The organism is Micromonospora lutea (assembly GCF_016863535.1).
GTDB lineage: Bacteria > Actinomycetota > Actinomycetes > Mycobacteriales > Micromonosporaceae > Micromonospora > Micromonospora lutea.
In genome coordinates, this window is the sequence record NZ_BOPB01000009.1 from 1 (window position 1) to 56,698 (window position 56,698).

General features: G+C 70.9%; 52 protein-coding genes and 3 pseudogenes (1 of these 55 cut by a window edge). 44 read left to right on the plus strand and 11 right to left on the minus strand.

All coding sequences use genetic code 11. The annotated features are described in order from the left end of the window. The first annotated feature begins 372 nt into the window (after positions 1-372). Positions 373-3,561: an isoleucine--tRNA ligase gene (ileS, locus tag Vlu01_RS07905; protein WP_203996058.1), complete on the plus strand. Its 3,189-nt coding sequence runs from the start codon at positions 373-375 to the stop codon at positions 3,559-3,561. 144 nt (positions 3,562-3,705) lie between these two features. Continuing rightward, entirely contained in the window at positions 3,706-4,404 is a 699-nt protein-coding gene (locus Vlu01_RS07910; protein WP_203996060.1) for a lysophospholipid acyltransferase family protein, read from the plus strand. A gap of 33 nt (positions 4,405-4,437) precedes the next feature. Here Vlu01_RS07910 and Vlu01_RS27485 read toward each other — a convergent pair whose 3' ends face one another. Beyond that, positions 4,438-5,487, minus strand: coding sequence for a hypothetical protein (locus tag Vlu01_RS27485; protein ID WP_444543439.1), 1,050 nt, complete (start codon positions 5,485-5,487; stop codon positions 4,438-4,440). Positions 5,488-6,123: 636 nt separating this feature from the next. On the opposite strand from Vlu01_RS27485, the gene Vlu01_RS07920 reads away from it, so the two are divergent. The 7 genes from Vlu01_RS07920 to obgE all read left to right on the plus strand — a co-directional run bounded on the left by Vlu01_RS07920 (position 6,124) and on the right by obgE (position 15,157). Further along, positions 6,124-8,109: a TIGR03960 family B12-binding radical SAM protein gene (locus Vlu01_RS07920; protein ID WP_203996063.1), complete on the plus strand. Its 1,986-nt coding sequence runs from the start codon at positions 6,124-6,126 to the stop codon at positions 8,107-8,109. 99 nt (positions 8,110-8,208) lie between these two features. Then, a complete protein-coding gene (locus Vlu01_RS07925) occupies positions 8,209-8,928 on the plus strand; it encodes a TIGR03936 family radical SAM-associated protein (RefSeq protein ID WP_203997023.1) in 720 nt (239 codons plus the stop codon). A gap of 129 nt (positions 8,929-9,057) precedes the next feature. Further along, positions 9,058-12,168, plus strand: a complete 3,111-nt coding sequence (locus tag Vlu01_RS07930) for an Rne/Rng family ribonuclease (protein WP_203996065.1) — start codon at positions 9,058-9,060, stop codon at positions 12,166-12,168. 187 nt (positions 12,169-12,355) lie between these two features. Beyond that, the gene (locus Vlu01_RS07935; RefSeq protein WP_203996066.1) at positions 12,356-12,868 is read left to right on the plus strand and encodes a hypothetical protein; all 513 of its coding nucleotides are present in this window, start codon (positions 12,356-12,358) and stop codon (positions 12,866-12,868) included. A 165-nt stretch (positions 12,869-13,033) separates the two neighbouring features. Continuing rightward, entirely contained in the window at positions 13,034-13,348 is a 315-nt protein-coding gene (gene rplU, locus Vlu01_RS07940) for a 50S ribosomal protein L21 (RefSeq protein ID WP_093407572.1), read from the plus strand. Between the two features lie 11 nt (positions 13,349-13,359). Continuing rightward, complete coding sequence (gene rpmA, locus Vlu01_RS07945; protein ID WP_091197044.1) at positions 13,360-13,614, plus strand: 50S ribosomal protein L27; 255 nt, start codon at positions 13,360-13,362, stop codon at positions 13,612-13,614. A 91-nt stretch (positions 13,615-13,705) separates the two neighbouring features. Continuing rightward, entirely contained in the window at positions 13,706-15,157 is a 1,452-nt protein-coding gene (gene obgE / locus Vlu01_RS07950; protein ID WP_203996069.1) for a GTPase ObgE, read from the plus strand. Positions 15,158-15,191: 34 nt separating this feature from the next. Here obgE and Vlu01_RS07955 read toward each other — a convergent pair whose 3' ends face one another. Then, complete coding sequence (locus tag Vlu01_RS07955) at positions 15,192-15,671, minus strand: DUF4383 domain-containing protein (protein WP_203996071.1); 480 nt, start codon at positions 15,669-15,671, stop codon at positions 15,192-15,194. Positions 15,672-15,908: 237 nt separating this feature from the next. Between Vlu01_RS07955 and Vlu01_RS07960 the strand changes: the two genes are divergently transcribed. From Vlu01_RS07960 to Vlu01_RS07980, 5 genes are all read left to right on the plus strand, one after another. Beyond that, positions 15,909-16,676: a hypothetical protein gene (locus Vlu01_RS07960; RefSeq protein WP_203996073.1), complete on the plus strand. Its 768-nt coding sequence runs from the start codon at positions 15,909-15,911 to the stop codon at positions 16,674-16,676. A 32-nt stretch (positions 16,677-16,708) separates the two neighbouring features. After that, positions 16,709-17,164 carry a phage holin family protein gene (locus Vlu01_RS07965; RefSeq protein ID WP_203996083.1) on the plus strand — a complete coding sequence of 152 codons (456 nt, stop codon included), beginning with the start codon at positions 16,709-16,711 and terminating at the stop codon, positions 17,162-17,164. Beyond that, positions 17,161-17,808, plus strand: coding sequence for a DUF3618 domain-containing protein (locus Vlu01_RS07970; RefSeq protein WP_203996085.1), 648 nt, complete (start codon positions 17,161-17,163; stop codon positions 17,806-17,808). Before Vlu01_RS07965 ends, Vlu01_RS07970 begins: the two co-directional genes overlap by 4 nt. 197 nt (positions 17,809-18,005) lie before the next feature. Beyond that, a complete protein-coding gene (locus Vlu01_RS07975) occupies positions 18,006-18,641 on the plus strand; it encodes an SRPBCC family protein (RefSeq protein ID WP_203996087.1) in 636 nt (211 codons plus the stop codon). Beyond that, positions 18,638-19,810 carry a zinc-dependent alcohol dehydrogenase gene (locus Vlu01_RS07980; RefSeq protein WP_203996092.1) on the plus strand — a complete coding sequence of 391 codons (1,173 nt, stop codon included), beginning with the start codon at positions 18,638-18,640 and terminating at the stop codon, positions 19,808-19,810. Before Vlu01_RS07975 ends, Vlu01_RS07980 begins: the two co-directional genes overlap by 4 nt. A 69-nt stretch (positions 19,811-19,879) precedes the next feature. Here Vlu01_RS07980 and Vlu01_RS07985 read toward each other — a convergent pair whose 3' ends face one another. Continuing rightward, positions 19,880-21,124 (minus strand): cytochrome P450, encoded by a 1,245-nt coding sequence (locus tag Vlu01_RS07985; RefSeq protein WP_203996093.1) that lies wholly within the window; start codon positions 21,122-21,124, stop codon positions 19,880-19,882. 277 nt (positions 21,125-21,401) lie between these two features. Here Vlu01_RS07985 and Vlu01_RS07990 point away from each other — a divergent pair, with 277 nt between their 5' ends. Beyond that, positions 21,402-21,785 carry a hypothetical protein gene (locus Vlu01_RS07990; protein WP_203996094.1) on the plus strand — a complete coding sequence of 128 codons (384 nt, stop codon included), beginning with the start codon at positions 21,402-21,404 and terminating at the stop codon, positions 21,783-21,785. 56 nt (positions 21,786-21,841) lie between these two features. Here the strand turns inward: Vlu01_RS07990 and Vlu01_RS07995 are convergent, their stop codons facing one another. Beyond that, positions 21,842-22,060, minus strand: a complete 219-nt coding sequence (locus Vlu01_RS07995; RefSeq protein ID WP_093407559.1) for a DUF397 domain-containing protein — start codon at positions 22,058-22,060, stop codon at positions 21,842-21,844. A 68-nt stretch (positions 22,061-22,128) separates the two neighbouring features. Here Vlu01_RS07995 and pepN point away from each other — a divergent pair, with 68 nt between their 5' ends. From pepN to Vlu01_RS08045, 10 genes are all read left to right on the plus strand, one after another. After that, positions 22,129-24,642, plus strand: coding sequence for an aminopeptidase N (gene pepN, locus Vlu01_RS08000; protein ID WP_203996099.1), 2,514 nt, complete (start codon positions 22,129-22,131; stop codon positions 24,640-24,642). 120 nt (positions 24,643-24,762) lie between these two features. Beyond that, positions 24,763-25,359 (plus strand): nicotinate-nucleotide adenylyltransferase, encoded by a 597-nt coding sequence (nadD, locus tag Vlu01_RS08005; RefSeq protein WP_203996100.1) that lies wholly within the window; start codon positions 24,763-24,765, stop codon positions 25,357-25,359. Between the two features lie 99 nt (positions 25,360-25,458). Further along, positions 25,459-25,863: a ribosome silencing factor gene (gene rsfS, locus Vlu01_RS08010; protein ID WP_203996102.1), complete on the plus strand. Its 405-nt coding sequence runs from the start codon at positions 25,459-25,461 to the stop codon at positions 25,861-25,863. Then, complete coding sequence (locus Vlu01_RS08015) at positions 25,860-26,525, plus strand: histidine phosphatase family protein (protein ID WP_203996103.1); 666 nt, start codon at positions 25,860-25,862, stop codon at positions 26,523-26,525. The genes rsfS and Vlu01_RS08015 overlap by 4 nt, the downstream gene beginning before the upstream one ends. Before the next feature lie 46 nt (positions 26,526-26,571). Further along, the gene (locus Vlu01_RS08020; protein WP_203996104.1) at positions 26,572-27,432 is read left to right on the plus strand and encodes a DegV family protein; all 861 of its coding nucleotides are present in this window, start codon (positions 26,572-26,574) and stop codon (positions 27,430-27,432) included. 83 nt (positions 27,433-27,515) lie between these two features. Next, positions 27,516-28,289, plus strand: coding sequence for an SDR family NAD(P)-dependent oxidoreductase (locus tag Vlu01_RS08025; protein ID WP_308440932.1), 774 nt, complete (start codon positions 27,516-27,518; stop codon positions 28,287-28,289). 274 nt (positions 28,290-28,563) lie between these two features. Next, positions 28,564-29,496, plus strand: coding sequence for a ComEA family DNA-binding protein (locus Vlu01_RS08030; protein WP_203997030.1), 933 nt, complete (start codon positions 28,564-28,566; stop codon positions 29,494-29,496). Positions 29,497-29,525: 29 nt separating this feature from the next. Beyond that, a complete protein-coding gene (locus Vlu01_RS08035) occupies positions 29,526-31,922 on the plus strand; it encodes a ComEC/Rec2 family competence protein (protein WP_239095811.1) in 2,397 nt (798 codons plus the stop codon). A gap of 121 nt (positions 31,923-32,043) precedes the next feature. After that, on the plus strand, positions 32,044-33,024 hold the full coding sequence (holA, locus tag Vlu01_RS08040; protein ID WP_203996109.1) for a DNA polymerase III subunit delta: 981 nt from the start codon (positions 32,044-32,046) through the stop codon (positions 33,022-33,024). A 26-nt stretch (positions 33,025-33,050) separates the two neighbouring features. Next, entirely contained in the window at positions 33,051-33,506 is a 456-nt protein-coding gene (locus Vlu01_RS08045; RefSeq protein ID WP_239095812.1) for a hypothetical protein, read from the plus strand. A 102-nt stretch (positions 33,507-33,608) separates the two neighbouring features. On the opposite strand, the gene rpsT is transcribed toward Vlu01_RS08045, so the two are convergent. Together rpsT and Vlu01_RS08055 are read right to left on the minus strand one after the other, a co-directional pair. Then, positions 33,609-33,875, minus strand: a complete 267-nt coding sequence (gene rpsT, locus Vlu01_RS08050) for a 30S ribosomal protein S20 (protein WP_203996111.1) — start codon at positions 33,873-33,875, stop codon at positions 33,609-33,611. A gap of 129 nt (positions 33,876-34,004) precedes the next feature. Next, positions 34,005-35,027: a phosphotransferase gene (locus Vlu01_RS08055; protein ID WP_203996113.1), complete on the minus strand. Its 1,023-nt coding sequence runs from the start codon at positions 35,025-35,027 to the stop codon at positions 34,005-34,007. Between the two features lie 49 nt (positions 35,028-35,076). Between Vlu01_RS08055 and Vlu01_RS08060 the strand changes: the two genes are divergently transcribed. From Vlu01_RS08060 to Vlu01_RS08080, 5 genes are all read left to right on the plus strand, one after another. Beyond that, the gene (locus Vlu01_RS08060) at positions 35,077-35,610 is read left to right on the plus strand and encodes a DUF4240 domain-containing protein (protein ID WP_203996115.1); all 534 of its coding nucleotides are present in this window, start codon (positions 35,077-35,079) and stop codon (positions 35,608-35,610) included. 93 nt (positions 35,611-35,703) lie between these two features. Further along, positions 35,704-37,578: a translation elongation factor 4 gene (gene lepA / locus Vlu01_RS08065; protein ID WP_203996117.1), complete on the plus strand. Its 1,875-nt coding sequence runs from the start codon at positions 35,704-35,706 to the stop codon at positions 37,576-37,578. Positions 37,579-37,723: 145 nt separating this feature from the next. Continuing rightward, complete coding sequence (locus tag Vlu01_RS08070) at positions 37,724-38,014, plus strand: GlsB/YeaQ/YmgE family stress response membrane protein (RefSeq protein WP_203996119.1); 291 nt, start codon at positions 37,724-37,726, stop codon at positions 38,012-38,014. A 194-nt stretch (positions 38,015-38,208) separates the two neighbouring features. Further along, positions 38,209-38,496: a GlsB/YeaQ/YmgE family stress response membrane protein gene (locus tag Vlu01_RS08075; RefSeq protein ID WP_093407532.1), complete on the plus strand. Its 288-nt coding sequence runs from the start codon at positions 38,209-38,211 to the stop codon at positions 38,494-38,496. A 177-nt stretch (positions 38,497-38,673) separates the two neighbouring features. Then, positions 38,674-39,315, plus strand: a complete 642-nt coding sequence (locus tag Vlu01_RS08080) for an MOSC domain-containing protein (protein ID WP_203997042.1) — start codon at positions 38,674-38,676, stop codon at positions 39,313-39,315. 104 nt (positions 39,316-39,419) lie between these two features. Here the strand turns inward: Vlu01_RS08080 and Vlu01_RS08085 are convergent, their stop codons facing one another. From Vlu01_RS08085 to Vlu01_RS08095, 3 genes are all read right to left on the minus strand, one after another. Then, positions 39,420-40,325, minus strand: coding sequence for a phytanoyl-CoA dioxygenase family protein (locus Vlu01_RS08085; protein ID WP_239095779.1), 906 nt, complete (start codon positions 40,323-40,325; stop codon positions 39,420-39,422). A gap of 218 nt (positions 40,326-40,543) precedes the next feature. Further along, positions 40,544-41,479: a hypothetical protein gene (locus Vlu01_RS08090; protein WP_203997044.1), complete on the minus strand. Its 936-nt coding sequence runs from the start codon at positions 41,477-41,479 to the stop codon at positions 40,544-40,546. Between the two features lie 118 nt (positions 41,480-41,597). Beyond that, entirely contained in the window at positions 41,598-42,386 is a 789-nt protein-coding gene (locus Vlu01_RS08095; protein WP_203996131.1) for an enoyl-CoA hydratase-related protein, read from the minus strand. A gap of 20 nt (positions 42,387-42,406) precedes the next feature. On the opposite strand from Vlu01_RS08095, the gene hemW reads away from it, so the two are divergent. Further along, positions 42,407-43,630, plus strand: a complete 1,224-nt coding sequence (gene hemW / locus Vlu01_RS08100; protein WP_203996133.1) for a radical SAM family heme chaperone HemW — start codon at positions 42,407-42,409, stop codon at positions 43,628-43,630. 26 nt (positions 43,631-43,656) lie between these two features. Here the strand turns inward: hemW and Vlu01_RS08105 are convergent, their stop codons facing one another. Next, positions 43,657-44,250, minus strand: a complete 594-nt coding sequence (locus Vlu01_RS08105; protein WP_203996135.1) for a DUF4870 domain-containing protein — start codon at positions 44,248-44,250, stop codon at positions 43,657-43,659. A gap of 211 nt (positions 44,251-44,461) precedes the next feature. Here Vlu01_RS08105 and hrcA point away from each other — a divergent pair, with 211 nt between their 5' ends. The 13 genes and pseudogenes from hrcA (at position 44,462) to Vlu01_RS08160 (ending at position 56,059) form a co-directional block, all read left to right on the plus strand. Next, positions 44,462-45,484 carry a heat-inducible transcriptional repressor HrcA gene (hrcA, locus tag Vlu01_RS08110; protein WP_203996137.1) on the plus strand — a complete coding sequence of 341 codons (1,023 nt, stop codon included), beginning with the start codon at positions 44,462-44,464 and terminating at the stop codon, positions 45,482-45,484. Positions 45,485-45,553: 69 nt separating this feature from the next. Further along, positions 45,554-46,699, plus strand: a complete 1,146-nt coding sequence (gene dnaJ / locus Vlu01_RS08115) for a molecular chaperone DnaJ (RefSeq protein WP_203996138.1) — start codon at positions 45,554-45,556, stop codon at positions 46,697-46,699. Between the two features lies 1 nt (position 46,700). Beyond that, complete coding sequence (locus Vlu01_RS08120; RefSeq protein WP_203996139.1) at positions 46,701-47,435, plus strand: 16S rRNA (uracil(1498)-N(3))-methyltransferase; 735 nt, start codon at positions 46,701-46,703, stop codon at positions 47,433-47,435. Positions 47,436-47,517: 82 nt separating this feature from the next. Beyond that, the gene (locus Vlu01_RS08125) at positions 47,518-47,877 is read left to right on the plus strand and encodes a histidine triad nucleotide-binding protein (protein ID WP_203996140.1); all 360 of its coding nucleotides are present in this window, start codon (positions 47,518-47,520) and stop codon (positions 47,875-47,877) included. Continuing rightward, positions 47,874-49,262 carry a serine hydrolase domain-containing protein gene (locus tag Vlu01_RS08130; RefSeq protein ID WP_203996142.1) on the plus strand — a complete coding sequence of 463 codons (1,389 nt, stop codon included), beginning with the start codon at positions 47,874-47,876 and terminating at the stop codon, positions 49,260-49,262. Before Vlu01_RS08125 ends, Vlu01_RS08130 begins: the two co-directional genes overlap by 4 nt. 179 nt (positions 49,263-49,441) lie before the next feature. After that, positions 49,442-50,188, plus strand: a pseudogene (locus tag Vlu01_RS27490) (PhoH family protein); the annotation flags it as partial. Positions 50,189-50,395: 207 nt separating this feature from the next. After that, positions 50,396-50,944 (plus strand): annotated as a pseudogene (locus Vlu01_RS27495) (LAGLIDADG family homing endonuclease); the annotation flags it as partial. 264 nt (positions 50,945-51,208) lie between these two features. After that, a pseudogene (locus Vlu01_RS27500) lies at positions 51,209-51,565 on the plus strand (PhoH family protein); the annotation flags it as partial. 13 nt (positions 51,566-51,578) lie between these two features. Then, on the plus strand, positions 51,579-52,052 hold the full coding sequence (ybeY, locus tag Vlu01_RS08140; protein WP_203996152.1) for an rRNA maturation RNase YbeY: 474 nt from the start codon (positions 51,579-51,581) through the stop codon (positions 52,050-52,052). Further along, complete coding sequence (locus Vlu01_RS08145; protein ID WP_373307312.1) at positions 52,052-53,434, plus strand: hemolysin family protein; 1,383 nt, start codon at positions 52,052-52,054, stop codon at positions 53,432-53,434. The genes ybeY and Vlu01_RS08145 overlap by 1 nt, the downstream gene beginning before the upstream one ends. Beyond that, entirely contained in the window at positions 53,427-53,804 is a 378-nt protein-coding gene (locus tag Vlu01_RS08150) for a cytidine deaminase-like protein (protein WP_203996154.1), read from the plus strand. The genes Vlu01_RS08145 and Vlu01_RS08150 overlap by 8 nt, the downstream gene beginning before the upstream one ends. 64 nt (positions 53,805-53,868) lie before the next feature. Continuing rightward, positions 53,869-54,756, plus strand: a complete 888-nt coding sequence (era, locus tag Vlu01_RS08155) for a GTPase Era (protein WP_203996159.1) — start codon at positions 53,869-53,871, stop codon at positions 54,754-54,756. Positions 54,757-54,928: 172 nt separating this feature from the next. Continuing rightward, on the plus strand, positions 54,929-56,059 hold the full coding sequence (locus tag Vlu01_RS08160) for an acyltransferase family protein (protein ID WP_203996166.1): 1,131 nt from the start codon (positions 54,929-54,931) through the stop codon (positions 56,057-56,059). On the opposite strand, the gene Vlu01_RS08165 is transcribed toward Vlu01_RS08160, so the two are convergent. Further along, positions 56,046-56,698: the 3' portion of a DUF4097 family beta strand repeat-containing protein gene (locus tag Vlu01_RS08165; RefSeq protein ID WP_239095780.1), read on the minus strand. 211 nt of this gene lie beyond the right edge of the window; the window shows 653 of its 864 coding nt (coding positions 212-864); its start codon lies beyond the right edge, outside the window; it ends in the stop codon at positions 56,046-56,048. The genes Vlu01_RS08160 and Vlu01_RS08165 overlap by 14 nt on opposite strands.

Consider the following 56,698-nt stretch of genomic DNA (forward strand, 5'->3'; position numbering starts at 1 on the left):
GCGTCGCCGATCATGCAGTTGTGGTTGTCGAATCGTGCCGGTATGCCCCTTTTGGTAGGTGCCACAACTGCATGATCGCGGGGGGAGGGGGTGGGGGGTTATTGGGGGGAGGGTGGGGGGAGGGGGTGGGTATCATGGGTGGGCGGCGATGATCCGGCTATCACCGGGGAGCTTCCGGAAGAACGGCCGGGGGACCGGCTCAGTAGAACCGGACGGGTCCGGCCCGTCACAGCCGGCCTAACGAGCGGGCGGTTGTTTCTCGACCGTCAAGCGGGGTGGTACCGCGGGCCGTGGGACGTCGGTGACGGCGTACCGGAAGGCTCGTCCTCGCAGACCCACAGACAGTGAGCGTCAGCGAGGAGAGCGACCCCGATGGCCTATCCGTTGCACGACCCGACCGCCGGCGGCGTCCCGGCGAGCCCGGACCTGCCCGCGGTCGAGCGCCGGGTCCTGGAGCACTGGACGGCCGACAAGACCTTCGAGGCGTCGGTCGAGGCCAGGCCGGCCTCCAGCCGGCAGTCGGAAGCAGCACCGGGCGCCGCTGCCAGCGGCGGAGCCGCCGACAACGAGTACGTCTTCTACGACGGACCGCCGTTCGCCAACGGTCTGCCACACTACGGCCACCTGCTCACCGGGTACGTCAAGGACGTGGTGCCGCGTTACCAGACCATGCGTGGGCGGCGGGTGGAGCGACGCTTCGGGTGGGACTGCCACGGCCTGCCCGCCGAGGTGGTCGCCGAGAAGCAGCTCGGCATCACCAGCAAGGCGGAGATCCTCGACCTCGGCGTGGCCCGGTTCAACGAGGCGTGCCGCGCCTCGGTGCTGGAGTTCACCCAGGACTGGGAGCGTTACGTCACCCGGCAGGCGCGCTGGGTGGACTTCGCCAACGACTACAAGACCCTCGACCTGGACTACATGGAAAGCGTCATGTGGGCCTTCAAGACCCTGCACGACAAGGGTCTGGTCTACGAGGGCTTCCGGGTGCTGGCGTACTGCTGGCGGTGCGAGACGCCGCTGTCGAACACCGAGACCCGGATGGACGACGTCTACCGGGACCGGCACGACCCGACGCTGACGGTGTGGTTCGAGTTGACCGGCGACGAGTCCGCGCCGGAACTGGTCCGTGGGCCGGTGCGGCTGGGGGTGTGGACCACCACGCCGTGGACCCTGCCGTCGAACCTGGCGCTCGCCGTCGGTCCGGACATCGAGTACGCGGTGCTGGAACGCGACGGCGAGCGCTACGTCGTCGGCGCCGGGCGGGTGGCCGCGTACGCCAAGGAACTGGAGGGGTACGAGCAGCTCGGCACGGTTCGCGGCGCGGACCTGGTGGGGCGGCGGTACACGCCGCTCTTCGACTTCCTGGTGGAGCAGGCCGGGCCGAACGCGTACCAGGTGCTCGGGGCGGAGTTCGTGACCACCGAGGACGGCACCGGGATCGTGCACCTGGCTCCCGCCTTCGGTGAGGACGACCAGAACGTCTGCAACGCGGCCGGCATCCCGACCATCGTCACCGTCGACGACCACACCCGGTTCACCGCGCTGGTGCCGCCCTTCGAGGGCGAGCAGGTCTTCGACGTCAACAAGCCGGTGATCCGTCAGCTCAAGGAGCGGGGGGCGGTGCTCAAGCAGGACACCTACACCCACGCGTACCCGCACTGCTGGCGCTGCGACACCCCGCTGGTCTACAAGGCGGTGTCCTCGTGGTTCGTCGCGGTGACCAAGTTCAAGGACCGGATGGTCGAGCTGAACCAGGAGATCAACTGGACGCCCGGGCACATCAAGGACGGTTCGTTCGGCAAGTGGCTGGCCAACGCCCGGGACTGGTCGATCAGTCGGAACCGGTTCTGGGGTTCGCCGATCCCGGTGTGGAAATCGGACGACCCGAACTATCCGCGTCTCGACGTGTACGGCTCGCTGGCCGATATCGAGCGGGACTTCGGCGTACGCCTGACCGACCTGCACCGGCCGGCGGTGGACGAGCTGGTCCGCCCCAACCCGGACGACCCGACCGGCCGGTCCATGATGCGTCGGGTGCCGGAGGTGCTGGACTGCTGGTTCGAGTCCGGCTCGATGCCCTTCGCCCAGGTGCACTACCCGTTCGAGAACCGCGACTGGTTCGAGAGCCACTACCCGGGTGACTTCATCGTCGAGTACATCGGGCAGACCCGGGGCTGGTTCTACACCATGCACGTGCTGGCCACCGCGCTGTTCGACCGGCCGGCGTTCCGCAACTGCCTCAGCCACGGCATCCTGCTCGGCTCCGACGGGCGCAAGATGTCCAAGAGCCTGAGCAACTATCCGGACGTCTACCACGTCTTCGACTCCTACGGCTCGGACGCCATGCGCTGGATGCTGATGTCCTCGCCGGTGCTGCGGGGCGGGGACATGCCGGTCACCGAGGCGAGTGTGCGCGACGCCGTCCGGCAGGTGCTGCTGCCGTTGTGGAACGTCTGGTACTTCTTCTCGCTCTACGCCAACGCGGACTCCTACACCGCGCGGCGCCGGGTGGACAGCACGCACCTGCTCGACCGGTACGTGCTGGCGAAGACGAACGAGCTGGTGTCGACGGTCGGCGCGCAGATGGACGCGTACGACATCTCGGGCGCCTGCGCCACCGTGCGGTCCTACCTGGACGCGTTGACCAACTGGTACGTGCGGCGTTCCCGGGATCGCTTCTGGGCGGGCGACGCGGACGCGTTCGACACGCTGTGGACCGTGCTGGAGACGCTCTGCCGGGTGGTGGCGCCGCTGGCGCCGCTCACCGCGGAGGAGATCTGGCGTGGACTCACCGGCGAGCGGTCGGTGCACCTGACCGACTGGCCGGTGGCCGAGGAGTTCCCGGTCGACCATGAGCTGGTCGCCGCGATGGACGCGGTGCGTGCGGTGGCCTCCGCGACGCTGTCGCTGCGTAAGGCCAAGGGGCTGCGGGTGCGGCTACCGCTGCCGAAGCTGACCGTGGCCAGCCCGGCGGCCGGGCAGCTGCGGCCCTTCGCCGACCTGGTCGCCGACGAGGTCAACGTCAAGGAGGTCGTCTTCACCGACGACGTGTCGGCGTACTGCCAGCAGGTGTTGACGGTGGTGCCGCGAGCACTCGGACCCCGGGTCGGCAAGCAGGTGCAGCAGGTGATCAAGGCGGTCAAGGCGGGGGAGTGGGAGCTCCACGACGGTGCCCCGGTGGCTGCCGGGGTCACCCTCGCCGACGGCGAGTACGAGTTGCGACTGGTCGCCGCCGACGCCGAGCACTCGGCGCCGCTGCCCGGCGGGGAGGGGGTGGTGGTGCTGGACACCCTGGTCACCCCTGAACTCACCGCGGAAGGGGTGGCCCGGGACTTCGTCCGGGTGGTGCAGCAGGCGCGTCGGGACGCCGACTTCGGCGTTTCCGACCGGATCGTGGTGACCGCGTCGGCCTCCGACGAGGTTCGGGCGGCGGTGGCCGGGTACCGCGACTTCGTGGCTCGGGAGGTGCTGGCCGACAGCGTCGACTTCGCCGAGGGGATCGACGGTTTCGCCGGTGAGGTCGGCGAGGGTGTGCCCGTGACGGTCGTCGTTCGTCGCGTCTGAGTTGTCCGGAGGGGCCCCTTCCGCCCGGGGCCCCTCCCGGCCCGGCACTCAGCCAGCGGACCAGCCCGACCTCACGCACGCTGCCGTGGAGCGGTCCGCTACGGTGACACCGCCTCGTACCTCATTCGATCCGCCGGAGGACCAGTGCCGCTGCTCTACACCATCGGCAAGCTCACCGTGGGGCCCGCGATGCGGCTGGCGTTCCGTCCCACGGTGGAGGGGCTGGAGCACATCCCGGACAAGGGCGGCGCGATCTTCGCTGGCAACCACCTGTCGGTGGCCGACGAACTGTTCCTCGGCACGGTCGTGCCCCGGCACCTGGCGTTCTGGGCCAAGTCCGAGTACTTCACGGGTACCAGCATCAAGGGCCGCTTCTCCAAGTTCGTCCTCACCGGTCTCGGCGCGATCCCGGTGGAGCGGGCCGGCGGTCGCGCGGCGCTGGCCGCATTCGACGCGGCCATCCCGGCGCTCAAGGGCGGTGATCTGGTGGTCGTCTACCCGGAGGGCACCCGCTCGCCGGACGGGCGGCTGTACCGGGGGCGGACGGGGGCGGTCCGGCTCGCCATCGCCGCCGGCGTACCGATCATTCCGGTGGGCATGATCGGTACCGAGAAGGTGCAGCCGATCGGTGCCCGGGTGCCGCGTCCCTTCACCGGAAAGATCACCATCAGGTTCGGCAAGCCGCTCGATTTCACCGGTCGTCCGGACGACCGGCTGTCGCTGCGGCAGATGACCGACGAGATGATGGGCGAGATCCAGAAGCTCACCGGCCAGGAGTACGTCTCCCGCTACGCGCCGCCGCGAGCCCACCCGCCGGTCGCCGGGGAAGCCGACGCCGGCTGAGCCGTCACGCCGGGTGGAGCAGCCCTACGGAGATCAACCGTCCGTGGTGACGATCTGATTCCGCAGGGTGCCCAGTAGCCGCGAGCTGTCGTCCACCGAGAGCCCGGTGAAGACGCCGGTGGTGATGCTGCCGTGGTCCACCGAGGTGCACACCACTGCGCCGACACCGTCGGTGCGGCCCACGGCACAGCGCTCGTGACGACCCCGGACGCCGCTCTCCATCACCTGCGTCTCGCCGAGTCCGTACTGGTCGGTGAGGCGCTTCATCTCCGCGTCGGCGTCCGCCGACGGGGTGAGCCGGAAGCCGGTGCCGCCGAAGACGGTCACCCGCTTGCCGTTGCTCGTGTGGTAGATCCCGGCGAAGGTGTTCTCGGCCAGCAGGTGCGCCTCGCGCATCTGGGTCTCCAGTTGGCGCGCGTCGCGGGTGCTCCGGGGGTCCTCGCGCAGCCTCAGATCGGCCACCTGTTGCGGCAACGAGGCGCTCGCCGGGTACTGGCTGGTCATCGGCAGGCCGTAGTAGGCGGGGCAGCCGCAGCAGCAGGCCAAGGTCAGCAGCAGCAGCCACGGCCAGCGGCGGCGTTTGCGGACCGGTACCGGGACGTACCCCTGGGGCGGCTGCCAGCCGGGTGGGGGTGCGACGGGTCTGGCCTTCCGACCCCGCCGACCGCTCGTCGGCGGCGGTGCCGGGGGACCGATCGGAGCTGGCGGGTAGGGCCCGGGTGGCTGCGGCTGCCGCTGCGGCGCGACCGGGGGTGACGGAACCGGTGAGACCGGCGCCGGTGACACCGGGGGCGCCGGGGAGACCGGGGGTCCGGAGTACGGCCGGGTCGGCGGCGGGCTCGGGTAGGACAACGTCGGCGGCAGGGCGGGAAAATCGGTCGAGGGAAGTTCCCAACCGCTGGTGTCGACGCCGGCCCACGGATCGACCGGCGTCTGGTGCTCTGGCTGCGGCACCGGTGGAGCCGGCGGCGGCGTGGGTTCGGCCGACTCGCCCCAGCCGCGACGGCGTGGTGCTGCCGGCGGTACCGGTGCCGAGCCGCTCCACCGCGGCGTGGTCGTCTCGGGCGCGGACTCGGGCAGCATCCGGGTGCCCTGCGGACCAAGCTGCGGTTCCGCCGGGGCGGAGGGCTGCCCGTCGTCGGAGCCGGCTTCGCGAAGTGCCGCATCGGCGAGCGGGTCGACCCTGGAGGACGCCGCGTCGGCGAGCGGGTCAACTCTGGTGGGCGTCGCGTCGGCGAGGGGGTCGGCCCTGGTGGGCGTCGCGTCGGCGAGCGGGCCAACCGTGGTGGGTGGCATCTCGGCCGGCCCGCCGGTTTCGACGGGTGCGGTGTCGGCGTGCCCGGCGTCGGCTTGCTCGCTCCCGTCCGGGCTGGCCGACCGGTCGTCGGCCGGTGGTGGGTCGGTGGGCAGTTCGTGGGTGACCGCCGGCTCCCCGTCCCGGTGGTGATCCGGACGGCTCCCGTCGACCGGCCGGTCGGCTTCCGGCTGCGGCTCCGGCATCGCGGCAATCTCCTCTCACGCCGGTCCGAGGTTAGTACCGGTGTGCCACCGGCATCGAATCGGCCGTCCGCGCGGTGGACCAGGGGGGCCCGCCCCGAGGTCGCCGCGGGCTCGGCGTTCACCGAACGAGATCGCTCACTCACCGACCCGTCACGGCGACAGGTATGAGCGGGCGGGTATGAGCGGTCGGTGGTGGACGGGCGCGTACCCTTGGGCATCATGAGCGTCCCGTCCACCACTTCGCGTCCCGTCGCGGCAAACTCCGTGTGGCCCCAACTGGAGCCGCTGCTGCCCCAGGTGACAAAGCCCATCCAGTACGTCGGTGGTGAGCTGGGCGCGGTGGTCAAGGATTGGGACGCGGCGACCGTACGGTGGGCACTGATGTACCCCGACGCGTACGAGGTCGGCCTGCCCAACCAGGGCGTGCAGATCCTCTACGAGGTGCTCAACGAGCTGCCGGACACCCTCGCCGAGCGGACGTACGCGGTCTGGCCGGACCTGGAGAAGCTGATGCGCGCCCACGGGGTGCCGCAGTTCACCGTCGACGCCCACCGCGCGGTGCGCGACTTCGACCTGTTCGGTGTGTCGTTCTCCACCGAGCTGGGCTACACCAACCTGCTCACCGCGATCGACCTGGCCGGGATCCCGCTGCTCGCGGCCGACCGGACCGACGACGACCCGGTGATCGTGGCGGGTGGGCATGCCGCGTTCAACCCCGAGCCCATCGCCGACTTCGTCGACGCCGCCGTGCTCGGCGACGGCGAGGAGGCGGTCCTGGAGATCACCGGGATCGTCCGGGAGTGGAAGGCGGAGGGACGCCCCGGCGGGCGGGACGAACTGCTGCTGCGGTTGGCGCGTACCGAGAGCGTCTACGTGCCGCGCTTCTACGACGTGGACTACCTGCCGGACGGCCGGATCCAGCGGGTCGTGCCGAACCGGGCGGACGTGCCGTTCCGGGTGCACAAGCGCACGACGATGGACCTGGACGCCTGGCCGTACCCGAAGAAGCCGCTCGTTCCGCTGGCCGAGACGGTCCACGAGCGGTACGCGGTGGAGATCTTCCGAGGCTGTACGCGGGGTTGCCGGTTCTGTCAGGCTGGCATGATCACCCGGCCGGTCCGGGAACGCTCCATCACCACCGTGGGGCAGATGGTCCAGCAGGGGCTGGAGTTCTCCGGCTTCCACGAGGTGGGCCTGCTCTCGCTGTCGTCGGCCGACCACTCCGAGATCGGTGACATGTGCTCCGGCCTGGCCGAGCAGTACCAGGGCACCAACGTCTCGCTGTCGTTGCCGTCCACCCGGGTCGACGCGTTCAACATCGACCTGGCGCAGGAGCTGTCCCGCAACGGCCGCCGGACCGGTCTGACCTTCGCCCCGGAGGGCGGGTCGGAGCGGATCCGCAAGGTGATCAACAAGATGGTGTCCAAGGACGACCTCATCCGCACCGTGGTCACCGCGTACACCAACGGTTGGCGGCAGGTGAAGCTCTACTTCATGTGCGGGCTGCCGACCGAGACGGACGCCGACGTCCTGGAGATCGCCGACATGGCGCACGAGGTCATCCGGGCTGGGCGGGCCGCCACCGGCTCCAAGGACATCCGGTGCACCGTCTCGATCGGCGGGTTCGTGCCGAAGCCGCACACCCCGTTCCAGTGGGCCGCCATGGAACGGCCGGAGGTCATCGACCACCGGCTCAGGCTGCTCAAGCAGGCGATCAACGCGGACCGTTCGCTGGGCCGGGCGATCGGCTACCGCTACCACGACGGCGAGCCGTCGCTGATCGAGGGTCTGCTGTCCCGTGGTGACCGTCGGGTCGGCGCGGTGATCCGCCGGGTCTGGGAGAACGGCGGGCGGTTCGACGGCTGGAGCGAACACTTCTCGTACCAGCGTTGGGTGGACGCCGCAGCCGAGGTGCTGCCCGGCTTCGGGGTCGACCTCGACTGGTACACCACCCGCGAGCGCGACGAGCTGGAGGTCCTGCCCTGGGACCACCTGGACTCGGGCCTGGACAAGGACTGGCTCTGGCAGGACTGGCAGGACGCGCTCAGCGAGTACGAGCAGGACGACTGCCGGTGGACGCCCTGCTTCGACTGCGGCGTCTGCCCGGCGATGGACACCGAGATCCAGATCGGCCCGACCGGCCGGAAGCTGCTCCCGTTGACTCCGGTCAACGGTCTGAAGCTGCCCACCGGCGCGCAACAGTGACCCCGGCGGCCCAGGTGGGGTCCGACACCGAGGAGCAGGACGATCAGTAGGAAACCACAGCCCGAGGGCGGCCAGGCACCGGTCGTCCAACGCGTCCGGATCCGGTACGCCAAGCGTGGCCCGCTGCGGTTCACCTCGCACCGGGACTTCGCCCGGGCCTTCGAACGGGCGCTGCGCCGGGCCGGCGTACCGGTGGCCTTCTCGCAGGGTTTCACCCCGCACCCGAAGATCTCGTACGCCAGCGCGGCGCCGACCGGGGTCGCGAGCGAGGCGGAGTATCTGGAGATCGGCCTGCGTGAAGTGGTCGATCCGGAGCAGCTGCGGTCGGCCCTGGACGCGGCGCTCTCGCCCGGTCTCGACGTGCTCGACGCCGTGGTGGCCAGCGGGTCGAGCCTGCCCGACCGGATCGAGGCGTCGCACTGGCGGATCGAGCTGCCGCAGGTGCATCCGGATGTGCTGGCCAAGGCCGTGGCCCTCTTCACCGCTGCCGAAGAGGTACTGGTCGAACGAATGACCAAGCAGGGCCGGCGCACCTTCGACGCGCGTGCCGCAGTTGTCAAAATCGATGTGATCGCGGCACCGGCGACGCCTTCCGGGGAGCCGGCCGTACCGTGTGCGATACTCGAACTGGTCGTGCGGCAGGTCACCCCGTCCGTACGGCCCGATGACGTCCTTTCCGGCTTCCGCGTGGTGGCCGGCCTGGAGCCGCCGGTGGCCCCGAAGGTGATCCGGCTGGCTCAGGGCACGCTGACCGCGCAGGGTGCGATCGTGGATCCGCTGGACGCGGAACGCGACGGGGCAACCATCGGCGGGCGCTGACCGACGGTCGGCGTCCAGGCAGGCAGACTTCGCCGGCGTGCACCTCGTGCGCCCGGGGAAACACCTTTGCGGCAACCCTGCGTGGCAGCGCTCACCCGCGCCCGGGGAAGCCAGAACTGGAGAACGTCCATGCTCGAGAACGAGCCCGAGGGCAGCGAACGAACCGGCGCCAACCCGGCCGACGAGACCGCCGGGAACAGTACCGCCGAGACGGCCGGTGAGGTGACCAGCGCGCGCCAGTCACCGGACGCGGTCGAACCGGGCCCGGTCGCTGACCCGCCGCAGGAGATCGCCGGTGCCGCGAGTGGCACCGCTGACCTGGGTGGCGTCGCCGATCTGAGTGATGTGCCGCCCGTCGAGCCGGCGCCGCGCCGTCGGACCACCCGCCGCCGGGCCACCTCGGTCAGTCGGCCGGAGCAGACCGACGCGCCGGTGGAGGCGTCCGGCGCCGCGACGGTGGGTGTCGGGGAATCGCCCCAGGCCGAGGTCTTCGCCCCGGTCTCCGGTGACCTCGACACCGCGGCGAAGACGCCACGACGTCGTCGTAAGGCCACCGGGCAGAAGGCCGTCGAGGAGCCCGTGGCCGAGGCAGAGGTCGCCGAGAGCGACGTGGCGCCGCCGGCCAAGGTGACCCGCACCCGTCGCCGGAAGTCGACGGCCCCGGCCGTCGAACCGTCCGCCGACGTCACGACCGATCCTTCTGCCCAGGCCGAGCCGCCGCAGTCGCCCGCCGTCGAGGCGGATGCTGGTGTCGCGCCGGCAGCGGGGACCGACTTCGGCTCCGCAGCGCTGCCCGCCGAGGGCGTCGCCGACCTGGAACAGGCGGTCGAACCAGCCGAGGACGCCGAGCCGGTGGGATCCGTGGAGCCTGGGAGTTCGGTCGAGCCGACGGGTGCGGAGGTGACGCCGGCCGAGCCTGAAAGCCGGTCCCGCCGTCGGAAGGCCGCGCTCACCGCGCCCACGGTGTTGTTCATGGCCCCGGAAGAGGTGATCGCGGCCCGCGCCGCTGCCGCCCTGGCCGCCGAGGAGGAGCCTGCCGAGGAACCGGCCGAGCCGTCCCGGCGGCGCCGCCGGAGCCGGCGGGAGACCGAGCCGGCGGTGGCGACCGAGCCCGAGGAGGAACCCATCGCGGAGGCCGAGGAGGCCACCGAGGATGAGGAGGACGACGAGGAGACCGCAGGCGGTCGGCGTCGCCGTCGCCGGGGTCGTCGGGGCCGAGGTCGGGGCAAGGGCGGCGCCGATGACGGCGATGAGGTCGACGAGAGCGAGGCCGAGCGGATCGTTCAGGCCGAGACGGACGAGGCCGAGGCCGAATCCGAGTCCGACTCCGAGGAGGGGGACGAGGCCGAGGGCGACGGTATGACCCGTCGACGTCGTCGGCGGCGTCGCCGGGGCGCCGGTGACACCGACGGTGCCGCCGACGACGGCGTGCCCACCGTGGTGAAGATCAGGGAGCCGCGCCGGACGGTCGACGAGGTGCAGGGAGTCTCCGGCTCGACCCGGCTGGAGGCCAAGCGGCAGCGCCGTCGGGACGGTCGCGAGCAGCGTCGGACCCGACCGCCGATCCTCAGCGAGTCGGAGTTCCTGGCCCGCCGGGAGGCGGTCGACCGGGTGATGGCGGTGCGCCAACGCGGTGACCGGACCCAGATCGCCGTCCTGGAGGATGGCGTCCTGGTCGAGCACTACGTCACCCGCAGTTCCTCCGGCACCATGGCCGGCAACGTCTACCTCGGCAAGGTGCAGAACGTGCTGCCGAGCATGGAGGCGGCGTTCGTCGACATCGGCCGGGGTCGCAACGCGGTCCTGTACGCCGGCGAGGTCAACTGGGACACCACCGGTCTGGAGGGGAGAGCCCGCTCGATCGAGCAGGCACTCAAGTCCGGTGACTCGGTGCTGGTGCAGGTCACCAAGGATCCGATCGGGCACAAGGGAGCCCGGTTGACCAGTCACATCGCGCTCTCCGGCCGGCACCTGGTCTACGTACCCGGTGGCAACGCCTCCGGGATCAGCCGCAAGCTGCCGGACACGGAGCGGAAGCGGCTGCGTGACGCGCTGAAGAAGCTCGTGCCCGACGGTGCCGGAGTGATCGTCCGGACCGCGGCCGAGGGCGCCAGTGAGGACGAACTGGCCCGGGACGTCAAGCGGCTCCAGGCGCAGTGGGAGGACATTCAGGCCAAGGCCGCCGAGGGCGGTGCACCGGTGCTCCTCTACCAGGAGCCGGACCTGGTGATCCGGGTGGTCCGCGACCTGTTCAACGAGGACTTCCGCGAACTGGTCATGGAGGGCGACGAGGCGTACGACATGGTCGAGTCGTACCTGACGCACGTGTCGCCGGACCTGGTTGCGCGGCTGCGCCGGCACGTGGGCACCAAGGACGTCTTCGCCGAGTACCGCATCGACGAGCAGATCCTCAAGGGTCTCGACCGCAAGGTCTTCCTGCCCTCCGGCGGACACCTGGTGATCGACCGGACCGAGGCGATGACGGTGGTCGACGTGAACACCGGCAAGTACACCGGTGCCGGCGGCAACCTGGAGGAGACGGTCACCCGTAACAACCTGGAGGCGGCTGAGGAGATCGTCCGGCAGCTGCGGCTGCGGGACATCGGCGGGATTGTCGTGATCGACTTCATCGACATGGTGCTGGAGTCGAACCGGGAACTGGTGCTGCGCCGGCTGACCGAGTGCCTTGGCCGGGACCGTACCAAGCACCAGGTCACCGAGATCACCTCGCTGGGTCTGGTGCAGATGACCCGGAAGCGGATCGGTGCCGGGCTGCTGGAGGCGTTCAGCGAGACCTGCGAGTGCTGCAAGGGTCGGGGCCTGGTCATCCACACCGAGCCGGTGCCGGAGAAGCCGCGCTCCGGTGGCCCGGAGAAGGTCAAGGCGGTCGCCTCGGCCGGTGCTCCGGCGGCCGAGCAGACGAACGGATCCTCCCGGCGCCGCGCGCGCAAGAGTGCCGCCTCGGCGGAGCGGACCGTGGTGGAGGTCACCGAGAGCGACACCACGAGCAGCACCGACGCCGACCTTCACGACACCATGGGCTACGACCTGTCGCGTTACGAGACAGACACCCCGGCGGGGCCGGACATCGTCGACAGCCAGCAGGGCGAGTCGGCACGGCTCGCCGCTCCGGACGACCCGGACGCGCTCGGCGAGGCCGACGAGGAGGAGGGCGGCGAGAACGGCACCGGTCGGCGTCGTTCCCGTCGCGGAGGCGCACGTCGGCGTACCCGGCCCTGACGGCGGTAGAAGCCAGCGCCCGGTGACGGGCAGATGACGAGCGGCAGGCCCGTCCGGTGGTGATGTCCGCCGGGCGGGCCGTCCCGTATCGTCGATGAGCGGTCGCCGCGGCCCGGCCCGGGCACGCTGGCCTGTCTTCGTGCGTCCGGCACGCGGCGGGTGGACGCGGCCGCCGGAGGAGGAGACGATGCGCCGACCGCTCGCCGTCACCGTGGTCATCGCCGCGCTGTTCGCCGGCACCGCCTGCTCGGCCGAGCGCCGCGTTGCGGACGAGCCGGCCGCCCCGGTCTCGACGGGCGTGGACGTCACCACCGGCCCGGCGACGCCCAGCCCCGAACCGGTGGCGACCCCCGCTTCCGGAGCGGCGGGTGGAAACGCCCCACAGGTCTGTGCCGCCGCGCAACAGGCCAGCGGTGACGCGGGCAAGAAGTACGTCGAGCAGTTGGCCGCGATGGTCACCGCGACCGGCGCGGGTGACACCGCCGGCGCGGCGGCGGCCGGCAGGCGGGCCGAGGCGGCGCTGTCCGACTGGGCGAAGGCGCTCGCAGCGCAGGCGACACGCGCCGACGACCAGCAGCTCAAGAAGCTGCTGAGGGAGTTGTCGACCGAGGTCGACCGGCTCGGCACCGACGTCGAGGCGCTTGAGAGAGCCTCGCTCGACAGGTTGCAGCAGCGCCTCGACCAACTCTGCGCCCGCTGACCGTCCGGCCCGGTTTGGGTCCCGGCCCGACCATGGCGTACGCTAACCTGCGGCGCACTTTGGTGTGCCGAGTTCCCGCGTGCCCGCGCCGCCGTGCTTCTGCTGCCCGGCGAGCCGCCGTGGGGACGACCGCCAGCAGCCTCAACGACAGGGAGTCCGCCTCCGATGTACGCGATCGTCAAGACCGGCGGCAAGCAGTACAAGGTCGCCGAGGGCGACGTGATCGAGGTCGAGAAGCTCACCGGTGCCCCCGGTGACGCGGTGAAGCTCGCCGCGGTGCTCCTCGTCGACGGTGACGACCTGGTGACCGACGCGGCGAAGCTCGCTCAGGTCGAGGTGTCCGGCGAGATCGCCGCGCACACCAAGGGCCCGAAGATCCGGATCCACAAGTTCAAGAACAAGACCGGCTACCACAAGCGCCAGGGTCACCGCCAGCCGTTGACCCAGGTCAAGGTGACCGGCATCTCCAGCGGGAAGTAGGTCGTCCTCCAATGGCTCACAAAAAGGGTGCGTCCAGCTCGCGTAACGGTCGTGACTCCGCGGCCCAGCGACTCGGCGTGAAGCGCTTCGGTGGTCAGGTCGTCAGCGCGGGTGAGATCCTCATCCGTCAGCGTGGCACCAAGTTCCACCCCGGTGACCTGGTTGGCCGCGGCGGAGACGACACGCTCTTCGCGCTGGCCGCCGGTGCGGTCCAGTTCGGCACCAGGCGCGGTCGCAAGACCGTCAGCATCGTGCCGCAGCAGTAGCTCTCCGGCGTAAGCGGGCCGTGGACCTGATGTCCCCGGCCCGCTTCGTCTTTTCTCGTGCGGGGCGGGACCCTGCTGGAAGGATTACGGCGTGACAACGTTCGTTGACCGGGTCGTCCTGCACCTGCAGGCCGGCGACGGCGGGCACGGCTGTGTCTCGATCCACCGGGAGAAGTTCAAGCCGTTCGGTGGCCCGGACGGCGGCAACGGCGGGCACGGCGGCAGCGTCTCCCTGGTGGTGGACCCGCAGGTGCACACACTGCTCGACTTCCACTTCCGTCCGCACGTCAAGGCGGAGAACGGGCGGGGCGGCGCGGGATCGAACCGGGACGGCGGAAACGGCGCCGACCTGGTGCTCAAGGTGCCGGACGGGACGGTCGTGCAGACCACCGATGGCACCGTGCTGGCCGACATGGTCGGTGCCGGCACCACCTTCGAGGTGGCCCGGGGTGGCCGGGGTGGCCGGGGCAACGCCTCACTGGCCAACGCGCGCCGCAAGGCGCCCGGCTTCGCCGAGCTGGGTGAGCCGGGCGAGCAACTGGACGTGGTGCTGGAGCTGAAGAGCGTCGCCGACGTCGGTCTGGTGGGCTTCCCGTCGGCCGGGAAGTCGTCGCTCATCTCGGTGATCTCCGCTGCCAAGCCGAAGATCGCCGACTACCCGTTCACCACGTTGGTGCCGAACCTCGGCGTCGTCCGGCTCGACAACCACACCTTCACCGTCGCCGACGTGCCCGGGCTGATCCCGGGCGCTGCCACCGGCAAAGGGCTGGGGTTGGAGTTCCTCCGGCACGTCGAGCGCTGTGCCGTGCTGGTGCACGTCGTCGACACCGCCACGCTGGAGCCGGGGCGGGACCCGTTGGCCGACATCGACACCATCGAGGCGGAGCTGGCCGAGTACGGCGGGTTGGCCGACCGGCCTCGGCTGGTCGCGCTGAACAAGGTCGACGTGCCGGACGGTCGCGACCTCGCCGAGATCGTCCGACCCGACCTGGAAGCGCGTGACCTGCGGGTCTTCGAGGTCTCCGCAGCTACCCGGGAAGGGCTCAAGGAACTCACGTACGCGATGGCGGAGCTGGTGGAACAGTCGCGTGCCGCGACGCCGTCGGCCGAACCGACCCGGGTCGTGATCCGACCGAAGGCGGTCGACGACGCCGGCTTCACCATCGAGGCCGAGGCTGACGGCTCCTACACCGTGCGCGGTACCCGACCTCAGCGCTGGGTGCGTCAGACGAACTTCGACAATGACGAGGCGGTCGGCTACCTCGCCGACCGGCTGGCCCGTCTCGGCGTCGAGGAGCAGTTGGTCAAGGCGGGTGCCCAGCCCGGCGACCTGGTTCGCATCGCCGAGCGGGAGTTCGACTGGCAGCCGACCCTCTACGCCGGTGCCGAGTTCGTCCCGGGTGCCCGGGGTCGTGACGTCCGCTTGGAGGAGAAGCCGACCCGGGCCAGTGCGGCCGAGCGTCTCGCGGCCCGCAAGGCACGGCGGCAGCGACCGGCCGACGAGATCGCGCCGACGTCCGACGACGGCAACGACGCCGAGTAGCTCGATGGGCCGCTGGGTGAAGCGGTCGGAATGATCACGGTCGGTCGAACGGCCGGTCGAGGCGACCGTCGCTGCCACCGGCCCGCGCCGACAGTAGCAGCCCGAGCAGAATCATCCCGAGGCCCAGTCCCAGGTGCAGCCAGTTGTCCGCGTCGTTGAGCGGGACGAAGTTCGCGGTGCTCTCCTCGCCGACGGCCAGACCGTAGATCCACAACCCGAGATAGAGCACACCACCTCCCACGAGGTAGACGCGGGCACCGGCCACGGTGCGGGCCAGCAGCAGCCCGGCCACACCGAAGCCGAGATGCAGCAGGTTGTGCAGGACCGAGACCTGGAACACACCGAGGAGCCGGGCCTCGGAGTGGTGACCGGCGAAGGTCATGCCGCCGTAGCCGGTGGTGATGCCGGGCACGAACCCGAGGACCCCGATCAGCAGGAACACTCCCGCCACGACCAGGGCGGCGAGCTGGACCCGGGTTCGTGTGGCCCGGCCGCCGACTGACCGACGCGCCATCGATGTCACCTCCGTGGATCGCGGGACCGACCTCGCGACGGTCTGACAGGTAGACGGCCACGCTTCGTGACGTGAGTCGTCCCGCCGATCCTTCATCTTGTCGTCCGGTCCGGTAGTCCCGCAGAGAAATCCAGGATCGAGCATGGGAGGCCGATCGCAGGGTAGGTCAATCAGCGGCGGCGACATCGTCGGCCGCACCCCCAACACCCGCGACGATCCCGCAGCGGAAGGGACATCATGACCTACGATCTGTCATCCACCCCCAGGACTCACGAGCCCGATTCGACGAACGGCAGCGGCGTCCGCGAACAGGCCCGCCAGGTCGGCTCGGAGGCCGTGCACGCCGGTGGAGCGGTGGCCGAGACTGCCCGTGAGCAGGGTCGGGAGGTTGGCCGGGAGACCGCCCGCCAGGCCCGCGACCTGTACGGCGAGGCTCGTACGCAACTCGCCGGTCAAGCCGGGGAGCAGCAGCGACGTGCCGCCGGTGGCCTGCGCTCGCTGGCCGACGAGATGCGTTCGATGGCCGACAACGGAGGCCAGGCCGGCCCGGTGAGCGAACTCGCCCGTCAGGCGTCCGACCGGGTACACGGTGTGGCTGGCTGGCTGGAGCAGCGCGAACCCGGCGACCTGCTCACCGAGGTACGCGACTACGCACGCCGCAACCCTGGCACCTTCCTGGTCGGCGCGGCCCTGCTCGGTGTGGTCGCCGGCCGGCTCACCCGCAACCTCTCCGGGAGTGGCGACGACCGTCCCGGCCATGCCTCCACCGATGACCCGTACGGCGACCCCGACCGGACCATGGCCCTGCCGACGCAGGCTCCGCCGCCCGCGTCGCCCGTCGGGTCGGCGGGTCTGTCCGCTGCGGGCAACCCCGACCCGCGTGCCGAACCTACCGGCTTCCAGCCGATCGACGAGAACCCCTCTGGCACCGGCACGCCGCTGCCTCCGGTGGACCGGACCGACCCGCTGCCGGGTATGCCGTCGAGCGGAGCCACGCGCCCATGAGAACCCCTGATCATCCGAAGGGAGGCGACGGCATGACCGTGCCGACGCACGGTTCCGGAGCGGACGCTCGGAACCATCACCCGCCCTCCGCAGAGGAGGTTCGGGGCAGCTCCATCGGTGAGCTGATGCGCCAGGTCACCAGCGATCTGTCGACGCTGATGCGGCAGGAGGTGGAGCTGGCGAAGGCCGAGATCCGCCAGGAGGGGAAGAAGGCGGGCAAGGCCGCCGGCCTGTTCGGCGGTGCCGGCTTCGGTGCGTACATGGTCGCCCTGTTTCTCTCCCTGGCGCTCTGGGCCGGCCTGTCCAACGTGATGGACGCCGGTTGGGCGGCGCTGATCGTGGCCATCATCTGGGCGACGATCGCGGCGCTGCTCTACACGATGGGCCGCCGGAATGCGGAGCGCATCCGCGGGCTCAAGCAGACCAACGAAACCGTGCAGCGCATCCCCGACGCGCTCAAGCCACATCCGGAGGGAGTGACCCGATGAGCACTGACCCCGCCCAGATCCGTCGGGAGATCGAAGTCACCCGCGACAACCTGAGTTCTGATGTGGACGCCCTGGCGTACAAGGTCAGCCCGGGCCGCATCGTCGATGATCGAAAGCAGCGGGTGCGTACCGCGTTGCAGAATGTGAGGGACACGGTAATGGGAACCGCATCCGATCTCGGCCAGCAGACCAGCCGGAGTGCCCATTCGGCCGGCGATCGTGCCGCCGCGACCGCGTCCGCGGTCGGCGACGCCGCGCACTCGGCCGCCTCGGCCGTCGGTGACGCGGCACATCGCGCCCCGCAGCTCATCCGGCGCAAGTCCGAGGGAAACCCACTGGCTGCCGGCCTCATCGCCTTCGGCGTCGGCATGCTCGTCTCCTCGCTCATCCCGCCCACCCAGCGTGAGCAGCAACTGGCCACCCAGGCCCGGGAGAAGGCCGGTGAGCATGGTTCGGCGGTGACCGAGAAGCTGAGCCAGGTGGCGAGCGAGATGAAGGAGGAACTGCGCGAGCCGGCGCAACAGGCTGCTGAGTCGGTGAAGGCCACCGCGCAGGACGCCGTGCAGACCGTGACCGACGACACGCGGTCTGCGGCTCACGACGTGAAGGGCCAGGTAGAGCACTCCCGGGACCACGTGCGCTGACCGGGCAGCACCCTCAGCCGGTGGTCGCGGGTCCGTCCCGCGCACCGAAAGCGGCGTCGGTGTCAGCCAGACGAGGGCTCTTCCTCGGGCAACCCGATGGAGGAGCCCTCGCTGTCATCCCGTTTCGGGGCTGCCATGCCGGGTAGCGCCTCCAACGGCGGTCGGGCAACCGGCCGCCCAGGGCGGAGGAGGGCGCGATGAGGAGCAACGCAACGAGGCTGGCTGCGGTGGGTGCCGCGACCGTGACCGCGATCGGCGTCGGCCGTGCGGTACGTCGACGACGGCGGCGGCATCAGCCCCACCGGGAGGACGGCTGGTATGTGGTCCGGCGCGGGGTGACGGTCGACCGGCCGGTCGAAGCGGTGATCGGCTTCTGGAGGGAACGCGAGCGGCTCGACCGTGCCCTGGCCGAGCGGGCGACCCTGGAGCAGATCGACGGAAACCGGTGGCGGTGCGTGTCGCGCGATCCGGACAGCGGCGACACCGAATGGCAGGCCGAGATCACCGTGACCGGTCCGGGCCGGTTGCGTTGGCAGGTCATCGGCGGTCCGAAGCAGCAGGGCACGGTGGAACTGGCGCCCGCACCACAGGGCCGAGGTACGGAGATCCGCGCGGAGCTGAGGTACCGCTCCGGCCCGCTGCGCCGGGCTCTCGGCCTGGCCAGCGGTGACGAGCCTGACCTGCGGCTGCGGGACACGCTGCGCCGGGTCAAGTCGCTGATCGAGTGCGGTCAGGTCGTCGAGACCCGGCGGGACCCGTCCGGACGGAGTCGGGCACAGGAACGCACCACCGACGAGATCCGGGAGCGGCTGGCGATGGGAGGTCGGGCGTGAGGGCGCTGTGCTGGGAGGGTGTCGGCAAGCTGAAGGTACGCGACGTGCCGGAGCCGCGCGTACGCGCCGACGGCGACATCATCGTCCAGGTCCGGTCCAGCAGCGTCTGCGGTTCGGACCTGCATCTGATCAACGGCTTCATCCCCGCCATGCGGGAGGGAGACATCCTGGGCCACGAGTTCATGGGCGAGGTGGTCGAGGTCGGGCCCGGGGTACGGCGGTTGGCTGTCGGCGACCGCGTGGTGGTCGGCTCGGTGGTGGCCTGCGGTGGCTGCTGGTACTGCCGGACCGAGCAGTATTCGCTCTGCGACAACTCGAATCCGCAGCCGGTCTTCGCGGAGAAGCTGTGGGGGCACTCGCCGGCCGGCATTCTCGGCTACTCGCACGCGGCCGGGGGCTACTCCGGCAGCCACGCGGAGTACGTGCGGGTGCCGTTCGGCGACATCGGGGCGTTCAAGGTGCCCGACGGGGTGTCCGACGACGCGGCGGTCTTCGCCTCGGACGCCATGCCGACCGGTTGGATGGCGGCCGACTTCTGCAACCTCACCGGTGGCGAGGTGGTCGCGGTGTGGGGGGCCGGGGGAGTCGGCCAGATGGCCGCCCGAGCCGCGCAGTTGCTCGGTGCCGGCCGGGTCATCATGGTCGACCGGCTACCCGAGCGGCTGGCCACCGCAACCGACCGGCTCGGCGTGGAGACCGTCAACTACGCCGAGACCGACGTGCTGGAGGCGCTGCGCGAGATGACCTCCGGGCGCGGACCTGACGCCTGCATCGACGCGGTGGGCATGGAGTCCCACGACGTCGGCCCGGTGTACGCCTACGACAAGGCCAAGCAGAGCGCCCGCCTGCAGACCGACCGGCCGACCTCCGTTCGGCAGGCCATCATGGCGGCACGCAAGGGCGGCACGGTCAGCATCGTCGGCGTCTACGCCGGACTGGTGGACAAGTTCCCGCTGGGTGCGGCGATGAACAAGGCCCTGGTGCTGCGGATGGGGCAGATGCACGCCCAGCGGTACATTCCGATGCTGCTCGACCGGCTCGCCGCCGGGGAGATGGACCCCGGTTACCTGGCTACCCATCCCTTGCCGCTGGAGCAGGGCGCACGCGGCTACGAGATGTTCGAGAAGAAGCAGGACGGCTGCCTGCGCACGGTGCTGCACCCGGCCTGATCTCCGTCCCGCCACCGGTGACCCCGGTGGCGGGACGGCTGGCCGGTGGGCCGGCCCGAGCGCGAGGGCTCAGTCGGTGCGCCGCACGGCGGTGACCACGAAACCGCTGCCCGGCAGCGCCGGCATCCGACTCAGGTCCACCGCGAGGTCCTGCGGCGGTACGTCGTAGCGGATGACGTCGGTCAGCACGGTGACCGCCCGCTTCATGAGTTCGATGGTGATCCACTCGCCGGCACAGCGGTGCCCGGTGAGATGACCCCCGCCACCCTGTGGCACCAGCGCGAACGGGTCACCCCGCCAACCGGCGAAGCGCTCGGGCCGGAACTGTTCCGGCTCCGGCCACAGCTCCGGATGGTGATCGGTGCCGTAGAGGTCCAGCAGCACCCGCCGACCCTGCGGGAAGTGGTATCCGTGCCAGTCGAAGGCACGCCGGACCCGGGCCGCGGCCACCGGGAAGAACGGATAGTAGCGGCGCACCTCCTGCACGAACTGTTCGATGGCGTCTTCGTCGCGTACCCGCTGCCGCCAGGCGGGATGGTCGTGCAGGGCCAGCGCGGCGAAGACCACGAACCGGGCCACGGCGACGGTCGGACGGATCACGTTGAGCAGCTCCACCGCGGCGATCCGGCGAGGCAGCAGGCGTCCCTCGGTGTCGCGGTGCTCGGCGATCACACGCAGGGCGGTGTCCTCGGGCGCGGACAGCGAGCCGCCGCGTATCCCTTCGACGAGGTCACCGGCCCAGTGCTCGCTTCGCTTCCGGCCCAACCGGCCACGCCAGTGGCGGTGGCTGACCGACGCGGCGCTGTCGATCATGGCTTGTAGGTCAGTGGTACGCCGATCCAACTCGCCTTCGGCCAGCGGCACCCCCGCCCAGGCACAGACCGCCCGGGTCAGCATCGACGCGACCTCGGGGTGCAGGGTCACCGTCCCGGCCAGTTCCCAGGCGGGCAACCGGGCCCGCCACTCGTCGGTGAAGAGCTGTCCGAGCCGCTGGACCGCAGTCGGTGTCATCAGCGACAGGAACATGGCCTTGCGGTCGTGGTGGGCGTCGCCGTCGAGGCCCTGGACGCCGCCCCGACCGGTCAGTGTCCGCTGGCCGCGGGCCGGCATGGCACCCTCCCGCATGAACCGGTCGGTGTCATAGAAGAGCTCGGCGGCGGCCCGGCCCCGCATGCAGATCGTCGGTGTCAGCAGCAGACGGGTCTGGATGATGTCGGAGCCGTACCGCTCGCATCGCTGCCCGATGAACGGGTAGCCGATCCGCAGGAAGGCCAGCGTGCTGTCCGGGCTGCGGTCCGTCGGGATGGTCGCCATCAGGCCCCCTGCTGCCGGGCGCGGCCGTCGCCGGGCCGTTCGTCGGTCGCACGTTGTGTTTCTACCCAGGTCAGGGCGGCTGAACCCCGGTTGCGGGACGCGGCCGTCGCCGACCGGCCGGGCTGTCCGCTGCTGGCCCCTCCCAGGACCGGGTGAGCCTGGTTTGCTTGACAGCGGCGGCGTCGCCGGCCCGCTGTGCATGGCGGTCATCCGGCTCGGGCCCGATTTGTTGTCCGTGCGCCGCCGATCAGCGTTCGGCGTGCCACGGGGAGGACTGATGCGGGACAACCAAGCGACATACTGGCGGCGGTGGATGACCGGGGTGTCCGGTGCGGAACGGCCGCCGCTGGTGGCGCCGCCCCGCCAACCGTCCCGCGCCGACCGTCACTTCACCGTGCATCTCGGCTTCGTCGCCGTCGACCTCGTCACCGCCCGTGAGACGGCCGTCGGGTACGCCGAGGCGTTGAGTGTTCTCCGACCCGAGCTGGCGATCGGTGCCTCCGCGCTGTCACCGGCCGATGCCTGGCAGCGTGCGGAGCGGCTGTTCTGCGGGGCACTCGGGCCGGACGGCGAGCGTTGCGTCGACGTCGCCGGCCACCCAGGCTTCCATCACGCGCCCGGGCCCGGTGGCCTCGGCTGGGGTGACGGTGACCGTGGCTAGGTGCGATGTCCAGGAACGTCGGCCCGGATGAACATTCCTGGACACCGCACTCGGGCTCAGTCCAGGTCGAATTCGCCGTCCTGGGCACCGGCGACGAAGGCGTCCCATTCGGCCTGGGTGAACACCAGCACCGGGCCGTCCGGTTCGGCGGAATTGCGCATGCCGATGAGATCGTCGACGAAGGCGACCTCCACCGCGGCCTCCGAGGTGTCGCCCTCGGCCCGTTGCCAGACCGCCCGGGAGAGGTCGAAGTCACCCTTGGGGTGCGCTGTCATGGTCCCGTCCTCCAGTACCAGGGGAAATGGGGAAGCCCGTTCGTTCCCTCATCGGGCAGGATAAGCGGATGCCGAGCCTGAGCCGTGCAGAGGCGACCGCGCGTGGCGCGTCGATCACCGTCGAGTCCTACCAGGTGGACCTCGACCTGACCGGGGACGGTGAGCGGTTCCGCTCCCACGTCACGATCCGGTTCCGAGCCACCGGCACCGACAGCTTCGCCGAGGTCAAGCCGGCGAAGCTGCTCGCCGTACGCCTCAACGACACCGACCTCGATCCCGCGACGCTGGACGACAACCGGCTGCCGCTGACCGGCTTGGCGGCGCAGAACACGCTGACCGTCGACGCCGAGATGGCGTACACGAACACCGGCGAGGGGATGCACCGCTTCGTCGACCCCGCCGACGGCGAGACCTACCTCTACGTGATGTCGTTCCTGGACGACGTGCAGCGGGTCTTCGCCGCCTTCGACCAGCCGGACCTGAAGGCGCCGGTCACGTTGTCGGTGACCGCGCCGGAGCACTGGACGGTGGCGGCCAACGGGGAACTGGCCGCCAACCCGACGCCCGGCCGTTGGGAGTTCGCCCCCACCCTGCCGATCGCGACGTACTTCTTCACCCTGATCGCCGGTCCCTGGCATGTCCGCCGGGACAGCCACGACGGGATACCGCTGGGGGTGTACTGCCGGCGATCACTCGCCGCGCACCTCGACACCGACGCGGCGGAGATCTTCACCGTCACGAAGCAGTGCCTCGACCGCTTTCACCAGTTGTTCGACGAGCGCTACCCGTTCGGCAAGTACGACCAAGCGTTCGTGCCCGAGTTCAACGCCGGTGCGATGGAGAATCCGGGTCTGGTCACCTTCCGCGACGACTACGTGTTCAGCTCGGCGGTCACCGACAGCCAGCGTGAGCTGCGCGCCACCACCATCGCCCACGAGATGGCCCACATGTGGTTCGGTGACCTGGTCACCATGCGATGGTGGGACGACCTGTGGTTGAACGAGTCGTTCGCGGAGTACCTGGGCACCCGGGTCACCGCTGAGGCGACCCGGTTCGACCGGGCGTGGACGACGTTCGCGCTGCGCCGCAAGGCGTGGGGATACGCCGCCGACCAGCGCCCGTCGACCCATCCGGTGGCACCCGAGCGGGTCGCCGACGCCGCCGAGGGGTTGCTCAACTTCGACGGCATTTCGTACGCAAAAGGGGCCAGCGTGCTGCGGCAACTGGTGGCCTGGCTCGGCGACGAAGCGTTTCTGGCCGGTCTCAACGACCATTTCGCCCGGCATCGCTTCGGCAACGCCACCCTCACCGACCTGCTGGAGAGCCTGGCCGCCAGCAGCGGGCGTGACCTGACCGACTGGGCCGAGGGCTGGTTGCGGACCGCGCAGGTCAACACCCTGCGGGCCGAGGTGGCGTTGGATGCCGACGGGCGCTACCACGAGGTCGTGATCGCCCAGACCGCGCCGTCGACACACCCGGTGCTGCGTCCGCACCGCATCGGCGTGGGCCGGTACGCCGTGGACGGCACCGCCGAGCGGATCGAGGTCGACCTCGACCCGAAGACCGACGACGGTCGTACCCGGCTGGCCGGGCTCACCGGGGAGCCGGCGGCCGCGGTGCTACTACCCAACGACGGTGACCTGACCTTCGCCAAGATCCGCCTGGACGCCGCTTCGGCCGATGCGGTGCCACTGTTGCTGCCCCGCCTCGCCGACCCGCTGGCCCGCGCCCTGCTCTGGGGTGAGGCGTTGGATGCGGCGACCGACGGGGAGCGTCCGGTCACCGGTCTGGTCGACCTGATCGCCGCGGCGTTGCCGGCCGAGACGGAAGTGATCATTATTGAGGACGTACTGGCGATGAGCCGTGCGTTGATCGACCGCTACCTCGACCCGCTGGCCCGACGGTCCGCCCTGGCCCGGGTCGCCGAGTCCTGCCGGCGGTTGCTCGACGGCGCCGCGCCGGGGGAGTCGCTGCAACTGGCCGCCGCGCGAGGGCTGATCGCCGCGAGCACCGACGTCGAGTTGCTCACCGGCTGGCTCGCCGGCCGGGCCGTACCCGCCGGGTTGGCGGTGGACGCGGAACTGCGGTGGGCGCTGTTGGGCCGGCTGGTGGTACTCGGTGCCGCCGGTGCGACCGAGATCGCGGCCGAGATGACGGCTGACCCGAGCGCCACCGGTGCCGAGCGGGCCGCCCGGTGCCGGGCCGCCCTGCCCGAACCCGCTGCCAAGCAGGCCGCGTGGGAGATCATCGTGTCGAACACGGAGTTGTCGAATCGGCTGGTCGAGGCGACGGCGGAAGGCTTCTGGCAGCCCGAGCAGGCGGAACTGACCAGCGCCTATGTCGCGCGCTACTTCGCCGACATGCCGGCCGCCGCGCGGCTGCGTACGCCCTGGGTGGCCGAGGAGGTCGCCAAGCTGGCCTTTCCCCGCCACGCGGTGTCCCAGCCGACCCGGGAGGCGGCCGCGGCGCTGCTGGCCCGCGACGACCTCACGCCGGGGCTGCGTCGGGTGGTCACCGATGCCGACGACGATCTGCGCCGGGCTCTGGTGGCGCGCACGGCGGTGGCGGCCACGACCGCCTGACCTGTGCTGGCCGGCCTGCGTACGGTCGTGACGGACCGGGAACTGGTCGGCCAGCTCGGGTGAGTCGGGTGAGATCAGGTGTGCCCACCCGGTCGACAGGAGAGGCTCTACGATCATCCGGTGCAGGAAGACATCCGGCGGATCGGGATCATGGGCGGGACGTTCGATCCGATCCATCATGGGCATCTCGTGGCCGCGAGCGAGGTGGCGGACCGGTTCGGCCTTGATGAGGTGATCTTCGTGCCGACCGGGCAGCCGTGGCAGAAGGCTGATGTCCCGGTCAGCTCGGCCGAGGACCGCTACCTGATGACCGTGATCGCCACGGCCTCCAATCCGCGGTTCCAGGTGAGCCGGGTCGACATCGACCGCGGTGGGCCCACCTACACCGTCGACACCCTGCGTGACCTGCGCTCCCAGTACGGGACGAAGGCGCAACTGTTCTTCATCACCGGCGCGGACGCCCTGGAACGGATCCTGAGCTGGAAGGATCTCGACGAGATCTTCGAGTTGGCGCACTTCATCGGGGTGACCCGGCCGGGCTTCGCGCTGACCGCCGCGCACCTGCCGGAGGACGCGGTCAGCCTGGTGCAGGTGCCGGCGATGGCCATCTCGTCCACCGACTGCCGGGCGCGGGTCGCCCGGGGCGAGCCGGTCTGGTACCTGGTGCCGGACGGTGTGGTGCAGTACATCGCAAAAAGGCGTCTCTACCGGGCGTGATTCGGCCGTTCTGTCCCTCTTTCCGGGTGAAACTGACGAGTCGTGAATCCGGGCCGTGTGAGAGGCTGGAAGCATCGCACGGTTGATCGAAGGAGAACGGTGACAGTTTCCGAACGCGCTTACGAGCTGGCGATCGTCGCCGCCCAGGCCGCGGCCGACAAGAAGGCTCAGGACATCGTCATCATCGACGTGGGTGACCAGCTCGCCATCACCGACGCGTTCCTGCTCGCCGCGGCCCCGAACGAGCGCCAGGTGCTGGCCGTCGTCGACGCCATCGAGGAAGCCCTGCTCGACCTGCCGGAGAAGGCGAAGCCGGTGCGACGCGAGGGCGAGCGCGGCGGCCGGTGGGTGCTGCTCGACTACGTCGACCTCGTGGTGCATGTGCAGCACACGGAGGAACGCGAGTTCTACGCCCTCGACCGGCTCTGGAAGGACTGCCCGACCATCCCGTTCGTCGACCGGGACCTCGCCCGCGTCGAGGCCACCGCCGGACCGGGCGAGTGACCAGACTGATCATCTGGCGGCACGGCAACACCGACTGGAACGCCACCAGCAGGGTGCAGGGACAGACCGACGTACCGCTGAACGATCTCGGCCGGGAACAGGCGCGTAGCGCGGCGGCACTGCTGGCCACCCTGCGTCCGGACGCCCTGGTCGCCAGTGACCTGAGCCGCGCCGCGGAGACCGCCGCCGCGCTGTCCGCGCTGACCGGCCTGCCGGTACGTTCCGACGCCCGGCTCCGCGAACGGCACTTCGGTCAGTGGCAGGGGTTGCTGCTCACCGAGGTCGTCGAACGGTTCCCCGAGGAGTACGCCCGCTGGCGGGCCGGGGATCCCGACCCGGGAGCGGACGTCGAACCGCTGGACGACTTGGGCAAACGCATCGGCACCGCCCTGCAGGAGGTCGCTGAGGAGATGCCGGGCGGCACTGTCGTGGTGGCCACCCACGGCGGCGCGGCCCGGCAGGGCTGCGGCCACCTGCTCGGCTGGGAGCGCGAGGTGCTGCGTACCCTCGGCTCGCTGGGCAACTGTCACTGGACGGAGCTGCGCCACGACGTCGAGCGTGGCTGGCACCTGCGCGCCCACAACGTCGGCCCGATGGACGTCCCCGCCGCTGCGACCAGCACCGCCGCGAGCGTCGTACCGGTTTCCGCCGAAGCGGTCTGAGGACGCGATCAGGCGGTCGTCCAGCTTGATCGGCTACGGTGCCCGCATGCCAGTAGCGGTCGTCACCGACTCCACCGCCTACCTTCCACCCGAGCTGCGGCGAGAGCACCCGCTGACCGTGGTGCCGCTGACCGTGGTGCTGGCCGGTGTCGAAGGGCTGGAAGGCGTCGAGACCTTCCCTGCGGACGCCACCCGGGCGCTGCGCGCGCGACGCGTGTCGGTGAGCACCTCACGCCCGTCGCCGGAACAGTTCGGCCGGACGTACCGGGAACTGCTGGCGGCCGGGGCCGAAGGCGTCGTCTCGGTGCACCTGTCGGGCGGGCTCTCCGGCACGGTGGAGGCCGCTGAGCTGGCCGCTGCCGAACTGGGCGATCGGGTCAGCGTGGTCGACAGCCGCTCCTGCGGGATGGGGCTCGGTTTCCCGGCGATCGCGGCGGCCCGGGCCGCCGCGCGGGGAGCAGACCTGGCCGGGGTACGGGCTGCGGCGACAGCCGCCATCAGCCGTACCAGCATCCACTTCTACGTCGACACGCTGGAGTTCCTCCGCCGAGGCGGGCGAATCAACGCGGCCGAGGCGTTGCTCGGCACCGCCCTGTCGGTCAAGCCGATCCTGCACATGCCCGATGGGCGCATCGTGCTGCGGGACAAGGTCCGAACCGCCAGTCGGGGCATGGCGCGTCTGGTCGACCTCACCGTCGAGGCGGCCGGCGACGTCCCGGTGGACCTGGCCGTGCACCACCTCGACGCCCCGCAGCGTGCCGAGGAACTCCTCGACACGCTGACCGCTCGGCTCGGCGATCGGCTGCGCGACGTGTACGTCTCCGAGGCCGGTGCCGCCGTCGCGGTGCACGTCGGGCCCGGCCTCGCCAGCGTGGTGATTCACCGCAGGCCGGACCCTGTCGCCTGACCTGCCCCTGATCGTGAACCTGCTCCCTGTGGCGGCGGTGGGCGAGGATTGGTCGCAGGTCCCGGGTCGGGGAGGTGGGGACGGTGTCCTGTGTGGTGACCGGTGGCGGCCGGGGGGTCGGCCGAGGCATCGTGGAGAGGCTGCTCGCCGACGGCCGGCCGGTCGTGGTGATCGAACGCGATCCGGACGCCGTGTCCTGGATGAAGGGTCACCCCCGGGCTGACCAACTCGCGGCGGTGGTTGGTGACGCCGGTGACGAGCGCGTTGCCGGTCGGGCCGCTGACCTGGCCGAGCGCGCCCAGCCGCTCACCGGGTGGGTGAACAACGCCGCGGTGTTCCGCGATGCTTCGGTCCACGACGCGCCGGTCGGTGAGGTCGTCGATCTGATCACCCGCAACCTGCGTCCCACTGTGGTCGGTGCCGCCACCGCGGTACGCCGTTTCCTCGCCGCCGGCACGGCCGGCGCGGTGGTGAATGTCTCGTCCCATCAGGCGAGCCGACCGGTGCCCGGCTGCCTGCCGTACGCCACTGCCAAGGCGGCGGTGGAGGGGCTGACCCGAGCGCTGGCCGTCGAGTACGGCCGACACGACATCCGTGCCAACGCGGTGGCCCTGGGTTCGGTGACCACCGAACGACACGAGGCGCTGCTCGCCGAAGCCCCGCCCGAGCAGGCGCGCCGGATCGAGGCGGAAATGGCCCGGTTGCACCCGGTGGGCCGGATCGGGCAGCCCCAGGAGGTGGCGGAGGCGGTCGCGTACCTGCTCTCGCCGGCGGCAAGCTTCGTCAACGGGGTGACCCTGCCGGTCGACGGCGGACGCATCGTCCTTGGACTGGACCCGGAGTCACGCACGGACTGACGTGGTGACCGAGACCGCCTCCGGGGCGCTGCCTGGCACGACCGTGAAACGGCTCACCGCGACCGGCGCACGCGGCGGTGGGATCACGACGGCGGCGATCCGACAAGCCGGGTCCATACCAGATCCGATGCATGATCAGGGCGCTGTCCACAGAGTCCCGGGCTGTCCACAGCCCGGTCGGCTCGTCGCCCCGGCCGGGGGCTGACCGCCCTAGCCTCGCGCCGTGTCGAAGGACGAGGACGAACAGGTGGTCCGGCAGCGTCTGTGGCGACTGATGCCCGGTGCGTCAGACCTCCCAGCGGATGCCGCCGCACCGCCGGGCGAAGACCCGAGGGCGGCGGGATCAGCTGGGCCGCCACCGTCCGGGGTGCTGCCGCCGGTGGCCGACTGGCCGACCGTGCTGCTGCCGGTCCCGACCTTCGAGGAGGTCGGTGACACCGGGCAGGTTCGGGCCGCCCGGCCGGCCCGGGCCGGTGGTCCGGTTCGTGCCGACGACGAGGGGCCGGTCGACGTCGAGCGGAGGCGGACGGTTGACGAGGCGTCGTCGGGGCTCCCGCTGCCGGGGCCTGCTGCCTTCGATCCGGGGCGACGGGGAGTCCGGGCGCTCGCGGCCGTCGCCGTCCTGGTGGTGCTGGCCGCTGGCATCTGGGCCTGGCGGTCCCGTCCTCAGGTGGAGCCGGTCGTCGCCGAGACCGGTGTCGCCGTGACGCCGGACCCGTCCGGCGCGGCCGGTGACGAGCCGGCGGTGCCGGAGACGGAGGTGACCGGTGAGTTGGTGGTCGCTGTCGCCGGTAAGGTCCGGCGACCCGGACTGGTGCGGCTGGCGGCCGGCGCGCGGGTGTCCGACGCCCTCGACGCCGCCGGCGGTGCGTTGCCGGGGGTGGACGTGGCGATGCTGAATCCGGCCCGTCGGGTCAGCGACGGTGAGCTGATCCTGGTCGGCGTACCGGCAGCCACCGTGACCGCGGGCGCCGCACCGGGTGCCGGACCAGGCCCAGGTGGACCTGGCGCGGGCGGGCGGGTCAACCTGAACACCGCGACCCCTGCCCAGCTCGAAACGTTGCCCGGGGTGGGGCCGGTGCTCGCCCAGCGGATCATCGAGCATCGCGACCAGCACGGCGGGTTCCGATCCGTCGGTGACCTGCGTCAGGTGAACGGGATCGGGGACGCACGGTACGAGCAGCTCAAGGACCTGGTGACGGTGTGAGGGCCGAGGCGTCGCCCGCCCCGGTTGGGCTGTCGGCCGGCGGAGTCGATGGCACGGCCAGCGCGGCTGCCCCCGACCTTCGCATGGCGGGGCTGGCCGTGGCGGCCTGGCTCACCGCGTTGGCGGGACTGCACCTCGATTCCCGACGGACGCTGCTGGTGGCAGCCGCAGCGGCTGGTCTCGCCGGAATGGCGACCCTGCACCTGGTCGGACTCGTCGGCCGACCCGGCCCGGCCGTCCGCCGACACGGCTGGATCGTGGTGGCGGTACTGATCGGCGTGGTCTGCGGCGGGGCAGCCACCTCCGCACGGCTGACCGTACGGGACGCAGACCCGCTGCGCGTCCTGGTCGACGAGGGCGCCCGGGTCAGCACCGAACTTGTCGTCCGGGACGATCCCAGGCCGGTACGCGGCGGCATCGTGGGCCGCCCACCGACCCTGCTGGTGCCAGCCAGGCTGGTGGCGCTGACCGGTTCACAGGGTCAACGGATCACCACATCGGCGCGGGTACTGGTGCTCGCCGACGACCCGGCGTGGCGAGGGCTGCTACCGGGGCAACGGCTCACCACCGAGGGGCGCCTGGCGCAACCACGCGGCGGCGATCTGACCGGGGCGGTCCTGATGGCAGACGGTGCACCGGTCCGACGTGGTTCTCCCGCTGCGCTGCAACGTGCGGCCGGACGGCTCCGCGCCGGCCTTCAGCGAGCGTGCGCGCCGCTGCCGGACGACCCGGGTGGTCTGCTGCCCGGCCTGGTCGTCGGAGACACCAGCCGGCTGCCCGACACCGTGGAGGAGGACTTTCGAGCCACCGGAATGACGCACTTGAATGCTGTTTCGGGATCGAATGTCGCGATTGTCGTAGGTGCCGTGTTGTTGCTGGCCCGCTGGGCTCGAGCCGGTCCCGCACTGGCCGTGGGCCTCTGCGGGCTGGCCCTGGTGGGCTTCGTCATCCTGGTCCGGCCATCGCCGAGCGTGGTACGCGCGGCCACCATGGGCGCGATCGGGCTCGCCGCGTTGGCCGCCGGCCGTCCCCGGGCGGCAGTGCCCGCGCTGGCCGCCGCCGTGACGGTGCTGGTGCTGGTCGACCCGGACCTGGCCGGCGACGCCGGTTTCGCGTTGTCCGTGCTGGCCACCGGTGGGCTACTACTGCTCGCGCCGGGCTGGCGGGACAGTCTGCGTCGACGAGGCGTACCGCCCGGTGCGGCCGAGGCGCTGGCGGTGCCGGCCGCGGCACAACTCGCCTGTTCGCCGGTGATCGCCGGCCTGACGGGTACGGTGAGCCTGGTCGCGGTGCCGGCGAACCTTCTCGCGGTGCCGGCGATCGCTCCGGCGACAGTGCTCGGCGTGGCGGCGGCGATCATCTCGCCGCTCTGGCCGGCCGGTGCCGAGACCGTCGCCTGGCTGGCGCACTGGCCGGCCTGGTGGCTGGTGCTGGTCGCCCGGTACGGTGCCCGGCTACCGGCGGGCAACCTGCCCTGGCCTGGCGGGATCTCCGGGGCACTGCTGCTGACCGTGCTGACCCTGGCGTTACTGGTCGCTGCCCGGCGTCCTCTGGTACGCCGCCTGGTGGCGGTCTGCGTCGTCGCGGTCATGCTGGGCAGTCTGCCGGTGCGGATGATCGCGCCGGGGTGGCCACCGGACGGTTGGGTCGTCACGGCGTGTGCGGTGGGCCAGGGTGACACGGTGCTGCTGCCGGTGGCGGCCGGCCAGGCGGTGGTGGTCGACGCCGGCCCGGATCCGGCGGCGGCGGACGCCTGCCTGCGCCGGCTCGGCGTACGGCGGGTGTCGCTGCTGGTGGTCAGCCACTTTCATGTGGACCACGTCGGCGGGGTGGCCGGGATCTTCCGGGGGAGGCGGGTGGACACGGTGCTGGTTCCGCAGTGGCCGGAGCCGGAGACCGGGCGGGAGCTGGTGCGCCGCACCGCCGCGGCACACGACACGTCGGTGGTGCCCGCCCCGGCGGGGTGGCGCTATCGGGCCGGCGCTCTCGATCTGACCGTGCTCGGCCCGGGGTACCCGATGCGAGGGACACGGTCGGATCCGAACAACAACTCTCTGGTGCTGCTCGCCACGGTCGACCGGGTGCGGATCCTGCTGACCGGGGACGCCGAGGTCGAACAGCAGCGCGCGTTGCGGGAGCGCCTGCCACCGGAGTGGTTGCGGGCCGACGTGCTCAAGGTCGCCCACCACGGCTCGGCGTACCAGGATCCGGCCTTTCTGGACGCGGTGCGGCCGACCGTGGCGCTGGTGCCGGTCGGAGTGGGCAACACCTACGGGCATCCCAACGAGGCGGTGCTGGCCCGGCTGGCCCGGGGCGGGGCGCGGGTGCTACGTACCGACATCGGCGGTGACGTGGCGGTCGTGCGGTCACCCCGAGGGCTCGGGGTGGTGACCGCTGGTGTGGACCGGCTCCGTCGACCACGATGAATCGGCGGCAATTCAGGATGAAATACGGCAGACAACACTTATGTCTGGATTTGCGCTGAGTGCGGGGTCTGCCGGCAGAGTACCGACGAGCAGGCTGGACCAGCCGGCCGAGCGTGCGAATATGGGCGGCGTGACCGCCGCCAGTGCCGCTCCCATTGTGCTCGTCCTCGGCGACGAGGAGCTGCTCGCCACGCGCGCGGTGACCGAAACCGTTGCCGCTGCCCGTGCCGCCGACCCCGGCGTCGACGTGCGCGAATACCAAGCGGGCCAGCTGACCGTCGGTGAGATCGACGAGATGCTCAGTCCATCGCTGTTCGGCGGGCGTCGCGTGCTGGTGCTCCGGTCCGGTCAGGACGCTCGCAAGGATCTCGTCGCCGCACTGTTGGCGTACGCGAAGCACCCCGACCCGGAGGTGCAACTGGTGGTGACGCACCTCGGGGCGGCGAAGGGCAAGGCGTTCGCCGACGGGCTGAAGGCGGCAGGTGCCCAGGTCGTGTCGGCCGCCAAGCTGAAGGGGCACCGCGAGCGGGTGTCCTTCGTCCGCGACGAGATCCGTCGGGCAGCCGGACGGTGCACCGACGACGCCGCCGAGGCGCTGATCGCGGCGGTCGGCAACGACCTGCGCGAACTCGCCGCAGCCTGCTCTCAGCTGATCGCCGACACCGACGGCCGGATCGACGCCGACACCGTGGCCCGCTACTACCGGGGCCGGGTGGAGGTGAGCGGGTTCACGGTGGCTGACGCCACCATGGTCGGTGACCTGCCGGGTGCGCTGGAAGCCCTGCGCTGGGCGTTGCACGTGGGGGTGGACCCGGTGCCGATCGCCGACGCCATCGCCGATGGCATCCGTACCGTCGCCCGGGTCGCCTCGGCCGGCCGAGGCAGTCCGTACCAGCTCGCCAGCAGGCTGGGCATGCCGCCCTGGAAGGTCGAGCGGGCCCAACGGCAGGCCCGTGGTTGGACCCCCGACGGATTGGTGCTGGCCATGCGGGCGGCGGCAGAGTGCAACGCGGCGGTCAAGGGCGGCTCCGACGACCGGGCGTACGCGCTGGAGAGGGCGGTCTTCTCGGTGGCGGCCGCACGGCAGGGTGGCACCAGGTGAGCGGAACTCTCCGTGGCTCGTGGGCCATGCTCCCCGCCGACGAGGAGCAGTACCGGCCGTTCTACGCGCGGGTTCTCGGGCTGCGGTTCGTCAACCCCGGCGGGGTGCTCTGCTTCATCTTCTTCGAGGGGACGATCGCGCTGGCGGCCCTGCTCGCGCTCGCCGAACTGGTGACCTGGTGGGCGGTGCTGGTGCTGCCCGCCGTGGTGGCCGTGATGGTCAAGCTCAACGACCTGGTGGCCGCTGCGGTGGTGCGCTCCGCCGCGGCCGTACCTGAGCAGGAACGCGACCGGTTCCGTCGACAGATGGAGCCGGTGGTCGGGCGTGCCCGGGTCGACTGGCTGCGGCACAGTGTGCCCGGCGTCGTGGTGCGGTCCGAGCCGGCGGACGAGCCGCACCGGACGGCATCGCACGGCGTCGAGGGCGAGACTGATCGGAAGCGGTCCGGGCCTCGACCGGAAACCACCGAGCCCGGATCCTGATCAGGGCGTACGCCCGACCGGAACTGATCAAGAGGTCGGTGAGTGAACGTGCGGAAGCCCCGAGGCGGTGCCTCGGGGCTTCCGTCAGGTCTGGGCGCTAGCTCAGGAGGCGAGCGACGCGACGCGCTTGGCGATCGCGGACTTGCGGTTCGCGGCCTGGTTGCTGTGGATGACGCCCTTGCTGACCGCCTTGTCCAGCTTGCGCGAGGCATCCTGCATGAGGGCGGTGGCCTTCTCGACGTCACCGGCTTCAGCAGCCTCGTGGAACTTGCGGACGGCGGTCTTCAGCGACGACTTGACCGACTTGTTACGCAGCCGGCGCTTCTCGTTCTGCCGGTTGCGCTTGATCTGGGACTTGATGTTCGCCACGCGACAGCCTCGTCTTGATAGCTCGGGTTGGTCAGCTTGCGCGCGCGACGAGCATGCGTCATCGCTGCGCGAAGAGCCAGGTTACCAGGTCCGGTCCGGACGGGCCAAAGCGGCACCGGAGGGCGCTCGTCAGGCCCAGCCCTGTCGCTGACAGAGCCAGGCGAGTGCCTGCTCACCGGTCCACCGCTGGTGCGCCGGCAGGTGGACCGACGCGGTCGGTGGTGCCGACGTCGCGGCGGTGAGGTGGTAGCCGGCCAGGGCGGCCAGCGTGACGTCCAGGGCGTCGTCGGGGGCGCTGGAGGCGGCCGGATGGGCGGCGAAGAGCGCGTCGACGTCCAGTCCGGCGGCGTACCCGGTGATGAGCAGGGTGACCAGGTCGAACCAGGCGGGCCCGTGACACAGCCACGGCCAGTCGCAGAACCAGACCGAGCCGGCGGTGTCGATCAGGACGTTGTCGACCCGCAGGTCGCCGTGGGTCAGCCCGGTGGTGACGGCGTACCCGGGCAGGCGCGACTCCAGCGTGACCAGGTCGGCCAGGCGTCCGCTGGCCGGGGCGGGCAGCGGCGGTGCCGGCTCCCGGCCGGCGGCGACCTCGCCCCACCAGAGGATGTCGTCGCGGGCCAGGTCGGCGAGGTGGGGCAGGCCGAGGGCGGTCAGCTCCGCCGGTGGATCGGCGAGTGCCTCGGCGACCCCGGCGAAAGCGGTGAGGGTGGCGGTCAGTTCGGTCTGGTCCCACGGCAGTCGCGGGGTGCGGCCGTCGACGGGGTCCAGGCACAGGACGTACCAACCCGCCTCCCACAACGTCCAGCGTGGGCGGGGCGCCGGCAGCCCGGCCGGCAGCCGGGTGAGGATCGCGGCTTCCCGGGCGTACCAGTCGACCAGGTGCGGTTGCTCGGCCTGCGGCGCGGCCTTGACGAACGCGCGGTGTCCGTCCGCGGTGTGCAACAGCGCGGCGAAGCCGCGGGTGAAGCCGGCGCCAGCCGTCCGGGCCTGGACCACCGGGGCACCCAACCGCGCCGCCACCGCGGCCCGCAGCCGCGCCGGCAGCGACGGCCAGGCGGGTCGCTGCGCGGTGGCGTGGTACGGCACGGCGGGCGGGGACGGAACGCTCACCCGACCATGCTGCCCGGCGGTCGACCGGGGCGGCGACATCCGGCGCGGATCCGGGCACCCGGCGTGGCGTCTGCCAGACTGCCAGGCCATGAGGACCGACGACTTCTGGCAGTTGATCGACCGCGCCCGCAGTGGCGGGGGAGAGCCGGACGCCATCGCCGCCCGGGCCGTCGCGTTGCTCGCCGCCCGCGACCCCGAGGAGATCGTCGGGTACGCCCAGCACCAGCGACGGGTCCTGGCCGCCTCCTACCGGGTGGATCTGTGGGGAGCCGCGTACCTGATCAACGGTGGCGCTTCCGACGACGGATTCGAGTACTTCCGCGGCTGGCTGATGACCCAGGGGCGGGAGGTCTTCGCCCGAGCGGTGGCTGATCCGGACTCACTGGCCGACCTGCCGCAGATCCGGTCCGCCTCGCTCAGCGGCGAGGAGTTCGAGTGCGAGGACATGCTGGCGGTGCCGTGGGACGCGTACCGTAAGGCCACCGCGACCGACCTGCCAGGGGAACGCGCGGCGACGCCGCAGCCCGACCTGAACGAGTTCTGGGACTTCGACGACGAGGAGGAGGCGCGCCGCCGTCTGCCTCGGCTGGCTGCCCTCTTCGTCGAGCCGCCGCAGGAGTGACGGAGGCCCGGCCGATGTCCGCCGGGGACATGGGAGCATAGAGGGGGCCGGCGGTGCCGGCCCGCTCACGTCAGCCGACCAGAACGGACCGCTGTGCCACCGACGCTCGATCCCGGCGCGAACGCTCCTGGTGCCACCGACCCGGGGCGGATCAGGAACTTCTGCATCATCGCTCACATCGACCACGGAAAGTCGACCCTGGCCGACCGGATGCTGCAGCTCACCGGTGTGGTCGATCCGCGGCAGATGCGCGCGCAGTACCTCGACCGGATGGACATCGAGCGCGAGCGCGGCATCACCATCAAGAGCCAGGCGGTGCGGATGCCGTGGACGATCCGCGAGGGCGAGCGGACCGGCGAGCAGGCCGTGCTCAACATGATCGACACGCCTGGGCACGTCGACTTCACCTACGAGGTCTCCCGCTCGCTGGCGGCCTGCGAGGGCGCCATCCTGCTGGTCGACGCGGCCCAGGGCATCGAGGCGCAGACGCTGGCGAACCTCTATCTCGCGCTCGAGAACGACCTGCACATCATTCCGGTGCTCAACAAGATCGACCTGCCGGCCGCCCAGCCCGAGAAGTACGCCGAGGAACTGGCCCACCTGATCGGCGGCGACCCGGCGGACTGCATCAGGGTCTCGGGCAAGACCGGCGAGGGCGTGCCGCACCTGCTCGACGAGATCGTCCGGCAGTTCGTCCCGCCGGTCGGTGACGCCGATGCCCCGGCCCGCGCGATGATCTTCGACTCGGTGTACGACGTCTACCGGGGCGTGGTCACCTACGTCCGGGTGATCGACGGGCGGATCAGCGCCCGCGACCGGATCAAGATGATGTCCACCGGCGCGGTGCACGAGCTGCTGGAGATCGGCGTCATCTCGCCGGAGATGGTCAAGTCCGAGGCGCTCGGCGTCGGCGAGGTCGGCTACCTGATCACCGGTGTGAAGGACGTCCGGCAGTCCCGGGTCGGTGACACGGTCACCATCAACAACCGTCCCGCCGCCGAGCCGCTCGGTGGCTACAAGGACCCGAAGCCGATGGTCTACTCGGGCCTCTACCCGATCGACGGGTCCGACTACCCGGCCCTGCGTGACGCGCTGGACAAGCTCAAGCTCAACGACGCCGCGCTGACCTACGAGCCGGAGACCTCGGGTGCGCTCGGATTCGGGTTCCGCTGCGGCTTCCTCGGCCTGCTGCACCTGGAGATCATCGGGGAGCGGCTGGAGCGGGAGTTCAACCTCGACCTGATCTCGACTGCGCCGAACGTCGTCTACCGGGCGATCCAGGAGGATGGCCAGGAGATCGTGGTCACCAACCCCAGCGAGTACCCGACTGGCAAGATCGCCGAGGTGTACGAGCCGACGGTGCGGGCCACCGTGCTGACCCCCAACGACTACGTCGGCGCGGTGATGGAGCTGTGCCAGGGCCGGCGGGGCAGCCTGCTCGGCATGGACTACCTCTCCGCCGACCGGGTGGAACTGCGGTACACTCTGCCCCTGGCTGAGATCATCTTCGACTTCTTCGACCAGCTCAAGAGCCGCACCAAGGGCTACGCCTCGCTGGACTACGAGCCCACCGACGAACAGGCGTCCGACCTGGTGAAGGTCGACATCCTGCTGCACGGCGAGCCGGTGGACGCGTTCAGCGCCATCGTGCACAAGGACAAGGCGTACGCCTACGGCACCACGATCGCCGCGAAGCTGCGCAACCTCATCCCGCGCCAGCAGTTCGAGGTGCCCATCCAGGCGGCCATCGGTAGCCGGGTGATCGCCCGGGAGACGATCCGCGCCATCCGCAAGGACGTGCTCGCCAAGTGCTACGGCGGCGACATCAGCCGTAAGCGCAAGCTGCTGGAGAAGCAGAAGGAGGGCAAGAAGCGGATGAAGATGGTGGGCCGGGTGGAGGTGCCGCAGGAGGCGTTCATCGCCGCGCTCTCCTCCGACTCCGACGGCAAGGCGACCGGAAAGAAGTGACCTACCGGCTGGTGGCACAACGGAAATGCCATTGACGGGTGGCGCTCCGTGACGGCACTTCGAGCGGTTTGGTCATTCGGCGTTCAGGGAATGTGATCGGTACGGCAGAACCCCCGATGACATCTTCTGGATAAGGAGTGCCGCCATGGAGCTCACCGTCTGGGGCATCATCACCGCGCTGTTCGTTGGTCTGATCATTGGCGCGCTCGGTCGCCTCGTGGTGCCGGGTCGGCAGGACATGCCGATCTGGCTGCACATGATCATCGGTGTCGGCGCGGCGTTGCTCGGCACCGTGCTCGCCCGTGCGATGGGCATCGCCACGGCGACCGCCGGCATCGACTGGGCTGAACTGGCCGTCCAGGTCGCGCTGGCAGCGATCGCGGTCGCCGTGGTCGCCGGTGTGGGCAGCCGCCGTCGCGGTGTCACCCACCGATAACCGCATCCGCTGTAACGGGCGCCCGACCTACTGGCCGGGCGCCCGTTCGCGTGTGGGCCCGCGGGAGTGCTCTTTCGGCGGCGCTGCGACCTGTCGGTCAGAAAAGCCGGTTTGGGATCTTCACGCCCCGGGCATTAGGCGGTCACGACAGGAACGCCACAAATGTGGAACGTCTTTTGTAAAGGAGAGCGACCATGGAGCTCACCGTCTGGGGCATCATCACCGCGCTGATCGTTGGTCTGATCGTTGGCGCACTGGGCCGTCTGGTGGTGCCGGGCCGGCAGAACATGCCGATCTGGCTGCACATGCTCATCGGTGTCGGTGCCGCGCTGCTCGGCACGGTGATCGCCCGTGCGTCCGGCTTCGCCGAGACCGCCGGCATCGACTGGCGGGAGCTGATGCTCCAGGTGCTGCTGGCGGCCGTCGCGGTCGCCCTGGTCGCCGGTGTGGGCCGCAACCGCCGGGGTGTCACGCACCGGTAAACAGCTGAATGTGGAAAGGCGCCCGACCGTCGAGGTCGGGCGCCTTTCGCATGGGTACGGCCAGCGTCGTGGTCGGTGTCGTGCCCGCTGTCGGTGCGGCGGCGGACGGCCGCCGGCCTGGTCGCGGAGCGCCAGGGCTGAGGTGCAGAAGGGCAGCTCCGTAGGATGCGGGTCATGATGGGCAAGGTGACATCGGTGAACATCGGCACCGTGACGCAGGCGGCGTGGGCCGGTGACGCGAGCGGGCGCAGCGGCATCGACAAGCGGCCGGCCGATGGCCCGGTGCTTCTCCGTACCGACGGGGTGGTGGGCGACTTCATCGGTGAACGGGCCCACCACGGTGGTCCGGACAAGGCCGTCTACGCGTACGCGGCGGAGGATGCGGCCTGGTGGGAGACGGACCTCGGGCGCGTCATCCGCCCCGGCGGATTCGGCGAGAACCTCACCACGTACGGGGTCGACGTGACCGGTGCCGTGATCGGCGAGCAGTGGGCCGTCGGCGAGGCGCTGCTCCAGGTGACCACGCCGCGTACGCCGTGCACCACCTTCGCCGGCTTCTGGGGCGTACCGGATCTGATCAAGCGCTTCACCGTGCGCGCGACCCCCGGCGCGTACCTGCGGGTGCTGCGCGAGGGCGCGGTGAGCGCGGGCGACCAGATCGAGATCGTGTACCGGCCGACGCACGGGGTGACCGTCGGCGAGGTGTTCCGGGCGACCAGTCTGGAGCCGGCGCTGCTGCCCCGGCTGCTGGAGGCCGACGACCTGCCCGAGCCGATCCGGGAGAAGGCGCGTCGCCGCCTCAGCGAACCGGCCGGCTGACGAGCGTGCCGGCCGACCCTGGCCGCACGTACGGTCCGGGACGACGCGAAAGGTCCCGCGCGCTACGACAGTCGTGGCGCGCGGGACCTTTCGTCAGGGTCCGGTCAGCGGAGCCAGGGGATGTTGCGGTTGAGCAGACCGCGCTGCTTGAGCTCCTTGCGCAGCGGGATCTCGTCGTCGATGTAGCCGTCCCAGTTGATGCCCCAGTAGTTGGCGGTGTGGGTGCCCTCACCGAGCAACTGGCGCTGCACCGGCGTGCGGTTGCGGTACCACTCGCCGTCCTTGTCGGGGTGCAGCTCGTCCAGCGGGCGGATCCACCGGTAGGTGTAGCCGACGAACAGCATCTTGCGGGTGATGTTCGACAGGTTCGTCGACCGGGAGTGCCACTGGCGGCGGTCGAAGATGAAGGCGTCACCCGGGTTGGCGGTGATCTCGACCGTGCCCTCCGGATCCGGGTTGTGCACGCTCAGGTCCGTCGGCCGCGGCAGCGAGTTCCACAGGTGGCTGCCCGGGATCACCTTCGTCGCGCCCCGACCCTTCTCCGACAGGTCGGAGAGCACGTAGGCGACCTTCAGCGAGAACATCGGCCGCGGCAGGTTCGGGTCCATCGTCTCCGGGTCGGAGTTCTGCCGGTACCCGTCCTGGTGCCATCCCCAGTACGGCTTCTCCGGCTCCGACGCCGGCGGGGTGACGTCGAGGTGGTTGTGGTGGGTGTAGATGTTCCACCCGGCCAGCCCCCACATGTACGGGAACGCGATCGGGTGGGTGAGCAACTCGCCGAAGAGCTCGTCCCGCTCAAGGAAGCCCAGCAGGTGCAGGGTGCCGTCCTTGGTGGTGGTGCCCTTGGCCTTCTCCTCCTCGTACACCCGGTCGACCGCGGCCTCGAGAGCGGCCCGGTGATCCTCGGTCAGGACGTTGCGCAGTAGGAGAAAGCCCTGCTCGTGAAACTCCTTGCGGTCGACGTCACTGATCGGTTCGTAGCCGGTCCGGTCGCCGTAGTCGAACGCCACGTCGTACCCCTCCCCAAGAGGTGAAACCATTTCTGGCACAGGCCGCCGATCGTAACGCGCCCGAAGACCGCCCGGGGGGCACCCCGAGCCCTTTCCACAGGCATCGCGACTGATGGCGGTTGCTCGACTACGTAAAGTCACGCAGTGTGGCGGGGAGGGCACTTATATAGCGGATAGCCCGATTTTGCGGTGACTGCGGGTACAGAGATCGGGGTCGCTCAGACGTCTTCGTGGACCTCGGCGAGGACCTCCGTGTCGCCCCGCTCGCTCTCCGCCAGGCGCTTCCAGTCACCGCGCTTGGCGGTCCACTCCCGGCCGTCGAAGGCGACCCGCTTCACCCCGTTCTGCTTGGCGTGGGAGACCAGCCAGTGTGCGTACCGCCAGCCGGCCCGCACGCCCTCGGGAGAGGTGGACAGCCCGTCGATCCCCACCTTCAGCAAGGTCGGGTTGCCGTAGCTGTCGACGGCGGAGCTGAAATAGCCCGTGCCGGTCGGCCGGTCCTCGCCGGAGCTGGCGGCCACCAGGCCCCAGTCGAGCGCCAGCCCCTCGGTCAGCGCGGCGATCGCCGCCGCTCCGCGCAGCACCGGATCACCGCCCACCGTGCAGGTGACCGCGGTGGTGGCGTGACCGAGCAGAGCCCGGGTCAGCACCTGCGACTCGTCGGCCCACTTCTCGTACGCCTCGGGGAAGGCAGAGCGCTGCACCTTCTGGGCGGCGTCGGTGACCCGCATGTCCTCCCAGCCGCGCACCTTCTTCAACGCCGCGTAAAACTTCCCCGCCGCGTACCGGGGGTCGCGAATCTGTGCCGGCGTGCCCCAACCCTGGCTCGGCCGCTGCTGGAACAGCCCCACGGAATCGCGGTCACCACCGGTCAGGTTGCGCAGCCCGGACTCCTGGTACGCCGTGGCCAGCGCCACCACCACCGCCCGCTCGGGCATCTCGCGCTGTACGCCGATCGCCGCGATCGTCGCCGCGTTCGCCATCTGCTGCGAGTCGAGAGTCACCTCGCCGTCGGCCTGAACCGTGCAGGCCCGCCCGGCCAGCGGCAGCCGTAGCCCCTCGCCGGCCTGCCTCAGCACCACGATCATCCCGATCGCGGCGATCAGGACGAGGACCACGAAGCCCGTCGCGACAGCCCGAGTTCGCACCCGCACCTCCCGTGTCAAGGTTCGCCAAGCGTACGTCCCGCATCGACCCGTTCGGGTGGTCCGGCCGGTCCCGCCCCGCTGCGGCGTCCACGCGCAACGTGCGGTTCCCCGTCCCGGCCGTGGCTCACCTGCCGAGTTCCGCCACCCAGCGCGGCGACCGCTTCTCGCGGAAGGCGGTGACCCCCTCGATCCCGTCCCCGGACAGGAAGTACCCGGTGGACAGCTCCGCCAACTCGGCCAGTTCGGCGCGCAGATCCGCTGCGGCTGGCCGGCGCAGCAGTCGCTTCGCCCCGGCCAACGCCGTCGGCGCCCCCCGCACCAACGAGTCGCAGTACCGGTGCACCACGGCATCCAGCTCCTCGGCCGGCACCGCGGCGGTGACCAGGCCGATCTCGGCGGCCCGTCGGCCGTCGAAGGTGTCGCCGGTCAGGTACAGCTCGGCCGCCGCGCGAGGGGACAGTCGAGGCAGCACCGTCGCGGAGATCACCGCGGGGATCACCCCGATCCGCACCTCGGTGAAGGCGAACGTGGCCTCGGCCGCGCAGACCGCCAGGTCGGCCGCCGCGATCAGACCGAGGCCGCCGGCGCGGGCCGGGCCGGCGACCTTCGCCAGTACCGGCTTCGGGCACTCCCAGACCGCCGCGAGCACGTCACCCAGCATCCCGGCGGGCACCGTGCCGCTGGCGTACGCCGCCGCGGTCTCCTTCAGGTCGGCTCCGGAGCAGAAGACCGGCCCGGTGTGATCGAGCACGATCACCCGGACGGCGTCGTCGGCGACCGCGGCGGCCAGCCCGGCCAGCAGCTCGGTCATCAACGGTGTGGAGAGCGCGTTGCGGTTGTGTGGGCTGTCCAGGGTGACTGTGGTCACCCCGTGGGCAGTGGCGATCTGGACCAGCGCGTCGGTGGACGTCATGGGACGGCACACTAGTGGCCATGCCCGGCGTCCTTCCAGCAGGCGAGCCCGTCCCCGCCGACGGGTCACTGCCCGCCTCCGCCCGCGCGTCCGTCGGCGCCCGGGGTTTCGGGGTGTACGTGCACGTGCCGTTCTGCGCGAGCCGCTGCGGCTACTGCGACTTCAACACGTACACCGCCGACGAGTTGGGCGGTGGCGCGAGCCGGGAGGGTTACGCCGACGCCGTGCTGGCGGAGCTGACGCTCGCCGCCCGGGTGCTCGGCGAGGCCCCGCCGAGCCGGGTGGACACGGTCTTCGTCGGTGGCGGCACCCCCACCCTGCTGCCCGCCTCCGACCTGGCCCGGATCCTCGACGCCATCGACCGGACCTGGGGACTGGCGGCCGACGCGGAGGTGACCACCGAGGCCAACCCGGAGTCGGTGACGCCCACCTCGCTGCAGGAGCTGCGCGCGGCCGGCTACACCCGGATCTCGCTGGGCATGCAGTCGGCCGCGCCCGGGGTGCTCGCCGTGCTCGACCGTCGACACCACGCCGGCCGGGCCACCGCCGCCGCGCTGGAGGCCCGCGACGCCGGGTTCGACCACGTCAATCTCGACCTGATCTATGGGACGCCGGGGGAGCGGGCCGAGGACTTCGTCGCCTCGCTGGACCAGGTGGTGGACGCGGGCGTGGACCACGTCAGCGCGTACGCCCTGATCGTCGAGGACGGCACCCGGCTGGCCGCCCGGATGCGCCGTGGCGAACTGCCATACCCGGACGAGGACGTGGCCGCGGACCGGTACCTGGCTGCCGAGTCCGCCCTCGACGCCGCCGGTTTCTCCTGGTACGAGGTCTCCAACTGGGCCCGCACACCGGACGCTCGTTGCCGGCACAACCTGCTCTACTGGACCGGGGGCGACTGGTGGGGCTTGGGGCCCGGGGCGCACAGCCACGTCGGCGGAGTGCGCTGGTGGAACGTCAAGCATCCGGCGGCGTACGCGAAACGCCTGGTCACCGGGGAGTCTCCCGGGCAGGCCCGGGAGGTGCTCACCGGCGACGAGGCGCACATGGAGGAGGTCATGCTCCGAATGCGGCTGGCGTCCGGCCTGCCGTTGGACGTGCTGACCGACGCCGGGCGAGCCGGCGCGGCGCGGGCAGTGGCCGAGGGTCTGCTCGCCCAGCCGGCTCACGCAGCCGGCCGCGCCGTGCTCACCCTGCGCGGCCGGCTGCTCGCCGACGCCGTGGTCCGCGACCTGCTGCCCTGACCCCCGTCACCAGGTGATCCCGTCGGTCAGCGCTTCACGAACGAGTAGCTCATCGGGTACTGGTAGAGGACTCCGTCGTTGGCCTTGACCCCGCCGATGATGCCGAAGATCACCGGCACGATCCCAGCGATGATCGGGGCGAAGAACAGGATGCCGCAGGTGATCGTGGCGAGCACCCAGCTCAGCACGCCGATGATGGCCCAGGTGAGCTGGTAGTTCAGCGCGGCCACGGAGTGTGCCCGGACAATCGGGGACTGCTGTCCGCGGGCCAGCATCGCGATCAGCGGCGCCACCCAGCCGAAGAGCCCGGCACCGATGATCACGCCGAGCGGGCCGCCGAAGTGGGCGACCAGGGCCCAGGTCTTGTCCTCGTTGTTGGCGTAGCCACCACCGGGTGTGCCGTGACCGCCGGTCGGGTAGCCGACACCGGGCGCTCCGGGTGGGGGGTAACCACCGGGCGGCGGGTAACCGCCGGGTGGGGGATAGCCGGCCGGCGGTGGCTGGTCGCCGGTGGGGGGTGGGTAGCCGCCGGGTGGGGGATAGCCGCCCTGGCCAGGCGAGCCGGACAGTGGTGTCGTGGGTTCGTCGCCGGAGTCCGGCGGACGAGGTGGTTCTGTCATGGAGGTCACGGTAGGTGTCACCGGCAACGTCGCACCAGAGCGACACCGGCCAGTGTCAACCCGCCGATCGGTCCGATGACGAGCGTGATGACTTGATCATCGCGTCGGCGGGGGCGCCGACGTAGACTGGCACTCGCTACAGTCGAGTGCCAGAGTGTTGCTCTGGTGGCCGTGACACCCAATGCTGACCTGCGACAGGAGGTGGGGAGGGATGGGTCTGGACGACCGCAAGCTCGCGGTGCTCCGGGCGATCGTCGAGGACTACGTCGCCACCCAGGAACCGGTCGGCAGCAAGTCACTCGTCGAGCGGCACCAGTTGGGTGTCTCGCCGGCCACGGTCCGTAACGACATGGCCGTGCTGGAGGAGGAGGGCTACATCCGCCAGCCGCACACCAGCGCGGGGCGGGTGCCCACCGATCGCGGCTACCGGCTCTTCGTGGACCGGCTGAGCCGGGTCAAGCCGCTCAGCCCGGCCGAGCGTCGGGCGATCGAGCGCTTCCTGGCCGGCGCCGTCGACCTCGACGACGTGGTGCACCGCACGGTGCGGTTGCTGGCGCAACTGACCCGGCAGGTCGCCGTCGTGCAGTACCCGAGCCTGGCCCGATCCCGGGTGCGTCACCTGGAACTGGTGCCGATCTCCACCACCCGGCTGATGCTGGTGATGATCGCCGACACCGGCCGCGTCGAGCAGCGGCTGGTCGAGATGCCCGCACCGATTCCCGCCGACGACGTCCTGGACCTGCGCCGGCTGGTCAACGAAAAACTGGTCGGCGTGTTCCTGTCGGAGACCCCGCCGCTGGTGCAGGCTCTCATCGAGGACTCTCCGCCGCACCTGCGCCCGGCCATGACGACCCTGTCCACGGTGCTGCTGGAGACCCTTGTCGAACGGCACGAGGAACGACTCGCCCTGGCCGGCACCGCCAATCTCGCCCGGGGCGGCCTGCTGGACTTCCAGGGCTCGTTGCGCCCCATCCTGGAGGCACTTGAGGAGCAGGTCGTGCTGCTCAAGCTGATCGGCGAGGTGGAGCCGAGCACCCTGCGGGTGCGCATCGGCGACGAGAACGAGATCGACAACCTACGGGCTGCTTCCGTGGTCAGCACCGGATACGGCCCGGGCACGACCATCGTCGGGGGGATGGGCGTGCTGGGACCGACCCGGATGGACTACCCCGGAACCATCGCCACGGTGAGGGCCGTGGCACGCTACGTGGGCGAGCTGCTGGCCCAGAACTGACCAGTCAGGGCCGACGGCAGGCTGCCGCCGGCGGCGTAACTCGAGACGAACACGAGGACACGGAACGCAGTGGCCAGGGACTACTACGGCATTCTCGGCGTGAGCAAGGGTGCCTCCGATGACGAGATCAAGCGTGCCTACCGCAAGCTGGCGCGCCAGTTCCATCCGGACGTGAATCCGGACCCGGAGGCACAGGAGAAGTTCAAAGACATCAACGCCGCGTACGAGGTCCTCTCGGACGATCGGAAACGGCAGATTGTCGACCTGGGCGGTGATCCGCTGGCACCGGGCGGGGGTGGTCCCGGTGGTCCGGGTGGCCCCGGCGGGGCGGGCCCCTTCGTCGGCTTCCAGGACATCATGGACGCGTTCTTCGGCGGTGCCACCGGCGCCGGACGAGGCCCGCGACCGCGTACCCGCCCCGGCGCCGACGCGATCCTGCGCCTGGAGCTGGACCTCCAGGAGACCGCCTTCGGCGTCGAGGCGCCGATCACCGTCGACACCGCCGTGCTCTGCACCACCTGCTCCGGCGCCGGCACCGCCGCCGGCACCCACCTGGCCACCTGTGAGGCGTGCGGCGGCCGGGGCGAGGTGCAGTCGGTGCAGCGCACCTTCCTCGGCCAGGTGGTCTCCGCCCGGCCGTGCACCGTCTGCCAGGGCTACGGCACCACCATTCCGCACCCCTGCCCGACCTGCGCCGGTGACGGCCGGGTACGCACCCGCCGTTCGCTGACCGTCAAGATCCCCGCCGGGGTGGAGGACGGGATGCGCATCCGCCTCGCCCAGCAGGGTGAGGTCGGCCCGGGCGGCGGCACCGCCGGGGACCTCTACGTGGAGATCCACGAACGGCCACACGACGTCTTCTCCCGCAAAGGTGACGACCTGCACTGCCGGGTCACCGTGCCGATGACCGCCGCCGCGCTCGGCACCCGGCTGACCATCAAGACGCTCGACAGCGAGGAACCGGTCGACGTCAAGCCGGGCACCCAGCCGGGGAGCACCCTGCGGCTGCGGGCCCGTGGCGTACCGCACCTGCGCGGAACCGGGCGGGGCGACCTCTACGTCCACCTGGACGTGCGTACCCCCACCAAGCTCGACGCCGAGCAGGAGCGGATGCTGCGCGAGTTCGCCAAGACCCGCGGTGAGGAGGTCGCCGAGCTGACCAAGCAGGGCGGCTTCTTCTCCCGGATGCGCGACGCCTTCAACGGCCACGCCTGACGTGTCCGCCCCGCTGTTCCTGGTCGAGTCGCTGCCGACCGCCGCCGCACTGGTGCTGGATGGTCCCGAGGGCCACCACGCCGCGACCGTGCAACGGCTGCGCGTCGGCGAGCGGGTGCTGCTCGCCGACGGCCGGGGCGGCACGGCCAGCGCCGTGGTCACCGCCGTCGGCCGGGGCACCCTCGACCTCGACGTGATCGACCGGGGGTACGTCGACGCGGCGAACCCCCGCCTGGTGGTGGTCCAGGGCATCGCCAAGGGCGACCGGGGCGAGTTGGCCGTGCAGGCGATGACCGAGGCCGGAGTGGACGAGATGGTCCCCTGGGCGGCGAGCCGCTCGGTGGTGCAGTGGCGCGGCGAGCGGGGCGTACGGGCCCGCAGCCGGTGGGTCGCCACCGCCCGCGAGGCGACGAAGCAGGCCCGACGGGCGTGGCTGCCGGTGGTGGCCGGGGCGCCGGACGAGGCCACCGCCTCGGTGGCGCGTCGAATCGCCGGGGCAGCGGCCGGGTACGTGCTGCACGAGGAGGCGACCGACCGACTGACCACCGTCGAGCTGCCCGAGCACGGCGAAATCGTGTTGGTGGTGGGGCCGGAGGGCGGCATCACCCCGGACGAGTTGTCGGCCTTCCAGGAAGCCGGCGCCCGGCCGGTGCGGCTCGGCACCTCGGTGCTGCGTACCTCCACCGCCGGCGTGGCCGCTCTGGCGGTCCTCGCCACCCGCCTGCTGCGCTGGTGAGTCGCGGCGGACGCTTGCCGTTAGCAAGGGGCCCTTCCTATACCGGAGACGTTAACAAGGGGCCCTTCCTTACACTGCCGGGATGGGAACCGACTGTCTGTTCTGCCGCATCGTCGCCGGGGAGATTCCGGCCACCGTGGTCCGTGAGACGCCCACCACGCTCGCTTTCCGGGACATCGACCCGAAGGCGCCGGTACACGTGCTGGTGGTGCCGAAGGAGCACTACGCGGACGTGGCCACGCTCAGCCAGAGTGACCCGACGCTGGCCGGCGAGGTGCTGGCCACGGCCGCCGCGGTGGCCGAGGACGAGGGGCTGCTCGGCGACGGGTTCCGGCTGATGTTCAACACCGGTGCGCACGGCGGTCAGGAGGTCTTCCACGTGCACGCGCACGTGTTGGGCGGTGCACCACTGGGACCGATGCTGGCCCGGAGTCTCGGATGACCCTGGCCGCCGGCCAGACCTCCGCCGCCGGTCGCCTGGACCGGATGGTGCGGCAGGTGCAGGCGCAGGCCCGGGTGCCGGCGGTCTCGGCCGCGGTGCACCGTGCCGACCGGCCGCTGTGGACGTGCACCGCTGGCGGCACCGGCAACGACACGGCCCTGGACGAGCAGACCCGGTTCCGGATCGGTTCGGTGACCAAGACCTTCACCGCCGTCCTGGTCCTGCAGTGTCGCGACGACGGACTGCTCGACCTCGACGACCCGCTGCGCCGGCATCTCGACCTGCCGGCACACGGTGAGCTGACCGTGCGTCGACTGCTCTCGCACACGGCCGGGCTGCAACGGGAGCCGTACGGCGACGTCTGGGACACGCTGCGCGCGCCGGACGCCGACCAACTGCTCGCCGAACTGGCCCGGGCCGAGCGGGTGTTGCCGACCGGGCGCCGCTACCACTACTCGAACCTCGGCATGGCCCTGCTCGGCCGCCTGGTCGGGCAGGTGCGCGGCGGCACCTGGGCGGAAGTGTTGACCGAGCGGGTGCTGACGCCACTCGGGTTGACCGCGACCACGGTCGCCCCGGGCCCGCGCGCCGCGACCGGGTTCCTGGTCGACGCGTACTCCGACGAGGCGCATCCGGAACCGCCCACCGACTTCGGCGCGGTGGGGCCTGCCGCGCAACTGTGGAGCACCGCCACGGACATGGCCCGGTGGGCCGCCTTCCTGGCCGACCCGACGACGGTGGACGCGGCGGGCCGGGTGCTCGCATCGGCCACCCTGGACGAGATGCGTTGGCCGCTGACGGTCACCGACGAGGCGGTGTGGGCCGGCGGGTTCGGTCTCGGGCTGATCCTGGTGCCGCAGGGGGAGCGGGTGGTGCACGTCGGGCACGACGGGGCGATGCCCGGCTTCCTCGCCGGCGTGTACGGCCGGCGGGGCGGCGAGGGCACCCCGGCGGCCTTCGGCGCTGCTGTGCTGGGCTCCTCCGGCACCGCCGTCGAGTTGCTGGAGCTGCCGCACCGGCTGCTCGCCGCGGCGGTCGAGCACGACCCGGCCGACATCGAGCCGTGGCGTCCCGGCGATCCCGCGCCGCCGGAGCTGCGGGGGCTGCTCGGCCGCTGGTGGGGCGAGGGCTTCGAGTACGTCTTCTCGTGGCACGACGGGGCCCTGCGGGCCCGTGGCGCCGGTGACCCACCAGGCAAGCCGCCCGCGGTGTTCGCCCCGGTGCCGCAGCGACCGGACGTGTTCCGGACCGTTTCCGGCCGGGAGTGCGGTGAGCTGCTCCGACTGACCCGGGACTCCGCTGGCGTGGTGGTTCGGATGCACTGGGCGACGTACCGGTTCACCCGCCGTCAGGAGACCTTCGAGGGTTTCGACTTCCGCGCCTGACCGAGGCGCAACTGAGATGAATGCCCGCTTTGTCAGGTGGTGCGGGAGGTCATGGCGGGGGAAATGGGCAGCGTGTCCGCGCGGTCGACCCGATACGATGGAGGCAACGTCCGCACGCCGTGCCACAGGCCCGGCGCCGAGATCGAGAGCAGGTGGCGCAGGGCCCTCCGGCCCGACCTATGACCGGCACCCCACCTCCCGGCCCGCCCCGGGTGCAGACCAGGATCACGGTCCCCGACTCGAAGATCATGGTCAGCCTGCTCGGCGCGGGTGACGAGATCCTGCGACTGGTCGAGCGCTCGGTGAACAGTGACGTGCACGTGCGTGGCAACGAGATCACCATCACCGGCGCTCCCGCCGACAACGCTCTCGCCGAGCGGCTCTTCAGCGAGTTGCTCGAACTCATCGAGAAAGGCGAGACCCTGACCACAGATGCCGTCCGTCGTACCGTCGGCATGCTCGAACAGGGTGGTACGGAGCGACCCGCCGAGGTGCTCACCCTCAACATCCTCTCCCGGCGCGGGCGCACCATCCGCCCCAAGACGCTCGGGCAGAAGCGCTACGTCGACGCGATCGACGGACACACCATCGTCTTCGGCATCGGCCCGGCGGGCACCGGTAAGACATACCTCGCCATGGCCAAGGCGGTGCAGGCGTTGCAGGCCAAGCAGATCAACCGGATCATCCTGACCCGGCCGGCGGTGGAAGCGGGCGAGCGGCTGGGCTTCCTGCCCGGCACGCTCAACGAGAAGATCGACCCCTACCTGCGTCCGCTCTACGACGCCCTGCACGACATGCTCGACCCGGAGACCATCCCGAAGCTGATGGCCGCCGGCACGATCGAGGTCGCCCCGCTGGCATATATGAGGGGTCGGGCGCAGCCGTACGACGCCCGCGTGCTGACGCCGGAAGGCTTCAAGCGGTTCGGCTCACTCCAGGTCGGCGATCTCGTGATCGGCTCGAACGGCATGCCGACCCCGGTGATCGGGATCTACCCGCAGGGGCCCAAGCAGGTCTACCGGGTGACCACCCAGGACGGGGCCTCCACCCTGTGCTGCGGTGAGCACCTCTGGACGGTCGCCACGCCCGAGGACAAGCGGCGTGGTCGCCGACGCACGCTGGAGACCCAGGAAATGATCGGGCAGGAGCGGCGGGGTCACCTCCGCCGTTACGAACTGCCGGTGGTGGCTCCGGTCCAGCTGGAGCCGCAGGACGTTCCGCTCGATCCGTACGTCCTCGGCCTGCTGCTCGGTGACGGGTCGATCTCGTGCCGCACGACGCCGGGGTTCACCACGGCGGACCCTGAACTCGCCCTGGCGATCGAGGACAACCTCGTCGACATCGAGCTGCACCGCGAGAGCGAATACGACTATGTCCTCCGGCACACCAAGGGTCACCGCGGCGGTGTGATCGTCGCCAACCCGGTGACGGTCGCGCTCCGCGAGCTGGGTCTGGCCGGCACGAAGTCGGGCACCAAGTTCGTGCCGTCCGTATATCTCCGGAACAGCGCCGATGTCCGACTGGCCGTCCTGCAAGGGCTGCTGGACACCGACGGCGGGCCGGTCGTCCAGGCGGGACGTACCTGCCGGGTGCAGTACTCGACCACCTCTCCCCGACTGCGTGACGACGTCGTCCACCTGGTCCAGTCACTCGGTGGCGTGGCGACGTGGCGTGTTCGGGTGGCCGAAGGGCGCAAGCCTGGCCTGGCCAACGGTCGACCGGTCGCGTACCGGTCGGACGCATATGTCGTGGAGATCCGCTTGCCGGAGGGCGTAGCGCCGTTCCGGTTGTCGCGTAAGCGCCAGCGGTACGAGGAGTGCGGCGGCGGCCGGCCGATGCGTTTCATCGACTCGATCGTCCCCGCTGGTGTCCAGGAGACGATGTGCATCCAGGTGGCGGCGGAGGATTCGCTGTACGTCACCGATGACTTCCTGGTCACGCACAACACGCTCAACGACGCGTTCATCATTCTCGACGAGGCGCAGAACACCACGCCCGAGCAGATGAAGATGTTCCTCACCCGGCTCGGCTTCGGCTCCAAGATCGTGGTCACCGGCGACGTCACCCAGGTCGACCTGCCCGGCGGCACGACCAGCGGGCTGCGGGTCGTACGCGAGATCCTGGAAGGCGTCGAGGACGTGCACTTCGCGCAGCTGTCCAGCGCCGACGTGGTACGTCACCGGTTGGTCGGGGAGATCGTCGACGCGTACGCGCGGTGGGACGCCGAGAACCAGCAGGCGCAGGGTGTGCACGCGGTGTCCGGGCGTAGCGCCCAGGGCAACCGCGGTGGCCGGCGCCGCTAACGAGGGAAGACAGTTGTCCATCGAGATCGCCAACGAGTCCGGTGCCGAGGTCGACACCGACGCCGTGCTCGCCGTCGCCCGGCACGCGCTCGACGAGATGGGGGTCAACCCGCTCGCCGAACTCTCCGTGTTGCTCGTCGACGTCGACTACATGACCGAGCTGAACCATCGTTGGATGGGCGGTGACGGCCCGACCGACGTGCTGGCCTTCCCCATGGACGAGGGCAGCGTCGACCACGGGCCGGGAGAGAGCGCCGCCGCCGGTGGCGAACCGGCATTGCTCGGCGACATCGTGCTCTGCCCGGAGGTGGCGGCGAAGCAGGCCGCGACCGCCGGGCACCGCACCGCTGACGAGTTGCACCTGCTCACCGTGCACGGTGTCCTGCACCTGCTCGGCTACGACCACGCGGAGCCGGAGGAGGAGCGGGAGATGTTCGGGCTCCAGGCCCGGTTGCTGGCGAGCTGGCGGTCGGCCCGCTCCCGGTGATGGACACTCCGCTGGCCGCGGCCGCCACCGGCCTACCCGACCTGCAACTGCTCGTGTTCGCTGCCGGGCTGGTGGTGCTCGCCGGCCTGATCGCGATGACCGAGGCCGCTCTGGCCGCGGTCTCCCCGGCCCGGGCGGCCGAACTGGCCCGCGAGGGGCTCCGGGGCGCCCGGACGCTCCAGACGGTCGCCGGTGACGTGGTCCGGCACCTCAATCTCCTGCTGCTGCTCCGGCTGCTTGCCGAGTTGACCGCCACCACGCTGGTGGCGCTGGTGGCGGTGGACACCTTCGGCGCGGGCTGGCGTGCGGCGCTGGTGACCGCCGGAGCGATGACCGTGGTCAGCTTCGTGGTGGTCGGCGTCGGCCCGCGTACCCTGGGCCGGCAGCACGCGTACGTGGTGGGCCGCTCGGCGGCGCCGCTGGTGCGCTGGCTGGGCCGGGTGCTCAACCCGTTGGCCTCCCTGCTGATCCTGATCGGTAACGCGGTCACCCCCGGGCGTGGATTCCGGGAGGGGCCCTTCGCCACCCAGGTCGAGTTGCGTGAACTGGTCGACCTCGCCGAGCAGCGGGGTGTGGTGGAGCACGGTGAGCGGCAGATGATCCATTCGGTCTTCGCCCTCGGTGACACCATCGCCCGCGAGGTGATGGTGCCGCGAACCGAGATGGTGTGGATCGAGTCGGGTAAGAACCTCTCCCAGGCACTCGCGCTGTTCCTGCGCTCCGGCTTCTCCCGGATTCCGGTCATCGGCGAGAGCGTCGACGACGTGCTCGGCATCCTCTACCTCAAGGACCTGATCCAGCGCACCCAGGGCGGGGCCGCCGAGGACCGTCAGCTGCCGGTGGCCGAGCTGATGCGGCCGGCGACGTTCGTGCCCGAGTCCAAGGCCGTCGACGACCTGCTGTCGGAGATGCAGGCCGCCCGCAATCACCTGGTCATCGTGGTGGACGAGTACGGCGGCACCGGCGGCCTGGTCACCATCGAGGACATTCTTGAGGAGATCGTCGGAGAGATCACCGACGAGTACGACGTCGAGCGCCCACCGGTCGAGCAGCTGCCCGATGGTGCGGTGCGGGTGACCGCCCGACTGCCGGTCGAGGATCTCGGCGAGCTGTTCGACACCGAGCTGCCGCACGACGAGGTGGAGACCGTGGGTGGTCTGCTCGCGCAGTCCCTGGGGCGGGTGCCGATCCCGGGTGCGCAGGTCGAGGTGGCCGGGCTGCGACTGGTCGCCGAGGGCACCACCGGCCGCCGCAACCGGATCGACACGGTGCTGGTGCGCCGGGTCGAGCCGACAGACACGCCTGACGACCCGGGCGGCACGCCGACCGCCTCCCGTTCCGACAACGACCGATCCGAGGAGAGGCAGCCCGCTGATGCCTGAGTCACCCGCCGTACCGGCCGCCCGGTCCACCGGCTCCGAACTGAGTGCCGAGGACAGCAAGCTGGTCATCCTCGCCCGGGGTGCCCGGGGACGGGTGGGCGCCGTGGAGGGTGCCGCGGTCCGGGACCAGGACGGCCGGACCTACGCGGCGGCCAGCGTGTCGTTGCCGTCGCTGACGATCACCGCGCTGCAACTGGCGGTCGCCTCGGCGGCTGCCGCAGGGGCCACCCGGCTGGAGGCCGCGGTGGTGGTGACCGAGGCGTCGACGCTGGACGGTGCCGGGTACGCGGCCGTACGTGACCTGGCCGCCGACGCGCCGGTGCACGTGGCCGGGCCGGACGGCACGGTGCTCGGCACGGTGACCGAATGAGCGAAGGCAGCGTCGGGTTCAGTGCGTGGTGGCCGCGGGCCGGCGGGTGCGCCGGAGCGCCGGCATGAGTGAGCGCGCCTATCGCGCGGGTTTCGCGTGTTTCGTCGGGCGTCCCAACGCCGGCAAGTCCACCCTGACCAACGCCATCGTCGGGCAGAAGATCGCGATCACGTCGAACAAGCCGCAGACCACCCGACATGTCATCCGGGCGGTGCTGCATCGGCCGGAGTCGCAGCTCGTACTGGTGGACACCCCGGGGCTGCACCGTCCCCGCACCCTGCTGGGTGAGCGGCTGAACGACCTCGTCCGGCAGACCTGGAGCGAGGTCGACGTCATCGGCCTCTGTATTCCGGCCGACGAGCCGATCGGCCGGGGCGACCGGTTCATCACCGGGGAGTTGGCCGAGTTGAAGGCGACCGTGCTGGCGGTGGTCACCAAGACCGACCTGGTCGACCGCAAGCGGTTGGCTGAGCAGCTGCTGGCCGTGAGCGAGCTGGGGGAATTCGCGGAGATCGTTCCGGTCAGCGCGGTCTCCGGGCACCAGGTGGACACCCTGGTCGAGGTGATGACGCGGTATCTTCCCGAGTCGCCGCAGTTGTACCCGGACGACATGCTCACCGACGACCCGGAGCAGGTGCTGGTGGCGGAGCTGATCCGGGAGGCCGCGCTGGAGGGCGTCCGGGACGAGTTGCCGCACTCCATCGCGGTCGTGGTGGAGGAGATGATTCCGGAAGGTCGGCTGACGAAGATCTACGCCGATCTGTACGTGGAGCGGCCCAGTCAGAAGGCGATCATCATCGGGCATCGGGGTGCACGGCTCAAGGGTGTCGGCACTGCGGCACGGCGGCAGATCGAGGAACTGCTGGGCACGAAGGTCTACCTCGATCTGCACGTACGGGTGGCCAAGGATTGGCAGCGTGACCCGAAGCAGCTGCGCAAGCTCGGGTTCTGAACGGATCGGGCGGGTCGGTCGAATCGGACCAGCGCCGCCGGTTCGACTGATCGGGACCGGTCAGGCATATGGGAAGTTTCACGATCGCAGCGGGTCGTTGGCTGTTTCGCTGGCGGACATCGGAGGGTAGGAGGGGAAAGAGCCTCCGCGCCCCCGAGACAGATGCAGGCTGATGCGAAACAGATACCTGGACCTGCTGCGCGCCTTGGCCATCGTGCGGGTCGTCGTCTACCACGTCACCGGTTGGGCTTCGCTGACCCTGCTGTTCCCGGCGATGTCGGTGATGTTCGCGCTCGCCGGATCGCTGATGGCCGGGTCACTGCTGCGGTCCGGACCGACCGCGGTCGGCCGGCGACTACGGCGGCTGTTGCCGTCGCTGTGGGTGGTTGCCGCGATCTTCGTACCGGCGATGCTGCTCACCGGGCTGCCGTTCACCCCGGCAGTGCTGCTCTGGCTTTTCCCGGTGGCCGATCCGCCGGCGAACTACTGGGGTGCGCTGGCGTTGAGCCCTATCTGGTATCTGCGTGACTACCTCTGGTTCGTGCTCGCCTCCCCGGTCGCCCTGTGGCTGTTCCGTCGCTTTCCACTGCCGACCCTGCTCGCTCCGTACTGCCTGTTGCTGGTCATCGAAATAGGCATCTACCAGGACCCGCCGCTCGTCCTACGCGAGTTCGGCCTCTACTTTGGCGCGTGGCTGTTGGGGTTCGCCCACCAGAGCGGGATGCTGCGCCGAATGAGCGTCTGGGTGCTCGGGCCGACCGCGTTCGCACTCGCGGCGGTGGGCGGTGCCTGGATCCTGACCCACCAGGGTCCGCGTGGCTACGACATCAACGACATTCCGCTCGGCAACGCGCTCTGGTCAGCCGCGTTCATCCTGGTGGCACTGGGCCGGGCACCGGCGGCCGTGGCCTGGGTGGACCGTAACGCCCTGGTCGGCCGGGCGGTCACCGTGCTGAACCGGCGGGCGTTGACGGTCTACCTGTGGCACATGGCGTTCGTGGTCGCACTCACCCCGCTGGTGGACGTGGTCGGCTGGTCGCATCAGGATCTGCTGGGCCTGGCGATCCGGGTTGTTCTGGTGTTCCTGCTGGTGGGCCTGGTGACGGCGGTGGTGGGTTGGGTCGAGGATGTGGCGGCGCAACGACCGCCTGAGCTGATTCCCGGCGGCGTTCGCCCGTCGTCGCGATCCACCCGCCGGCGCGCGAGGCCCCACGTCGGCGACGACCACGACCCGAGCGGTGGTCCCGCTTCGGGTGGCGTACCGGAACAGCGTGGCCGGGGCGGGGGAGTCATCGCGCGATGACGCTGATGTCGCCGCTGCCGGTGCGCAGGTCGAGCACGGACGTGGCGGACGGGTCGTGGGTCACGCCCAGGTCGAGCCGGCCGGAGCCGGCCTTCGATCGGACCTGGTACGGGCCCTGCGGCACGGTCACGTTGACGTCGCCGCTCGACGCGTGCGCCCGCGCCGAGGTGGGCTTGTCCAGTTCGAGGGAGATGCTGCCGGACTTCGTCTCCGCGTCCACCTCGCCGCCGAGGCGGCTGCCGGTCACGTCTCCGGAGGAGGCCCGTACCACGACGGGGCCGGTCACGTCGTACACCCTGATGTCGCCCGAGCCGGTCTCCACCCGCACCGTGTCGGTCGCCGCGGCGATCCGCACGTCGCCGGAACCCACCTTGAGATCCACCTGGCCGACGCGACTGAGGTCGACGTCCCCGGAGCCGGTCTCGCCCCGTACGCTCACTCCCTCACTGACCGTCACCTCGTAGGAGAGGCTGCACCGGGCGCCGCAGGAGGTGTCGAGCACCAGTTCCGTGCCCTTGATCTCGTAGGTGACGTCTGGCTGATTGTTCTGGTAGCGGAGCACGCGCTTGACGCGTACCCCGTCCACCCCGCCGTCGGCCCGGACCACCACGTCGCCGGAACCGGGCAGCACCTGGATCG

Bases quoted from the DNA above. Each gene is read 5' to 3' on its own strand.
- Vlu01_RS07995 (WP_093407559.1), bottom strand. From the start codon at position 22,060: ATGACAGCGCACCCCAAGGGTGACTTCGACCTCTCCCGGGCGGTCTGG.
- Vlu01_RS07970 (WP_203996085.1), top strand. From the start codon at position 17,161: ATGAGCACTGACCCCGCCCAGATCCGTCGGGAGATCGAAGTCACCCGC.
- Vlu01_RS08075 (WP_093407532.1), top strand. From the start codon at position 38,209: ATGGAGCTCACCGTCTGGGGCATCATCACCGCGCTGATCGTTGGTCTG.
- Vlu01_RS08095 (WP_203996131.1), bottom strand. From the start codon at position 42,386: ATGACGTCCACCGACGCGCTGGTCCAGATCGCCACTGCCCACGGGGTG.
- Vlu01_RS08030 (WP_203997030.1), top strand. From the start codon at position 28,564: ATGCCCGGTGCGTCAGACCTCCCAGCGGATGCCGCCGCACCGCCGGGC.
- Vlu01_RS07935 (WP_203996066.1), top strand. From the start codon at position 12,356: ATGCGCCGACCGCTCGCCGTCACCGTGGTCATCGCCGCGCTGTTCGCC.
- rpmA (WP_091197044.1), top strand. From the start codon at position 13,360: ATGGCTCACAAAAAGGGTGCGTCCAGCTCGCGTAACGGTCGTGACTCC.
- Vlu01_RS08020 (WP_203996104.1), top strand. From the start codon at position 26,572: ATGCCAGTAGCGGTCGTCACCGACTCCACCGCCTACCTTCCACCCGAG.
- Vlu01_RS07960 (WP_203996073.1), top strand. From the start codon at position 15,909: ATGACCTACGATCTGTCATCCACCCCCAGGACTCACGAGCCCGATTCG.
- Vlu01_RS07975 (WP_203996087.1), top strand. From the start codon at position 18,006: ATGAGGAGCAACGCAACGAGGCTGGCTGCGGTGGGTGCCGCGACCGTG.
- Vlu01_RS08070 (WP_203996119.1), top strand. From the start codon at position 37,724: ATGGAGCTCACCGTCTGGGGCATCATCACCGCGCTGTTCGTTGGTCTG.
- Vlu01_RS07955 (WP_203996071.1), bottom strand. From the start codon at position 15,671: ATGGCGCGTCGGTCAGTCGGCGGCCGGGCCACACGAACCCGGGTCCAG.
- hemW (WP_203996133.1), top strand. From the start codon at position 42,407: ATGCCCGGCGTCCTTCCAGCAGGCGAGCCCGTCCCCGCCGACGGGTCA.
- Vlu01_RS07965 (WP_203996083.1), top strand. From the start codon at position 16,709: ATGACCGTGCCGACGCACGGTTCCGGAGCGGACGCTCGGAACCATCAC.
- Vlu01_RS08055 (WP_203996113.1), bottom strand. From the start codon at position 35,027: ATGTCGCCGCCCCGGTCGACCGCCGGGCAGCATGGTCGGGTGAGCGTT.
- Vlu01_RS08045 (WP_239095812.1), top strand. From the start codon at position 33,051: ATGCTCCCCGCCGACGAGGAGCAGTACCGGCCGTTCTACGCGCGGGTT.
- pepN (WP_203996099.1), top strand. From the start codon at position 22,129: ATGCCGAGCCTGAGCCGTGCAGAGGCGACCGCGCGTGGCGCGTCGATC.
- Vlu01_RS08080 (WP_203997042.1), top strand. From the start codon at position 38,674: ATGGGCAAGGTGACATCGGTGAACATCGGCACCGTGACGCAGGCGGCG.
- Vlu01_RS08125 (WP_203996140.1), top strand. From the start codon at position 47,518: ATGGGAACCGACTGTCTGTTCTGCCGCATCGTCGCCGGGGAGATTCCG.
- ileS (WP_203996058.1), top strand. From the start codon at position 373: ATGGCCTATCCGTTGCACGACCCGACCGCCGGCGGCGTCCCGGCGAGC.
- Vlu01_RS08160 (WP_203996166.1), top strand. From the start codon at position 54,929: ATGCGAAACAGATACCTGGACCTGCTGCGCGCCTTGGCCATCGTGCGG.
- era (WP_203996159.1), top strand. From the start codon at position 53,869: ATGAGTGAGCGCGCCTATCGCGCGGGTTTCGCGTGTTTCGTCGGGCGT.
- Vlu01_RS07990 (WP_203996094.1), top strand. From the start codon at position 21,402: ATGCGGGACAACCAAGCGACATACTGGCGGCGGTGGATGACCGGGGTG.
- Vlu01_RS08150 (WP_203996154.1), top strand. From the start codon at position 53,427: ATGCCTGAGTCACCCGCCGTACCGGCCGCCCGGTCCACCGGCTCCGAA.
- Vlu01_RS08060 (WP_203996115.1), top strand. From the start codon at position 35,077: ATGAGGACCGACGACTTCTGGCAGTTGATCGACCGCGCCCGCAGTGGC.
- Vlu01_RS07930 (WP_203996065.1), top strand. From the start codon at position 9,058: ATGCTCGAGAACGAGCCCGAGGGCAGCGAACGAACCGGCGCCAACCCG.
- Vlu01_RS07920 (WP_203996063.1), top strand. From the start codon at position 6,124: ATGAGCGTCCCGTCCACCACTTCGCGTCCCGTCGCGGCAAACTCCGTG.
- Vlu01_RS08145 (WP_373307312.1), top strand. From the start codon at position 52,052: ATGGACACTCCGCTGGCCGCGGCCGCCACCGGCCTACCCGACCTGCAA.
- hrcA (WP_203996137.1), top strand. From the start codon at position 44,462: ATGGGTCTGGACGACCGCAAGCTCGCGGTGCTCCGGGCGATCGTCGAG.
- holA (WP_203996109.1), top strand. From the start codon at position 32,044: ATGGGCGGCGTGACCGCCGCCAGTGCCGCTCCCATTGTGCTCGTCCTC.
- Vlu01_RS08130 (WP_203996142.1), top strand. From the start codon at position 47,874: ATGACCCTGGCCGCCGGCCAGACCTCCGCCGCCGGTCGCCTGGACCGG.
- Vlu01_RS08105 (WP_203996135.1), bottom strand. From the start codon at position 44,250: ATGACAGAACCACCTCGTCCGCCGGACTCCGGCGACGAACCCACGACA.
- Vlu01_RS07985 (WP_203996093.1), bottom strand. From the start codon at position 21,124: ATGGCGACCATCCCGACGGACCGCAGCCCGGACAGCACGCTGGCCTTC.
- rplU (WP_093407572.1), top strand. From the start codon at position 13,034: ATGTACGCGATCGTCAAGACCGGCGGCAAGCAGTACAAGGTCGCCGAG.
- Vlu01_RS27485 (WP_444543439.1), bottom strand. From the start codon at position 5,487: ATGCTGCCCGAGTCCGCGCCCGAGACGACCACGCCGCGGTGGAGCGGC.